The organism is Mucilaginibacter pedocola (assembly GCF_002013915.1).
GTDB classification, from domain to species: Bacteria; Bacteroidota; Bacteroidia; order Sphingobacteriales; family Sphingobacteriaceae; genus Mucilaginibacter; species Mucilaginibacter pedocola.
This window is the reverse complement of record NZ_MBTF01000014.1, coordinates 1-55,804: the sequence shown is the minus strand read 5'-3', so window position 1 is coordinate 55,804 and position 55,804 is coordinate 1. Positions and strand designations below refer to the sequence as shown.

At 45.6% G+C, this 55,804-nt stretch carries 63 protein-coding genes (1 of these 63 cut by a window edge); 29 read left to right on the top strand and 34 right to left on the bottom strand.

Annotation, left to right across the window (positions count from 1 at the left end; all coding sequences use genetic code 11):
• Both BC343_RS15820 and BC343_RS15815 read right to left on the bottom strand, forming a co-directional pair.
• Window positions 1-689, bottom strand: partial view of an adenylosuccinate synthase gene (locus BC343_RS15820; RefSeq protein ID WP_078348780.1) — the 5' portion only. Its footprint begins 589 nt before the window's first position; the window shows 689 of its 1,278 coding nt (coding positions 1-689); its start codon is at window positions 687-689; its stop codon lies beyond the left edge, outside the window.
• A 59-nt stretch (window positions 690-748) separates the two neighbouring features.
• On the bottom strand, window positions 749-1,219 hold the full coding sequence (locus BC343_RS15815; protein WP_078348779.1) for a Fur family transcriptional regulator: 471 nt from the start codon (window positions 1,217-1,219) through the stop codon (window positions 749-751).
• A gap of 119 nt (window positions 1,220-1,338) precedes the next feature.
• On the opposite strand from BC343_RS15815, the gene BC343_RS31040 reads away from it, so the two are divergent.
• A complete protein-coding gene (locus BC343_RS31040; protein WP_156088756.1) occupies window positions 1,339-1,491 on the top strand; it encodes a hypothetical protein in 153 nt (50 codons plus the stop codon).
• Window positions 1,492-1,538: 47 nt separating this feature from the next.
• On the opposite strand, the gene BC343_RS15810 is transcribed toward BC343_RS31040, so the two are convergent.
• The 3 genes from BC343_RS15810 to BC343_RS15800 all read right to left on the bottom strand — a co-directional run bounded on the left by BC343_RS15810 (window position 1,539) and on the right by BC343_RS15800 (window position 4,017).
• Complete coding sequence (locus BC343_RS15810) at window positions 1,539-2,375, bottom strand: aminotransferase class IV (protein WP_078348778.1); 837 nt, start codon at window positions 2,373-2,375, stop codon at window positions 1,539-1,541.
• Between the two features lie 179 nt (window positions 2,376-2,554).
• A complete protein-coding gene (locus BC343_RS15805) occupies window positions 2,555-3,598 on the bottom strand; it encodes an RluA family pseudouridine synthase (RefSeq protein WP_078348777.1) in 1,044 nt (347 codons plus the stop codon).
• A 104-nt stretch (window positions 3,599-3,702) separates the two neighbouring features.
• Window positions 3,703-4,017: a hypothetical protein gene (locus BC343_RS15800; RefSeq protein ID WP_078348776.1), complete on the bottom strand. Its 315-nt coding sequence runs from the start codon at window positions 4,015-4,017 to the stop codon at window positions 3,703-3,705.
• 80 nt (window positions 4,018-4,097) lie between these two features.
• Here BC343_RS15800 and BC343_RS15795 point away from each other — a divergent pair, with 80 nt between their 5' ends.
• The 3 genes from BC343_RS15795 (at window position 4,098) to BC343_RS15785 (ending at window position 7,315) form a co-directional block, all read left to right on the top strand.
• Window positions 4,098-4,985, top strand: coding sequence for a 1-aminocyclopropane-1-carboxylate deaminase/D-cysteine desulfhydrase (locus BC343_RS15795; protein ID WP_078348775.1), 888 nt, complete (start codon window positions 4,098-4,100; stop codon window positions 4,983-4,985).
• A gap of 348 nt (window positions 4,986-5,333) precedes the next feature.
• Window positions 5,334-6,665: an L-lysine 6-transaminase gene (gene lat / locus BC343_RS15790; RefSeq protein WP_078348818.1), complete on the top strand. Its 1,332-nt coding sequence runs from the start codon at window positions 5,334-5,336 to the stop codon at window positions 6,663-6,665.
• A 203-nt stretch (window positions 6,666-6,868) separates the two neighbouring features.
• Window positions 6,869-7,315, top strand: coding sequence for a hypothetical protein (locus BC343_RS15785; RefSeq protein WP_078348774.1), 447 nt, complete (start codon window positions 6,869-6,871; stop codon window positions 7,313-7,315).
• A gap of 140 nt (window positions 7,316-7,455) precedes the next feature.
• On the opposite strand, the gene bshB1 is transcribed toward BC343_RS15785, so the two are convergent.
• Genes bshB1 through BC343_RS15770 form a run of 3 tightly spaced genes read right to left on the bottom strand, consistent with a single transcriptional unit; the run spans window position 7,456 to window position 9,318 of the window.
• A complete protein-coding gene (gene bshB1, locus BC343_RS15780; RefSeq protein WP_078348817.1) occupies window positions 7,456-8,181 on the bottom strand; it encodes a bacillithiol biosynthesis deacetylase BshB1 in 726 nt (241 codons plus the stop codon).
• 7 nt (window positions 8,182-8,188) lie between these two features.
• On the bottom strand, window positions 8,189-8,701 hold the full coding sequence (locus BC343_RS15775) for a glutathione peroxidase (protein ID WP_078348773.1): 513 nt from the start codon (window positions 8,699-8,701) through the stop codon (window positions 8,189-8,191).
• On the bottom strand, window positions 8,701-9,318 hold the full coding sequence (locus tag BC343_RS15770; RefSeq protein WP_078348772.1) for a DUF4294 domain-containing protein: 618 nt from the start codon (window positions 9,316-9,318) through the stop codon (window positions 8,701-8,703). Before BC343_RS15770 ends, BC343_RS15775 begins: the two co-directional genes overlap by 1 nt.
• Before the next feature lie 109 nt (window positions 9,319-9,427).
• Between BC343_RS15770 and BC343_RS15765 the strand changes: the two genes are divergently transcribed.
• Entirely contained in the window at window positions 9,428-11,650 is a 2,223-nt protein-coding gene (locus tag BC343_RS15765; protein WP_078348816.1) for a RelA/SpoT family protein, read from the top strand.
• A gap of 6 nt (window positions 11,651-11,656) precedes the next feature.
• Entirely contained in the window at window positions 11,657-11,914 is a 258-nt protein-coding gene (locus BC343_RS15760; RefSeq protein WP_078348771.1) for a DUF7660 family protein, read from the top strand.
• A 441-nt stretch (window positions 11,915-12,355) separates the two neighbouring features.
• On the opposite strand, the gene tnpA is transcribed toward BC343_RS15760, so the two are convergent.
• The 5 genes from tnpA to BC343_RS15735 form a co-directional block, all read right to left on the bottom strand.
• Window positions 12,356-12,817: an IS200/IS605 family transposase gene (gene tnpA, locus BC343_RS15755; protein WP_078348770.1), complete on the bottom strand. Its 462-nt coding sequence runs from the start codon at window positions 12,815-12,817 to the stop codon at window positions 12,356-12,358.
• A 24-nt stretch (window positions 12,818-12,841) separates the two neighbouring features.
• Window positions 12,842-13,633, bottom strand: a complete 792-nt coding sequence (locus tag BC343_RS15750; protein ID WP_078348769.1) for a DUF3050 domain-containing protein — start codon at window positions 13,631-13,633, stop codon at window positions 12,842-12,844.
• A 202-nt stretch (window positions 13,634-13,835) separates the two neighbouring features.
• A complete protein-coding gene (locus tag BC343_RS15745; RefSeq protein WP_162276881.1) occupies window positions 13,836-14,390 on the bottom strand; it encodes a hypothetical protein in 555 nt (184 codons plus the stop codon).
• 122 nt (window positions 14,391-14,512) lie between these two features.
• Complete coding sequence (gene fmt, locus BC343_RS15740) at window positions 14,513-15,430, bottom strand: methionyl-tRNA formyltransferase (protein ID WP_202909805.1); 918 nt, start codon at window positions 15,428-15,430, stop codon at window positions 14,513-14,515.
• Window positions 15,431-15,481: 51 nt separating this feature from the next.
• The gene (locus BC343_RS15735) at window positions 15,482-16,708 is read right to left on the bottom strand and encodes an exo-beta-N-acetylmuramidase NamZ family protein (protein ID WP_078348766.1); all 1,227 of its coding nucleotides are present in this window, start codon (window positions 16,706-16,708) and stop codon (window positions 15,482-15,484) included.
• Between the two features lie 86 nt (window positions 16,709-16,794).
• On the opposite strand from BC343_RS15735, the gene BC343_RS15730 reads away from it, so the two are divergent.
• Window positions 16,795-18,015, top strand: coding sequence for an ABC transporter permease (locus BC343_RS15730; RefSeq protein WP_078348765.1), 1,221 nt, complete (start codon window positions 16,795-16,797; stop codon window positions 18,013-18,015).
• Window positions 18,016-18,101: 86 nt separating this feature from the next.
• Here the strand turns inward: BC343_RS15730 and BC343_RS15725 are convergent, their stop codons facing one another.
• The 8 genes from BC343_RS15725 to BC343_RS15690 form a co-directional block, all read right to left on the bottom strand.
• Window positions 18,102-18,824, bottom strand: coding sequence for an outer membrane beta-barrel protein (locus tag BC343_RS15725; RefSeq protein ID WP_078348764.1), 723 nt, complete (start codon window positions 18,822-18,824; stop codon window positions 18,102-18,104).
• Window positions 18,821-20,314: a hypothetical protein gene (locus BC343_RS15720; protein WP_078348763.1), complete on the bottom strand. Its 1,494-nt coding sequence runs from the start codon at window positions 20,312-20,314 to the stop codon at window positions 18,821-18,823. The genes BC343_RS15725 and BC343_RS15720 overlap by 4 nt, the downstream gene beginning before the upstream one ends.
• Entirely contained in the window at window positions 20,307-20,861 is a 555-nt protein-coding gene (locus tag BC343_RS15715; protein ID WP_078348762.1) for an RNA polymerase sigma factor, read from the bottom strand. The genes BC343_RS15720 and BC343_RS15715 overlap by 8 nt, the downstream gene beginning before the upstream one ends.
• Window positions 20,862-21,005: 144 nt before the next feature.
• On the bottom strand, window positions 21,006-21,437 hold the full coding sequence (locus tag BC343_RS15710; protein ID WP_078348761.1) for a hypothetical protein: 432 nt from the start codon (window positions 21,435-21,437) through the stop codon (window positions 21,006-21,008).
• Window positions 21,438-21,488: 51 nt separating this feature from the next.
• A complete protein-coding gene (gene mazG, locus BC343_RS15705) occupies window positions 21,489-22,292 on the bottom strand; it encodes a nucleoside triphosphate pyrophosphohydrolase (protein WP_078348760.1) in 804 nt (267 codons plus the stop codon).
• 135 nt (window positions 22,293-22,427) lie between these two features.
• Window positions 22,428-23,966 (bottom strand): alpha/beta hydrolase-fold protein, encoded by a 1,539-nt coding sequence (locus BC343_RS31870; protein WP_078348759.1) that lies wholly within the window; start codon window positions 23,964-23,966, stop codon window positions 22,428-22,430.
• 217 nt (window positions 23,967-24,183) lie between these two features.
• Window positions 24,184-24,882 carry a tRNA (5-methylaminomethyl-2-thiouridine)(34)-methyltransferase MnmD gene (mnmD, locus tag BC343_RS15695; RefSeq protein ID WP_078348758.1) on the bottom strand — a complete coding sequence of 233 codons (699 nt, stop codon included), beginning with the start codon at window positions 24,880-24,882 and terminating at the stop codon, window positions 24,184-24,186.
• A 127-nt stretch (window positions 24,883-25,009) separates the two neighbouring features.
• Window positions 25,010-25,336: a hypothetical protein gene (locus BC343_RS15690; RefSeq protein WP_078348757.1), complete on the bottom strand. Its 327-nt coding sequence runs from the start codon at window positions 25,334-25,336 to the stop codon at window positions 25,010-25,012.
• Window positions 25,337-25,685: 349 nt separating this feature from the next.
• Between BC343_RS15690 and BC343_RS15685 the strand changes: the two genes are divergently transcribed.
• The 6 genes from BC343_RS15685 (at window position 25,686) to BC343_RS15655 (ending at window position 32,229) form a co-directional block, all read left to right on the top strand.
• A complete protein-coding gene (locus tag BC343_RS15685) occupies window positions 25,686-26,726 on the top strand; it encodes a polysaccharide pyruvyl transferase family protein (RefSeq protein WP_078348756.1) in 1,041 nt (346 codons plus the stop codon).
• Between the two features lie 542 nt (window positions 26,727-27,268).
• The gene (locus tag BC343_RS15680) at window positions 27,269-28,090 is read left to right on the top strand and encodes an N-acetylmuramoyl-L-alanine amidase family protein (RefSeq protein ID WP_162276880.1); all 822 of its coding nucleotides are present in this window, start codon (window positions 27,269-27,271) and stop codon (window positions 28,088-28,090) included.
• Between the two features lie 214 nt (window positions 28,091-28,304).
• Window positions 28,305-29,399 carry a Gfo/Idh/MocA family oxidoreductase gene (locus BC343_RS15675; protein WP_078348754.1) on the top strand — a complete coding sequence of 365 codons (1,095 nt, stop codon included), beginning with the start codon at window positions 28,305-28,307 and terminating at the stop codon, window positions 29,397-29,399.
• Between the two features lie 500 nt (window positions 29,400-29,899).
• Window positions 29,900-30,592, top strand: a complete 693-nt coding sequence (locus BC343_RS15665; protein ID WP_143822218.1) for an ankyrin repeat domain-containing protein — start codon at window positions 29,900-29,902, stop codon at window positions 30,590-30,592.
• Between the two features lie 139 nt (window positions 30,593-30,731).
• On the top strand, window positions 30,732-31,538 hold the full coding sequence (locus tag BC343_RS15660; protein ID WP_202909804.1) for an alpha/beta fold hydrolase: 807 nt from the start codon (window positions 30,732-30,734) through the stop codon (window positions 31,536-31,538).
• Window positions 31,539-31,650: 112 nt separating this feature from the next.
• Entirely contained in the window at window positions 31,651-32,229 is a 579-nt protein-coding gene (locus BC343_RS15655) for a YceI family protein (RefSeq protein ID WP_078348814.1), read from the top strand.
• A gap of 140 nt (window positions 32,230-32,369) precedes the next feature.
• Here BC343_RS15655 and BC343_RS15650 read toward each other — a convergent pair whose 3' ends face one another.
• Window positions 32,370-32,837, bottom strand: coding sequence for a DUF2147 domain-containing protein (locus BC343_RS15650; protein WP_078348751.1), 468 nt, complete (start codon window positions 32,835-32,837; stop codon window positions 32,370-32,372).
• Window positions 32,838-33,869: 1,032 nt separating this feature from the next.
• Here BC343_RS15650 and BC343_RS15635 point away from each other — a divergent pair.
• The 6 genes from BC343_RS15635 to BC343_RS15610 all read left to right on the top strand — a co-directional run bounded on the left by BC343_RS15635 (window position 33,870) and on the right by BC343_RS15610 (window position 39,839).
• Window positions 33,870-36,266 (top strand): glycoside hydrolase family 3 C-terminal domain-containing protein, encoded by a 2,397-nt coding sequence (locus BC343_RS15635; protein ID WP_078348748.1) that lies wholly within the window; start codon window positions 33,870-33,872, stop codon window positions 36,264-36,266.
• A gap of 72 nt (window positions 36,267-36,338) precedes the next feature.
• Entirely contained in the window at window positions 36,339-36,866 is a 528-nt protein-coding gene (locus tag BC343_RS15630) for a hypothetical protein (RefSeq protein WP_143822216.1), read from the top strand.
• 105 nt (window positions 36,867-36,971) lie between these two features.
• Entirely contained in the window at window positions 36,972-37,421 is a 450-nt protein-coding gene (locus tag BC343_RS15625; RefSeq protein WP_078348746.1) for a DUF695 domain-containing protein, read from the top strand.
• A gap of 128 nt (window positions 37,422-37,549) precedes the next feature.
• Complete coding sequence (locus BC343_RS15620) at window positions 37,550-37,972, top strand: GNAT family N-acetyltransferase (RefSeq protein ID WP_078348745.1); 423 nt, start codon at window positions 37,550-37,552, stop codon at window positions 37,970-37,972.
• Window positions 37,973-38,166: 194 nt separating this feature from the next.
• Entirely contained in the window at window positions 38,167-39,366 is a 1,200-nt protein-coding gene (locus BC343_RS15615; RefSeq protein WP_078348744.1) for an ROK family protein, read from the top strand.
• An 11-nt stretch (window positions 39,367-39,377) separates the two neighbouring features.
• Complete coding sequence (locus tag BC343_RS15610; protein ID WP_078348743.1) at window positions 39,378-39,839, top strand: hypothetical protein; 462 nt, start codon at window positions 39,378-39,380, stop codon at window positions 39,837-39,839.
• A gap of 151 nt (window positions 39,840-39,990) precedes the next feature.
• Here BC343_RS15610 and BC343_RS15605 read toward each other — a convergent pair whose 3' ends face one another.
• From BC343_RS15605 to BC343_RS31035, 4 genes are all read right to left on the bottom strand, one after another.
• A complete protein-coding gene (locus tag BC343_RS15605; RefSeq protein WP_078348742.1) occupies window positions 39,991-40,785 on the bottom strand; it encodes an alpha/beta hydrolase in 795 nt (264 codons plus the stop codon).
• A gap of 352 nt (window positions 40,786-41,137) precedes the next feature.
• The gene (locus BC343_RS15600; RefSeq protein WP_078348741.1) at window positions 41,138-41,800 is read right to left on the bottom strand and encodes an MBL fold metallo-hydrolase; all 663 of its coding nucleotides are present in this window, start codon (window positions 41,798-41,800) and stop codon (window positions 41,138-41,140) included.
• Between the two features lie 53 nt (window positions 41,801-41,853).
• Window positions 41,854-42,501 carry an HAD family hydrolase gene (locus tag BC343_RS15595; protein WP_078348740.1) on the bottom strand — a complete coding sequence of 216 codons (648 nt, stop codon included), beginning with the start codon at window positions 42,499-42,501 and terminating at the stop codon, window positions 41,854-41,856.
• Between the two features lie 62 nt (window positions 42,502-42,563).
• Entirely contained in the window at window positions 42,564-42,713 is a 150-nt protein-coding gene (locus tag BC343_RS31035) for a hypothetical protein (RefSeq protein WP_156088755.1), read from the bottom strand.
• A gap of 237 nt (window positions 42,714-42,950) precedes the next feature.
• Here BC343_RS31035 and BC343_RS15590 point away from each other — a divergent pair, with 237 nt between their 5' ends.
• Window positions 42,951-43,961, top strand: coding sequence for an ABC transporter ATP-binding protein (locus tag BC343_RS15590; RefSeq protein WP_078348739.1), 1,011 nt, complete (start codon window positions 42,951-42,953; stop codon window positions 43,959-43,961).
• Between the two features lie 159 nt (window positions 43,962-44,120).
• Here BC343_RS15590 and BC343_RS15585 read toward each other — a convergent pair whose 3' ends face one another.
• Window positions 44,121-45,383, bottom strand: coding sequence for a metallophosphoesterase (locus BC343_RS15585; protein WP_238381788.1), 1,263 nt, complete (start codon window positions 45,381-45,383; stop codon window positions 44,121-44,123).
• Between the two features lie 113 nt (window positions 45,384-45,496).
• Here BC343_RS15585 and BC343_RS15580 point away from each other — a divergent pair, with 113 nt between their 5' ends.
• Window positions 45,497-46,345, top strand: coding sequence for a glycoside hydrolase family 16 protein (locus BC343_RS15580; RefSeq protein ID WP_078348738.1), 849 nt, complete (start codon window positions 45,497-45,499; stop codon window positions 46,343-46,345).
• A gap of 116 nt (window positions 46,346-46,461) precedes the next feature.
• Here the strand turns inward: BC343_RS15580 and BC343_RS15575 are convergent, their stop codons facing one another.
• The 3 genes from BC343_RS15575 to BC343_RS15565 all read right to left on the bottom strand — a co-directional run bounded on the left by BC343_RS15575 (window position 46,462) and on the right by BC343_RS15565 (window position 47,946).
• On the bottom strand, window positions 46,462-46,749 hold the full coding sequence (locus BC343_RS15575; protein ID WP_078348737.1) for a hypothetical protein: 288 nt from the start codon (window positions 46,747-46,749) through the stop codon (window positions 46,462-46,464).
• 44 nt (window positions 46,750-46,793) lie between these two features.
• Complete coding sequence (locus BC343_RS15570) at window positions 46,794-46,976, bottom strand: hypothetical protein (RefSeq protein WP_078348736.1); 183 nt, start codon at window positions 46,974-46,976, stop codon at window positions 46,794-46,796.
• 334 nt (window positions 46,977-47,310) lie between these two features.
• A complete protein-coding gene (locus BC343_RS15565; protein WP_078348735.1) occupies window positions 47,311-47,946 on the bottom strand; it encodes a Pr6Pr family membrane protein in 636 nt (211 codons plus the stop codon).
• Window positions 47,947-48,073: 127 nt separating this feature from the next.
• Between BC343_RS15565 and BC343_RS15560 the strand changes: the two genes are divergently transcribed.
• The 4 genes from BC343_RS15560 to BC343_RS15545 all read left to right on the top strand — a co-directional run bounded on the left by BC343_RS15560 (window position 48,074) and on the right by BC343_RS15545 (window position 49,945).
• Window positions 48,074-48,547 (top strand): VOC family protein, encoded by a 474-nt coding sequence (locus tag BC343_RS15560; RefSeq protein ID WP_078348734.1) that lies wholly within the window; start codon window positions 48,074-48,076, stop codon window positions 48,545-48,547.
• A 72-nt stretch (window positions 48,548-48,619) separates the two neighbouring features.
• Window positions 48,620-48,850 (top strand): hypothetical protein, encoded by a 231-nt coding sequence (locus tag BC343_RS15555; protein WP_078348733.1) that lies wholly within the window; start codon window positions 48,620-48,622, stop codon window positions 48,848-48,850.
• 302 nt (window positions 48,851-49,152) lie between these two features.
• Complete coding sequence (locus BC343_RS15550) at window positions 49,153-49,365, top strand: hypothetical protein (RefSeq protein ID WP_078348732.1); 213 nt, start codon at window positions 49,153-49,155, stop codon at window positions 49,363-49,365.
• A gap of 22 nt (window positions 49,366-49,387) precedes the next feature.
• Window positions 49,388-49,945, top strand: a complete 558-nt coding sequence (locus tag BC343_RS15545; protein ID WP_078348812.1) for a YdeI/OmpD-associated family protein — start codon at window positions 49,388-49,390, stop codon at window positions 49,943-49,945.
• Window positions 49,946-49,995: 50 nt separating this feature from the next.
• Here BC343_RS15545 and BC343_RS15540 read toward each other — a convergent pair whose 3' ends face one another.
• The 4 genes from BC343_RS15540 to BC343_RS15525 form a co-directional block, all read right to left on the bottom strand.
• The gene (locus BC343_RS15540; protein ID WP_078348731.1) at window positions 49,996-50,355 is read right to left on the bottom strand and encodes a DUF1493 family protein; all 360 of its coding nucleotides are present in this window, start codon (window positions 50,353-50,355) and stop codon (window positions 49,996-49,998) included.
• Between the two features lie 267 nt (window positions 50,356-50,622).
• On the bottom strand, window positions 50,623-51,135 hold the full coding sequence (locus BC343_RS15535) for a GNAT family N-acetyltransferase (RefSeq protein WP_078348730.1): 513 nt from the start codon (window positions 51,133-51,135) through the stop codon (window positions 50,623-50,625).
• 30 nt (window positions 51,136-51,165) lie between these two features.
• Window positions 51,166-51,501: a cupin domain-containing protein gene (locus BC343_RS15530; protein ID WP_078348729.1), complete on the bottom strand. Its 336-nt coding sequence runs from the start codon at window positions 51,499-51,501 to the stop codon at window positions 51,166-51,168.
• A 116-nt stretch (window positions 51,502-51,617) separates the two neighbouring features.
• Window positions 51,618-52,709, bottom strand: coding sequence for an acyltransferase (locus tag BC343_RS15525; protein ID WP_078348728.1), 1,092 nt, complete (start codon window positions 52,707-52,709; stop codon window positions 51,618-51,620).
• Window positions 52,710-52,814: 105 nt separating this feature from the next.
• Here BC343_RS15525 and BC343_RS15520 point away from each other — a divergent pair, with 105 nt between their 5' ends.
• The 4 genes from BC343_RS15520 to BC343_RS15505 all read left to right on the top strand — a co-directional run bounded on the left by BC343_RS15520 (window position 52,815) and on the right by BC343_RS15505 (window position 55,788).
• On the top strand, window positions 52,815-53,750 hold the full coding sequence (locus tag BC343_RS15520; protein ID WP_078348811.1) for a DnaJ C-terminal domain-containing protein: 936 nt from the start codon (window positions 52,815-52,817) through the stop codon (window positions 53,748-53,750).
• Between the two features lie 4 nt (window positions 53,751-53,754).
• The gene (locus BC343_RS15515) at window positions 53,755-54,051 is read left to right on the top strand and encodes a chaperone modulator CbpM (protein WP_078348727.1); all 297 of its coding nucleotides are present in this window, start codon (window positions 53,755-53,757) and stop codon (window positions 54,049-54,051) included.
• A 92-nt stretch (window positions 54,052-54,143) separates the two neighbouring features.
• On the top strand, window positions 54,144-54,467 hold the full coding sequence (locus BC343_RS15510; protein WP_078348726.1) for a hypothetical protein: 324 nt from the start codon (window positions 54,144-54,146) through the stop codon (window positions 54,465-54,467).
• A gap of 355 nt (window positions 54,468-54,822) precedes the next feature.
• Entirely contained in the window at window positions 54,823-55,788 is a 966-nt protein-coding gene (locus BC343_RS15505) for an IS110 family RNA-guided transposase (RefSeq protein ID WP_078347262.1), read from the top strand.
• Window positions 55,789-55,804 lie beyond the last annotated feature (16 nt).

Genomic DNA, 55,804 nt, shown 5'->3' with positions numbered 1-55,804 from the left:
TCCAGCATAGCGCCTTGTGCGCCTTCTGCTAATACTTTTTTACCATCTTTAATGTAGCCGTTAACCAAACGCTCGCTATCAACCAGAGGGAATTGTTTGATTAGTTCCAACGCTTCGAAGAATAAGGTTTCGCGCTCGCTGAAATCAGCCACTTCGCCATACATGGCCTGCAGCATTGATGTATGCTTGTCAACCAGTTTTTGGTAGCGCTCTTTAAAATCGGGCAGGGTAATATCGCCAATGCGTAAACCGTTGCGGCCGGTTTTATCCATATAAGTTGGGCCTATACCTTTAAGGGTAGAGCCAATTTTGCCGTCGCCCATCTTTTTTTCCGATGCAGCATCAAGCAACTGGTGGGTAGGCAATATCAGGTGGGCCTTTTTAGCTATCATCAGGTTGCCTTTTGCCAACAGGTCGTGCCCGGCATCCTTTAGTTTATCCAGCTCTTTTTTTAGGGTGATAGGGTCTATCACTACACCGTTACCAATAAGGTTCATGGTGTTATCGAAGAAAATGCCCGAAGGGATTGTGTTCAACACAAATTTTTTGCCTTCGAACTCCAAAGTATGCCCGGCGTTCGGCCCGCCCTGGAAACGGGCTATCAGGTCGTAACCTGCGCTCAGTACGTCAACAATTTTTCCTTTTCCTTCGTCGCCCCACTGGAGGCCCAATAATACGTCAACAGCCATTAAATGAATATCTTATATGGTAGTAATGTTAAAAAAATAAATTCGTTCAGATGTTTGGGTTACGATACCTTGCGGTCGCAATTTCCATCGCGCAGTTTGGTGCAGTTACCGTATAGGTTTAGCGAGTGGTGCTTGATATCAAATTTCAGGATATCGCCCATCATGCTTTGAATTTGCTGGATGCGCGGGTCGCAAAACTCCACCACTTTACCGCAATCGATGCAGATGATGTGGTCATGCTGTTTATAGCCATACGATTTCTCGAACTGGGCCATGTTTTTACCGAACTGGTGCTTGGTAACCAGGTCGCACGATACTAAAAGTTCAAGGGTGTTGTATACCGTAGCGCGGCTAACACGGTATTTTTTGTTTTTCATGTGGATATATAAACTCTCCACATCAAAATGGTCGGTACGAGAGTATATCTCTTCCAGTATGGCAAAGCGCTCGGGGGTTTTCCGGAGGCTTTTATTTTCGAGGTAAGCCTCGAAAATCTTCTTTACCAACGCAATGGTTTCCTGTACAGGCATAATGTTAAATTAACCCTCCAAAGGTATTAATTATTTTATAATATATTCCAATAGTGCGAAAGGGCAAAGGTATGAATAGCCAACGGTTTAATTGTATTAAAAACGTATTTTTATGCTATATGACTCAAACTCTGAAAAATGGTAACCCGCTGTGGGACTCGCTTACACCTGAGCAGCAATTGGGCGTTCTTGATGCATATGAAGAAAGCGAAGACGACAAAAACCTAATATCGCTTGATGAGATCAAGGAGAAGTACGCCAACTGGTTTTAAAGTAGCTTTCTCAAAAAAACTGGCGACGATTTTGACGACATTCCTGCCTACAACTTATTCAACTCATCCATCAACCCTTTACTAACCCGGTTGAAGTAGCGTTTTACGCCGTAGCCCATTACCCATTGTATGCCGCTGGTGGCATTGGTTAAAAACACCTCGTCGGCCTGGTTTAGTATCTCTGGGTTTATTTGTGCTTCGGTTACGGGGATGTTGTTATCCTGCGCAAGGTTTATTACCACCTGCCGCATTACGCCCTCTACACAACCCTCGCTAAGGGCGGGGGTGTATAAATGATTCTCGTACCAAACAAAAATATTCGCCGCGCCGGCCTCGCACAAAAAGCCATTGGCATTTAGCAGAAAAACTTCGTCGAGCTTATTTTGTTGCCTGTACAGTGCTGCCATTACATACTGCAGCGAATTACAGGTTTTTATAGAAGAAAGGTAGTTAAGCGGCTTGGGCAGTTCGCCAAAAATATCCATGATCAGCCCGCGCTCGTTCAGGAAATAACGTGGTTCTTCCAGCGGGCTTATCTCCATACAAAAGCCCATTTTGTTTTGGCTTGGTGTATAAAGCCCTTCAGCATCGCGGTATACGGTAAGGCGAATGCGCCCGTGGCGTATCTTGTTGCGCCGGGCCAACATCTCTGCCTGCTCGCGCAGAAACCAGGTATCGGTTTGCGAGTAGCCATCTATCTTCAGGGCTTTCATGCCGCGTTGCAGGCGGTCGGCATGCAATTCGGCAAATTGCAGTTTGCCCTTCATCAGGCGCATGCTCTCAAATAAGCCGTCGCCATATTTAAAACCACGGTTGCCAATGGTAAGCAATATGCTATCCTCAGGAAGTATTTCGCCGTTAAAATTGATGTACCTGGGAGACATGGGGCAGATATAATATTTGAGACGTTAGACTTGAGATAAGCTCCCTTTAATTTCTTTAGATATATGCTTTTCAACTGGAGAATGCTCCCCTTAATTAACATGTGCAAACTTAAAAAATTATCAACTCAATGATATAATTTCGTTTACAAACCCACAGAAATGTGTTTTGTTCTAAAGCATCAATTTTCGTCTTTCATATCCACAGCGCTGTAGCGACGCCACTTATCTAAAACGGCTTCAAAATCAGCAGGTAGCGGCGCTTCAAAGTAGATATCCTTCTTAAGCGAAGGATGCAAAAATCCCAGCGACTGTGCATGCAGAGCCTGGCGTGGCATCAGCTCGAAACAATTCTCTACAAACTGGCGGTATTTGCTGAACACGGTCCCCTTTAAAATTTTGTCGCCCCCATACGTGGCATCGCTGAATAAGGGGTGCCCTATATGCCTCATGTGGGCGCGTATTTGGTGGGTGCGGCCGGTTTCCAGTTTGCACTCTATCAGGGTTACATAGCCCATGCGTTCCAATACCTTATAATGCGTAACGGCCCATTTGCCTTTCTCGGGGTCGTCGTATATCGACATTACTCGGCGGTCGGCAACGCTGCGGCCAATGTAGCCGGTAACGGTGCCATCTTCGGTAATATCGCCCCAGGCAAGGGCAATGTAGCGACGGTTAATGGTATGGTCGTAAAACTGTTTGGCCAGGTAGTTCATGCTGCGCTCGTTCTTGCTGATGAGCAGCAGCCCAGAGGTGTCTTTGTCTATACGATGCACCAGTCCCGGGCGGCCATCGTTACCCGGCAGGGTAGGCAGTTGCTGAAAATGGTAAACCAATGCATTCACCAGCGTGCCGGTGTAATTGTTGTAGCCGGGATGTACCACCATGCCGGCGTCTTTATTCACGATGAGCACATCGTTGTCTTCGTATACGATATTGATGGGAATATTCTCGGGGTAAACCTCGGTATCGCGTGGAGGGTGTGGTAGTACTACGGATATAACATCAAAAGGCTTTACCTTGTAACTGGCTTTAACAGGCTTATCATTCAGCAGAACGTTACCCGCATCAATGGCATTTTGTATGCGGTTGCGCGATGCATTCTCGATGCGGTGCATCAAAAACTTATCTATCCGCAACAGCGATTGCCCTTTATCAACTACCACGCGCAAGTGTTCAAAAAGATCCTGCTCTTCGCTTTCAATTAATAGGGTATCCTCTGCCATGGCGCAAAAATAAGAAAAATTCGTGCTGCCCATAGCGATGGGTTTCAAACCCATCGCTATGGGCAGCACTGTGCAGTATATAACCTATTGAGGCGTTTTATCCATTAATGCACATTGTCGATAAGCCATTTGATAGCTTTTTCATCCATGATCAGCCGAACGGAAAGAGTGGCATTCTCCAAGGCTATAACCAATGCATTAATTTCGGTTACATTAGAACGTAATAGGATGCGCGTCCCTTTTGTCGGATCTTTTGTGACTTCCGCGATCTTGAAAGAATTAACAATTGTCTCAAATTGCAGAGCTTTAGGAGAATTATCAGGCCGGAATATGCCATCCCTATACCACATATCAATTGTGATTACTTCGAACGTGCCGATCGAAAGGCCTCGCCACCATATTTCGAATATGTCTCCCATACCGCAATATATAGAAATTACCCGGGCGTAAGCTATTTTCAATCTGAAGGATGGTGACGGATTTTCTCTAAATTCGCCTCATGCACATCGCCCTCGATATTTTCAGCCCTATCCATCAAATAACCGACCCGTTATTCGAGGCAAAGGGCATTGAGGTATACATCAAGCGCGATGATATGATACATCCTTTGATATCGGGCAACAAATGGCGCAAGCTGAAATATTTGTTGCAAAAGGCGCAGGATGAGGGCAAAACGCACCTGATAACTTTTGGCGGGGCGTACTCTAACCACTTACTGGCAACCGCTGCGGCCGCTGCAAAGTTTGGCTTTAGGTCGACAGGCATTGTGCGGGGCGAAGAAGTAGAAAACGATACCCTGTTTATGTGCCGCCTGCATGGCATGCAATTGCTATTTACCGATAGGGACAGCTACCGCGACAAGCCTGCATTATTTGAGAAGCACTTTGGCAATAATGCCGATGCCTTTTTTATTGACGAAGGTGGCGCATCTGCCGAAGGTGCGCAAGGCTGCAGCGAACTGGTTGATGAACTAACCGATACCTACACCCACATATTTTGTGCTTGTGGTACGGGCACTACTGCCGCAGGTATCATCAACGGGATAAGCAAGCATCAGCTAAGTACTCGTTTTAATGCTATCCCTGTTTTTAAGAATGGCGGTTTTATGAGGGATGAGATAGATAGCTACTTAAGCAAGCCCGTTGACTACGACCTGCACCTCGACTACCACTTCGGCGGTTACGCCAAAACCACGCCCGATCTTATCCAATTCATCAAAACCTTTGTTGCTAAAACGGGGGTATTGATTGAGCCTGTGTATACGGCGAAAATGCTCTATGCTTTGTATGACCTGGCGGCGAAAGATCACTTTAAAGCCGGGGATAAAATACTGGCTATCCATACCGGGGGAATATGGGGACTGATGGGGATGAAAGAAAAATTTTAAGCCCTTCTTCATGGCGATTAATAGCGTGGCGGCTCCGAGCCAAGCGTTACAGCTTTGCATGTTGGATCTGCATCTGAGATTGCCACGCCGCTCTTGCGCTCGCCCCTTCCCGCTGCGGCTCGCAATGACATGGTGGTAAGTTTTCTATTCAAAAAATGCCGTTTCCAAGCATTTGCACATCTGAAATTTGCACACCTGCACATCTTTTTCATCCATACTAAAAACGGCTTTGGTTCAAAAACTATGTTTAAATAATTTAAAGTTACTTTTTTGCCAATCGGTTCAAAAACCTTTAAATTATTGTTGTTTAGCCCTTTTTGTTAGATTTGGTAAAACTAAATTATGCTTATGAACCACTTACAGATCACTCCGCAGAACGTACAGGAAACCCTGAGCAAGCATATATTGGCCGATGGGTTCGACCTTACTTTTGATATGGAAAAAAGCCAGGGTGTACACATTTACGATTCTAAACACCGCCGCACCCTGCTCGATTTCTTCACCTGCTTTGCATCTGTACCCTTAGGCTACAACCACCCCAAAATGCTGGCCGACGAAACCTTTAAAAAGAACCTCATGCTGGCCGCCTTAACCAACCCCAGCAACTCGGATATTTATACCGAGCAATACGCTCAATTTACAGATACCTTTTCGCGTATGGGCATACCCGATTATTTGCCGCATGCTTTTTTTATAGCCGGCGGTACGCTTGCCATTGAGAATGCGCTAAAGGTTGCCATGGACTGGAAAGTTCAAAAGAACTTCGCCAAGGGCCACACGCAGGAAAAAGGCCACAAGGTGCTGCATTTTCAAAATGCTTTCCACGGGCGCTCGGGGTATACTTTAAGCCTTACCAATACCCAGCCCGTAAAAACTAAGTGGTTTGCCAAGTTCGATTGGCCACGCGTATCGCTACCCGAAATACAGCATCCGCTTAACGAGAATAATATTGTTGACCTTGCCCTGCGCGAAGCGAAAACCGTTGCCGAGATACGCACTGCCTTTGCCAATAACCCGGATGATATCTGCGCTATTATTATAGAACCCATCCTGTCGGAAGGGGGAGATAAGCACGTACGCCGCGAGTTTTTAGAGCAATTGCGCCAACTGGCCGATGAGTACGAGGCTATGCTGATATACGATGAAGTGCAAACCGGCGTGGGGCTAAGCGGTAAGTTTTGGCTGCACCAGCACTTTGGCGAAAAAGCCCGCCCGGATATTATTGCCTTCGGTAAAAAAATGCAGGTGTGCGGTATACTGGTTGGCAACCGGGTTGACGAGGTAGAAGGTAACGTTTTCAAAGTATCCTCGCGCATAAACTCCACCTGGGGCGGCAGCTTGGTTGATATGGTGCGCTCGGCAAAAATTATGGAAATTATTGAGGAAGATAAACTTTGCGATAAAGCAGCCGAAACAGGGGATTACTTGCAGAACGGCTTGCTGGATATTGCCGCCAAAACAGGCCTCATCAGCAACGTGCGTGGCAAAGGTTTGATAACCGCATTCGACTTGCCTGATGCCGAAACCCGCAATGAATTAATAGCTAAAGGATTGGAAGACAATATTATGTACCTGGGCTGCGGCGAACGCAGCATTCGTTTCCGCCCGGCGCTTATTATGGAGAAAGAGCACATTGACGAGGGCTTATTTAACATTCAAAAAATACTGCCCACGCTATAATATCAATGTAATAATATTGCTACAAGCGCCTGATTTCTCACCATCAGGCGCTTTTTTTATTTTGAATATACTATAATCGCGGTATAGCGTTATTATATATATTATTAATTATTATATAACGCTATGCTGTTACATAGTTGGAATAATTAACGTATTGTAAAACATCGACTTATAATTATATACAAACAGGGTTACATTTTAGGATGAACAGACACATTGAAAAATTAAAAAAACAACTTGTGGAGATAGCAGAAGTTGTTAATTCTTTCCAGTCTGAAGCAGTGCAAGTGAGAGTTGTAGACAGGCTTTTAGACGAGATAATGGAATCGGAGCGGGTGGAAGCGGAAGGATCAGAAGTTTTCAATAAGAGGGCGCGCAAAGCCACAGCAGAAAATGACGACCAACAGAGCCTTTCCCCCCAAAGGCGCAAAAAACCGGGTGCAACCAAAGTGCTGAACCAATTGCTTAGCAGCGATTTTTTCCGCACCCCGCACTCTATATCGGCCATTGCCGACTATTGCAAAGAAAAGTTCGATTCGGATTTCAAAACTTCAGAGTTATCGGGCATACTGCTAAAGCTTGCTAAAGAGAACAAACTGAAACGCGAAAGAAGCAACGAACATAACCGCTTTGAATACGTAGGCGTTTAAAAACAAGGATGCCGCTCCATAAGAGCGGCATCCTTGTTTTTAGTCCGAAAGTCGGGAAAGACCGAAAGTCCGGAAGTAGGATCCGTGTGTCGGCAAATCCGTCTTTCGGACTTTCCGACATACGGACTTTCGAACTCCTCCTACCGGAGTTCAAACAAATTATCCACTCCTAATATCTTCCTCGAAGTAAAGCCCTCCGCATATTTAGCATTGATGCTTTTGCCGTATTCGCGGCCGCGGCCGTTTATCTGTTCGATGAAATCGGGCGAGGAGATGTAGGTTTGCGGCTCGTCCTCTTTATACTCCGGATTGTGGAACTGCGAAGCGTATGCATATACGCTGGCTATTTTTGTATCCCAATACTCGGTAACGTCTACCAAAATATCGGGTTTAATGTAACGGTCCTGTATAAAATGCAACACCTGTGTTGGGCGCCATGGTTCCTGTGCGTTGCCATCGGCATCAAAGGTTTCTATACGGCGCAAGCCTGAAAGGAAGCTGGCAGCCTCAACCAACTCGTTCGCGCGCCCATGGTCGGGGTGGCGGTCATGATAGGCATTGGTGATTACTATCTCGGGCTGGTATTTGCGTATGGCGGCAATTACCTTTAGTTGATATTCCTTGGTGTTCTCAAAAAAGCCGTCGGGCAATTCCAAATTCTCGCGAACGGTTAAGCCAAGTATTTCGGCAGCTTTGGTGGCTTCCTGTAAGCGTATTTCGGCAGTGCCGCGGGTACCCAATTCGCCGCGGGTGAGGTCGGCAATACCCACTTTGTGGCCCATGGCCAAGTGTTTAAGTATTACACCGGCGCAGCCAAGTTCGGCGTCATCCGGGTGTACGGGCAAAACTAATATATCTAATTTCAACATAAATTTATTTTGAAGCAACATCAGCCGGCGCCAGCAAGCGCTGTATCTTTTTTCTTACTTTGGATGATGTTGGTTTGGTGAACGGAAAAAAGTAATCAACAACCCTGCCATCGCGGCCTATCAAATACTTGTGAAAGTTCCATCGCGGGGCAGAGCTTAGCACCCCATTCTCTTTTTTATCGCTCAGGAATTTATAAAGCGGGTCGGCATAGGGGCCACGCACACGTATTTTATCGAATACAGGATAATTGCTGCCCTGAATACTGCAAAAGGCTGCTATAGATTGGCCCTCGAGGGGTTCCTGCCCGCCAAAGTCATTAGACGGGAAAGCCAATATCTCAAAATCCTGCCCTTCAAATTCGGTTTTAAGGGCGGCCAAGTCTTTCAACTGCGGGGTAAAACCACATTCGGATGCGGTGTTTACGATGAGCAGTACTTTGTTTTTATAGTCGGACAGGGTAACGGAGTTGCCGTTCAACGTTTGCACGTTAAACTTGTAGATGTTCTGAGTATCCATTAATTATAGCTGGGGTTGTAGCCTGCGGATTGAAGTATCGCTTCGATATCCCGCTGCTCCTCCCGGTCGTAAGTCTCTTTCAGGTCGTGCCCGAATATTTTCGCTACCGACTGGATAACAAAGGCATTAAAGCCGCCTTTCAACTCCTTCACCATGGCAAAACTGGTGTTGCCGGTTTCGCGGTTAATGAGTTTGATGAGTACTTCGCCCTGTGTTATAGTGAGGTCTTTAATTTGTTTGTTAAAAATGCCTTTTACTTCTGCTTCGCAGGCTTTCATTAGTTCTTTTTGCTGCTTTTTGTCGGCTGTCATAGCCAGGTCGCGCTGTAGCTGGCGGTAGCGTTTGCCCGCAAATTGGGCGTAAGGCAGTACTTTAAGTACATTGTAGCGCAAACGGTAAAAGTTGGCCCTATCCTGCGCGCTGGCAAAAATGCGGGTATCAACAATGCGTACCTCGGGCGTAACTATCCAGGGCACTAATTCGCCATCAAGCTTTGTCATGAGCGTTTTGATGGTATCATTTTTGCCCAGTGTTACGGGTAGGGCAGTTTTTTCTACCTGCGCTTTTAAAGCGCCGCACAAGCAACAAAATACAAGCAGAAAAGCAATAAATTTCATATATTTACTTGAACACAAAATTAACGCATTTTATTTCATTTTTTATATCAACCTGCAATAATAAATATTGTTGCAAGTTGATGAATATATAGCACTTATTAGCCTATACATGAAAGATTTAGTGATTGACCTGGAAGCCGAGAAAACGGAGATACTAAAACGCTACCGGGCCTTGCTACGCGCCAGTAAATCAACCCTGCAAAAGGGCGACAAACGCATGATCCGCAAGGCCTTTGATATGGCCCTGGAGAGCCATAAAGATATGCGCCGTAAAAGCGGTGAGCCTTATATATACCACCCTATAGCGGTGGCGCAAATTGCTGCCGAAGAAATTGGGTTGGGTACAACATCTATCGTATGCGCCCTGCTGCACGATGTGGTAGAAGATACCAACGTAACGCTGGAAGATATTGAGATGGAGTTTGGCAAAAAAGTAGCCAAAATTATCGATGGCCTTACCAAAATATCGGGCGTGTTTGATACCAACAGCTCGTTGCAGGCCGAGAATTTCCGTAAGATGCTGCTTACCCTTGCCGATGACGTGAGGGTGATACTGATAAAACTGGCCGACCGCCTGCACAACATGCGCACCATGGAGTTTATGCCGCGCGATAAGCAGCTGAAGCTCTCTTCAGAAACCGTTTACCTATATGCCCCTTTGGCACACAGGCTGGGGTTGTATGCCATAAAGTCGGAATTGGAAGACCTCTCCATGAAATACATGGAGCGCGAAACTTACTCGTTTATTAAAGTTAAGCTGAACGAAAAGAAGGCGGAACGAGAAAAATTCATCCGCGATTTTATTGAGCCGGTAAAAAAGGTTGTTGCCGATCAGGAACTCCACGCCGATGTTTTCGGAAGGCCAAAATCTATCCATTCGATATGGAATAAGATGAAAAAGAAATCGATACCATTTGAAGAGGTGTACGATCTTTTTGCCATCCGTATTATTTTGGATAGCACGCCCGAGAGCGAGAAGGCCGACTGCTGGAAGGCTTATTCCATCATCACCGACCTGTACCGCCCTAACCCCGACAGGCTGCGCGACTGGATATCGTCGCCCAAAGCTAACGGTTACGAAAGTTTGCACACCACCGTAATGGGTCCGCGCGGGCAATGGGTTGAGGTACAAATACGCACCAAGCGCATGAACGAAATTGCCGAGAAGGGTTTCGCCGCGCACTGGAAGTACAAAGAATCGACCACCGATAGCGGGCTCGACCAATGGGTACAAAAGGTGCGCGATATGCTGAAGAACCCGGATTCGAACGCGTTGGATTTCCTGGATGATTTCAAGATGAACCTCTTCAGCGATGAGATATTCATTTTTACGCCGAAAGGTGCCCTGATACAATTGCCGCTGAATGCCACCGCGCTCGATTTTGCCTTTGAGATACATACCGATGTAGGCGCAAGCTGTATAGGTGCCAAGGTAAACCACAAACTGGTGCCCCTGAGCCACAAACTGCAAAACGGCGACCAGGTAGAGATCATCACCTCGGGCAAACAAACGCCAAAAGAGGATTGGCTGAGTTTTGTGGTTACGGCCAAGGCAAAAGCCAAAATTAAGTCGGCCTTAAAAGAGGAGAAACGCAAAATAGCCGAAGATGGTAAGGAGATACTGGAGCGTAAGCTGAAATCGCTGAAGATTACCTACAACTCCGAGAATATTCATAAGCTGAGCTACTTCTTTAAGCTTGCCTCTACACAGGACCTTTTCTACAATGTGGCCAAAGGCCTTATTGACATGAAGGACCTGAAAGAATACCAGGCATCCGAAAAAGTTATAGAGGCTAAGCCGCAGGATAAGATAGAGGCCGATCAGCTGCAGTCTATCGTACGCAGCATAAAAACCAAAGACAGCGACGTGCTGCTTTTTGGCGAGGATATGCAGAAGATAGATTACAAGCTGAGCAATTGTTGTAACCCCATACCGGGCGATGATGTATTTGGCTTTGTAACCGTAAGTGATGGTATCAAGATACACCGTACCAACTGCCCTAATGCTGCCAAACTAATGGCCAACTACGGCTACCGTATTGTAAAAGCCAAATGGACCAAACAATTAGAGTTGGCCTTCCTGACAGGCCTGCGCATCCGTGGCATAGATGAGGTGGGATTGATCAACAAGCTTACCACCGTAATATCTAACGATTTTAAGGTGAACATCCGCAGTATTACTGTGGATAGTGATAACGGGATATTTGAGGGCTCGATAATGGTTTATGTGAACGATACCGAGCACTTGAACAACCTTACCAAAAAGATAATGCTGATAAAAGGCATCACCTCGGTAGAAAGGTTCGATTCGCCGGTGGAGAAGGCATCGTAACGGGGTATGGACGAAGCAGCAGATAAACTGGAAACCATTAAAACCCGCGAAGATTTTGTTGAGTTTACCCAATTGCTATTAAAAAACCTGGGAGAGCATCCCGAGGATTGGGAGAACGTTACGCTTAAGGATTACCTTGGCGCCATTGCCGCCTGGACAGAAGATATGGATGGGTATTACCGGAATATGCAATTACCCATGCCTGCCAATGTTGATTGGAAAGTATTTGCTAATATTTTGATGGCAGCGAGTATTTACGAGTAAGATAAAATAGCACGACGTGTAAAAGAGCATTGCCGGTTACCCCATTAGGGGTATTAGCTTTGTAGAACATTGCTCGCCCCAGTTTCTTGCGCCGTAGGTGCAATGCTTTGTGTTGATGCTAGGCAGATACGCTAAAGTTTTGCACCTACGGCGCAATTATTTATGATCTTTTTTCTACAAAGCTTAGGCCCCTAAACGGGGTCGGGAATGAGTTGTATAAAATCATTGATTGTAATAGGTTACCCCTTTAGGGGTAAAAGCTTTGTAGCACCCTGAACCAAACATTCTTTGCGCCGTAGGTGCAATGCTTTTCGTCTATGCCCGCCATGCAGTTCAAGCTTTGCACCTACGGCGCAAGAAAACATAATGTTGGGTTTTCTACAAAGCTTTAACCCCTAACGGGGTAAGGACTTAGCAAGTTTTGATTTGAAAGTTCAAAACTCATTCAAGTTCTTTAAAAATATACCGCTCATCAAATTCAACTTCGAAATCAATGAGCATCTTTCGGTATTCATCCAAAAAGCGAACCTTTTGATGGTGTTGCTGCTGGTTATGGATATACTTAACCACATTATCAATCTGTGATTTACTATGGCTAAACGCGCCGTAGCCATCCTGCCATTGAAACTTATTCCGTGTTAGTTTTTCTTTGTTAAGCCACTCGGATGATTCACCTTTTACCAATCGCATCAGATCTGAGATCGATTGAGATGGATTTAAACCAACGAACATGTGCAAATGATCCGGCATGTTGTTAATGGCTAACATTTTATGCCTATGGTTTTGCGTTATAGCTACAATATACAGCCTTAATCGCTCGTCCCATTCAGAATCTAACTGGGCTGCACGATATTTAACGGCGAAAACAAAGTGAATATAAAGTTGGGTATAGGTGTTAGGCATAATTCAATTATACCAATTTGATACCTATTCCACAACCTCCGCTTTCATCTCTTGTAAAATACCATCCCAAAGCGCTAAACGTGCCTGCAATGCTGCCTTGACGGCGGTTGTGGCTTCCTGCCATTTGGTATCGTCGTTACCACAGAGTTCGGCGGTCATTTGGTAGGCGAGGTGCGAGTGGTGGTCGCCATCTACCTCTATATGGCGCTCAAGGTAATATAGCAGTATCTCTACTTTGCCGGGTAGCTGCCCGTTCAGTTTCTTCACCATTTCTATGAACATGCCGGGTATCAGGTCCTCGCGGCCAAAGGTGAATACGGCTGCGGTAACGTGATTTTTGTTGGCCGCTATTACATCGAATGTGTGCTTTACAAAGTTGCGTGCCGCAACGGGCATATCGGCTTTAGCCAAAGCATCGTTTACTGAAGCATGAACACTTAATTGTTTAAATAACGAAAGTATCGCCGAAGCATCGCAGCCTGCCTGGTCCATAGCGGCCAGGTAGAGTTCGAAGTGGCTGGTACGGTTGCCGGTATGGTCAACGTCGCTTTCTTCGCCGGTTACTATCTCGTTTATCAGGTAACGTGTATTGGCATTACCAACGGGCATCCACGGTAGAGTGGTACAGGTAAGGTTTTGTTGCAGGGCTTTTAGCAAACTCATAAAATCCCAAACCGCAAAAATGTGGTGCTGCATAAAGGCATGCAAATCGGGCAGGGTATTAATATTATGGTAAAGCGGGTGGGCTATCAATTGATCGCGCAGGGGCTGTATCTCGGTTTTCAGCTGCGTTATTCTCTGGTTCTCTTCGGTCATCACAAAACAATAAACGGCAAAGGTAAGGTTTTGGATGGTGGGGATAAAAGAGTATTCGTTTTAAGAGAGATTTGCAACTAATTTTCGACCATGGACATACGTGATGCTATGTCTGTTTTTTCATGCCAATTATATGCCTTTACATATAATCGGTGCAAAATCTACTAATTATATGTGTTTGCATATAAAAGCTTAGCTTAAACTAAACCACCCAGCAATTAAACTTATAAAGTTTCGCCCATGCGCCATCGGTATATCTAAAAATATAGAGGCAACCACTACCACTCCCGTTCAGGGAAATTAAGGCATATCTGCGGTTTTTAGAAAAAACGGGTTTCGAAAACCTGTATAGGTCTTTGTCTTCAACAGGCATCTCTTTTTCGTATCGCTCAAGCGCCTTGTTCATTTCTTTCTCATAACGTTTTTTGGACATATTGCCTTTGTACCTAAATGGAACGTATCCGTCTGCCCGTATTTGCTGTACCACAGAATCGGGAGCTTTGTAAGCCACAATTTTTGTTATTTTATAGCTATACGAATATTTAACTGGCTTTTGCAGCACGCATTTTGCGTTAGTGAGGTGGTAATTGCTCCAATCAATAGATGAGGTATCGTTTTCAATTGCTTCTATAAAATCATGTACAGGTACATCCTTTAAAAGTTCTTTTTCGTTTTGCAGGATATCAAAATCCCATTTATCAAATTCGATATTTACCCCTTTTTTGTACAAATAATAGAATTTCGCTTTTGGGTTCACACGTTCACGAGAGGCAGCATTTATAAGGCTGGCTATTAAGCTGTCAGGGGCGGATTGTGCAAAAACGCTGCAACCGATGGCTGACAGCAAAATGATTAAAACCAGCCTTTTCATCACACTCCTTAAAACTTATTCCCCCTCAAAAACTCCTCTATACCCATACGCTTTTTGCCTTCCAGTTGCACGTCGGTTACGCTTACGTAGCCATCAGTAGCGGCAAATTTTAGGTGGGTTTTGTTGTCGGTTACGAAAGCACCGGGATCCAGACCCGGGTCGGTTATTTCTGGGGTGGCGTAAAATACCTTTAACGTTTTGCCCTCTATGGTTGTGAATGCTGCAGGCGAGGGGCTAAGGCCGCGGATGAAGTTGCAAACCTGTTGCGCCGGTTTGTCAAAATCTATAATGCAATCCTCCTTGAATATTTTAGGGGCATGCTTTAATTCAATATTCTCTATAAGATGTTCTTGCGGGTGCTGGCTGTAGCGGCCGCTTTCGATGCCTTTTACGGTTTTTACCAATAGGCCCGCGCCCTTATTCATCAATTTATCGTGCAGGTCGCCGGCGGTTTCGGTACCATGCAGGGTTACTTTCTCGGTGAACAGGATGTGCCCGGTATCAATTTCATGCGTGAGCAAAAAGGTGGTTACGCCGCTTTCTTTTTCGCCATTGATGATGGCCCAGTTAATAGGGGCTGCGCCTCGGTATTGCGGCAGTAACGATGCATGCAGGTTGATGGTACCCTTTGGCGGCATATTCCAAACAACTTCGGGCAACATCCTGAAAGCTACTACAACTTGAAGGTCGGCTTTTAGGGCTTCCAGTTCTGCTAAAAATTCGGGGTTCTTCAGTTTTTCGGGCTGTAAAACTTTTAGTCCGTTGGCTACGGCATACTCTTTCACTGCCGACTGGCTTACTTTTTTGCCGCGGCCTGCCGGTTTATCGGGGGCCGTTATAACGGCAACAATATTGCAACCTGCGCTTATCAGCGCATCGAGCGAGGCAACGGCAAAATGGGGGGTGCCCATGAAAATGATTCTCATATATACGGTAGTGTAAAGATCTAAGTAAAAAGTAAAGTAAGGTTTCCGACCTTATTTGTAAAGCAGGTATTTGCTGCGCGTGGCCTTGAATTTTGATAAAGCAGGCTCCCAGCTTGCCCTTATTTCATCCTCGGTTTTGCCGGCAATTATTTGCTGCTGTAAAATGGGGCTGCCGGCCAGTCTGGTGAGGTAAGGGATAAAGAATTTTTCTTTATCCGGGTATGCTTTATAAAATTCTATCAGCCACGCTAAATTAAGCTTTTTCTGTTGGCGCAGCGTGTCGGTATTGTAATCTTTTAAGCTAATGCCGTAACAAAGCTGCCCTTTAAGCGGCGGGTTGTCGCTTACGCCGGGTATGCTTACCGGGGTGAACGTGTAAGGGTATTTACCCTTTAATAAGGGGCTGCCTAAAATCTGGAATGGATCTGGTGTGCCACGGCCCAGGCTGATGTTGGTGCCCTCGAAGAAGCAGATATGCGGATACAGCAATATCGACTGTGCCGAACTCAGGTTTGGCGAGGGATTAACGGGTAGCACATACGGTTTATCATGCGTGTAGTTAGCCACTTTAAATATCTTTAGCTTGCACTGTACTTTGTTTTTAAGCCAGCCCTCGCCGTTTATCATTTGGGCGTATTCGGCTATGGTCATGCCATGTACAACGGGGATGGGGTGCATACCTACGAACGAGCGGTACGCTGTATCAAGTGTTGGTCCATCCACGAAGTAACCGTTGGGGTTGGGGCGGTCCATTATTACCAACTCGATATTGTTTTCGGCGCAGGCCTCCATTACATAGTGCAGGGTTGATATATAGGTGTAAAAGCGTGTGCCTACATCCTGCACATCAAATATCATGAGGTTAATGCCTTTAAGGTCTTCTACAGTTGGTTTAAAGTGTTTGCCATAGAGCGATATAGCAGGCAGGCCTGTTACCGGGTCTTTACTATCGCCAACGGTTGCGCCATCACTGGCGTTGCCGCGTATGCCATGCTCGGGGCCAAATATCTTTTTAACGGTAACGCCCAGCTTCAGCAGGCTATCAACCAGCGGTACCTTTTTGGGGCCGATGATGGATGTTTGGTTTACAAGCATGCCTATGTTTTTGCCCTTCAGGTAATCGAGGTAAAGCGATACCTGGTCGGCAGCGGGCATAATGGTGGTTGTGAGTACTTTTATGGCGGTTTTGTGTTGGCGCGGGGTTTGGGCCAGGTTATCGCAAGTGAAAAACAGGCAGCAAATAAAGGCGGCGGGTATTAATAGCTTTATCTTCATCATAAATTTTATCAACTTAAAGCAAATTTAAAAGCGGCTTGTTTAACCTTAAAAACGCATATTTGCGAAGGTACAAAAATCATTCAGCATTGAGTTTCGCCCGTTTTATATCAAGCCGCATTATCCTCAAAAGCAAGCGCACGTTCTCGAAACTTATTGTGCGCATAGCCATCGTAGGTATTATGCTGGGGCTGGGCGTAATGATACTTTCGCTGGCCGTTATTAAAGGTTTTAAACAGGAGATACGCGAAAAGGTTCGCGGTTTTGCCGGCGATGTACAGATCGTAAAATCTGACCTGAATAATTCTTACGAAAATTCATCTTTTATCCCCGAAGCTGACCTGGTACCTAAGTTAATTGTCAATCCCAACGTTACTTCCGTAAACGCCTACGCTACCAAGCCGGGCATTATTAAGGCCAATAACGAGATAGAGGGCGTGGTGATGAAGGGAGTTGATAAACATTACAATTGGCGCTACCTGCAAAAATCATTAGTGGGCGGCAGTGTGCTTAATTTTGCAGACAGTGCCGAAGCCATGAAACAGGTATTGATATCGCAGGTGACAGCCAACCGCCTTAAACTACGCGTAGGCGACGACCTAATCATCTACTTTATACAAGAAACTCCGCGCAAGCGTAAACTTACCATAAAAGGCATTTTTAATGTAGGGGTTGATGAGGTAGATAAAACCTTCATCATAGGCGACCTAAACCTGATTAAACGCCTTAACGACTGGAATAAAGGCGAAATAGGCGGCTACGAAATACGCCTGAACGATTTTAACAAGATAAACTACACGGCAGATTGGATAGACAATAAGTTGCCTATCCTGCTAAAATCATACACCGTATTTGATAATTATCCTACTATATTCGAGTGGCTTGGCTTACTGGATGTGAACGCCGTGGTGCTATTGGTGCTGATGACGGCCGTAGCGGTAATAAACATGATATCGGCCCTGCTGATCATGATACTGGAGCGTACAGCCATGATAGGCATGTTCAAGGCCATGGGAGCGCGTAATTGGGTTATTCAAAAGATATTCCTTTATAATGCTGCTTATTTGATAGGTATTGGCTTACTATTGGGTAACCTGCTTGGACTTGGCTTAGGCTTTTTTCAGCAATACACACATTTCTTCAAACTCGACCCGGCGAGTTATTACATGACCTTTGTGCCCATTAAGTTTACGCTGAGCGATGTGGTGCTGCTTAACATTAGTACGCTATTAGTATGCTTATTGGTGTTGATTGTGCCGAGTATGCTGGTAAGCCGGATTTCGCCGGTGAGGGCTATAAGGTTTAAGTAGGAGAATATCGAACACCGAATATTGAAGTAAACCTACTTTGGAATTGGATATTCGAAGTTCACTATTCGAAATTCTTCTTTGAATTTCTAAAGCAACCTATACCCCAAACCAACCCTAACAACCCTGCTGTACGCTTCGTTGGTACCACCAACATAGCCTTCCATGTAATTGCGTAAGCCGTGGGCATAACTTGCGTTTAGGCTGAATTTGTTGAGGTGTGCAGCCAGTCCAAAACGCAGGCGGAAATCGGTGCTGATGGTTTTGCGGTCTACATTGGTTTTGTAGGTGGTGCCATCATCTGTTTTGGCGCTGCCTTTTTCGCGGGCATCGGTTATAAAACCAATATCGGTACCGGCTAATATATCAAGCTTAATTTTGCTGATGGGGATGCGATAACCAAGGTGTGGGTTTAAGTTGATGACGGTATTTTTAATGGCTGTGCTGCCATCTGCTGCCATAGGGTTACCCGGACCGCTTGAAATTGGATTGTATATAACTATTTCATTGATATCAACCTTACTTCTCAATTGCTCAAAAGCGGTTTGTACGCCAACTATAAAACCACCCTTACTCACTAATTGTGCTTGTGCGCTTAATCCATAGCCAACGCCAAATTTATTACCATAGGGGCTGTTGGTGTATTCGGAATTGAAATGCCCCCTGCTCACCAGCATCATTGCTGAAGATGCTGAAGATGCGCCGCTATACTTGAATAAACCAGAGTAAGCACCTGCGGTCAACTCCAATTTTTGCGCCGATGCAGCAACAGCAATTGCAAGGCAAACAACACTTAGTAGAAGTTTCTTCATTTTTTGGTGGATTTGAAGTTGAATTTCAGGTTGAGGCCACCGGCGCCAAATTGTATACTTTGGCTACCCATACCACCCAGCGGATATTTCAGGAAGGGCTCTACCACCAATCTGTTTTTACCGATAGGGAAGCCGGTACCAAAGCTAAGATTCAATGTTTTACCAAAATAAAAGCTGTTGAAACTTTGGGTGGTGGTTTGGTCTTGCTGGCTGGCTGTAGAGTTACCCAAGGCGTTGTAATTGTTGTATTGATAGTGGTAAGTATAACGCTCATCAATAAAAGTACCCGAGCTTAAACCCGCCGAAATGTAGGTGTCGCTTTTCTCGGGGTTAAACTCATATTTAATATTGATAGGTACATCAAGCCCCACCAAACGCGCACTCGATCCTTTTAGCTCGGCAACAGAGGCTGCGGGATTCACCAGCCCCTCTGCAGCAGATGGAAAACTGTAACTTGCCGACATGGCCTTACGGTCGTAACTGCTGTTGCTGTTAACCGGGGCACCATTAGCATAGCTCAACGAGTTTTGGGCCAGCGCCACACCGGTTGATAGTTTGAATTTTTTACCCAGGCGGATATCTGATGTAAAGCCCGCACCCGCATTAACCTGGTTAGCGCTGCCCTCGGCATAGTTTAAATAGGTGGCTGCGTATACGCTGAAGTTTACTTTCTTAGGCTCTTTCGTTTCCGGCTTCCTCTTAGCAACCTGTTGTTGGGCCTCCTGCTTAAACAAGTCCTCCATCGTTTTAGGCTGTTGTTTTATAACCGGGCTTACTGGTTTGTTATCGGCGTTATTTACGGTAGGCTGTGCGTTAGCAGCAATGGCTTGTTGGTTTGCGTTGTTAACCACAACAGTTTTATCCGTAGCGGGCGCATCCGTTTTAACAAGCGGAACAATTGGTTTTTGCTGCGCTACATTGTTTGCAGGTGCATCCGCAATTGTATTATCCGGCGTAATACGCTCATCTTTTTGCTTGGCCTGTTGCTTGTTTTGTGTTGCCACGTAAGCAGGTGCAGGGCTTACTAATCTGCCGTTTACCACAGCATTATTTGGCGCGGTGGATGTTGCATCGGGCGCGGGGCTTATGGCCTTATCAAATCCGTGTACGGTGATCTTGTTTTTACCCGCAGCAGGTTGCGTCGGCGAAGCAGAGGCAACATTGTTAGTGCTTATCGTATCAATAGGTTTTAAGCTATCGGCATTGTTGGTTTCAGCGTTAGTTTTATTAGGCTGTTGTATAGTCGTTTTATGGCTGTCGGCAATAGTGGTTTCTGCGTTTTGCTTATTGTTAAACCACAGGCCTACACCTAAAAACACCAGCAATACGGCTGCGGCGCTGCTCCACCATAGCCAGGCAATTTTGCGTTCCTCTTTCACCGGGAACTTCTTGCGGAGTTCGAGCCACGCCTCATCGGCCGGAGGGAATTCGTAATTATCAAACACCTCCGTGATGCGGTTCTTCAGCCTTTCGTCAAACTGCTCATCCATGGTTTTGTGTTTCTGTTGTTAATAACTGCCTTAATTTTTCTTTCGCCCGGCTCAAATAAACCCTTGATGAACTGGCCGGCAGGTTTAGTATGTTTCCAATTTCATCGTGATTGTAGCCATCAATTTCGTACATGTTAAAAATGGTAAGCTGTAGCTGCGGCAGCTTCTTCATCAGCTTTAAAATATCCTGTGCATTCAGCCTTTCAATAGCGCTTGCGTCGCTGCCTACGCCTACGGCATGGTCCAGATCCATATTGGCCTGGTGCTTTAGTTCCTTTCGGCGCCTGTCAATAGCGGTATTTACCACTATGGTGCGCAGCCAGGCCCTAAAGGGCTTATCGGTATTATATGTATTTATATAATTAAACACTTTTATAAAAGCATCATTTACAACTTCTAATGCATCATCCTGGTTAAGGCTGTAGCGCACGCTTATACCCATGGCGTAGCCATAAAACTGCTTATATAGCAATTCCTGGTATTTTAGGCTGCCTGTTTTGCATTTACTTACTATCTCGTCTTCAGTAATGCGGTGGGTTAGATGCATTAAGTGCTGTTAGTTCTGCTAAGTGTTAATGGTGTTACGGGCTGTAGTTGCAAAACGCTACAAGGCCCGTAAAATTTTTTACATGACGCTATTGCCGGCAGCAAAGTTACCGCCGGTAATTTAAAATAACATCAGGGGAGTGTATTAGTTTACCTTCTTAAGGTCGTACTGCAGGGTAAGGGTATCGGCACTGTTAAATACCATTTGCAGTGCGCCGCCACCATCGTAAAAGTAACTATATGTGCCGTTTAGCTGCGTTTTGGCACCGCCATGGGTATTGTCCTGAAAAGTGAGATTGCCGCCATTTAAGCTGTAATGCCCGGTGCTGCCTGCATGAAGGTTTGTGGTGTCGCCAAGTACTTTAAAGGTGGTGCCGTTTTGTAATACCAACTGAATGGCTGCTTTTATAGTATCTATATTAGTGAAGCCGGGAGTGCGGTGCAATAACCTAAATTCGCCGCTGAAGGTGCCGGATGGCAGGGGTGCGGGATTGGCCGATTTATTTTCGGCACAGCCACCTAACAATGCAATTGTTAAAACAAGCGCAGGCGTTAAATAGGTAAAGCTTATTTTCATTGTATAACAGGTTAACGGTTTTTGTACAAACGCTGTAACCTGTTATATATTTTAGGCCTTTTTAGCTTCGTTCCAAAAAACATCCATTTCGGCCAGGTTCATGTCCTGTAGTTGCTTACCGTGTTCTTTAGCTTTACCCTCCAGGTACTGGAAACGCTTAATGAATTTGCGGTTAGTTTTCTCCAGCGCATCCTCAGGGTTAATGTTGATAAAGCGGGCATAGTTAATGAGCGAGAACAGCAGGTCGCCAAATTCGGCTTCGGCTTTTTCATGGTCAATGGCCACATCGTCGTCTACATTAAATTCCTGCTTAAACTCTTGTAGTTCTTCTTCTACCTTGGCCCAAACCTGCCCCTTATTATCCCAATCGAAACCTACGCCACGTGCTTTCTCTTGTATGCGCGATGCTTTTACCAGCGCCGGAAGCGATGCCGGTACACCCGCCAAAACCGATTTATTACCTTCTTTTAATTTGATTTGTTCCCAATTGCGCTTTACATCTTCCTCATTGTTCACCTCGGTATCACTGTAGATATGCGGGTGACGGTTAATAAGTTTATCGCAAATACCGTTGAGCACGCCGGTGATGTTAAAATCATCCGTTTCTGATGCAATGCGGGCGTAAAACACCAGGTGCAGCATAATATCGCCCAGCTCTTTTTTTATCTCGGGCATATCACCACCAAGTATAGCGTCGGATAGTTCGTACGTTTCTTCGATGGTGAGATGGCGCAGGCTCTCCATGGTTTGCTTTTTATCCCAGGGGCAATTGGTGCGCAGATCGTTCATGATGGTAAGCAGGCGCTCAAACGCACCCGACGGCGTAGCCGAAGCAATAGGCGGAGTTATTGGCATAGGCTGCAAAGATAACAGTTTGCAGTTGGCAGTGTGCGGTTTGCAGTTGCTTTTTTAGTTTGCAGATTTTTTTCAGTTTGCAGTTGCCGGTTCGCAGTTTAATAATTGCGACGCCTACTGGAAACTGCAAACCGCTTACTGCAAACCGCCTACTGAATACAACACCCCAAACGGAACCGTCATCCCGTTTTTGGTTTTTAGGCCGGATGGGGTTATATAGCTCAGCTGCAGCTTAAAATCTTCTATCTGGTGAAAATACTCTATCCTGATGGGGTAGAAGCCCTTTTTGAGCGGTACTACGTATGATGAGCTGCTTTCGTTGTAGCTGCCCTGCCAATCTACCAGCATCCGGTTGTTGATGTAAAGCTTTGAGTTTTTGTCAGCTTCTAATCCCAAAATGTAATAGCCATCTTCTTTGGCTTCTATAAAACCATCCAACACCATGGCGTAATGGTTTTTGCGCGGGAGTTTATCGGCATCAAAGGTGGTGTCTGCCAAGCCTTGTTGTTGCGGTTTTAGGTTTTTTAGTTCGGTTGCGGTTTTGTAGTCGCCTTCGTAGTAGGCGTAATGCAAACCTCCGGCTCGGGCGTTTTTGGGTTTGGCCGCAGGTTTCCAGGTATCTTCTAAAGTGAAGGTGCCGGTTTTTGTTTTGTCGTACCGGCTGCGGTTGGTAAATTGCTTAAAGCTTAGTGTAGCGGCTTTATCCAGCACAATATCAGGCGTTGCTTTTAGCGAAGCAAGGGTAGGGATTTCGCCGTTAAGGGTATAGTGAGTGCTGGCGGTATCGCCCATGTACCATACCGTTAAGGGTTGCTTTTTATCTATCACGCCGGCCATCGGGTGAAACTCTATCTTACCCGTTTCCCACCCGTACGAAAATTTTAATCCATCGTAAGTGGTTTTAAACCGCACCGAGGCGTGGGTTTCGTTGGGGTATTTGATGCTTTTCCATTTCAGGTTGGCAGGCGCATATTGTTGCAGCACGGTATCTATGGGTGTTATTTTCATCCCGTCGCCTTCGGTGCCTTCGCGGCTGCTAATGAACAGGGTAATGCCGGTGGTTTGTATGGCCTTTAGTTTTTCGGGAGCGATCTTTTTAATGTATTGGTTTTCCCACCACAGGCTTGGGTCGGCAGCTATGTACGATTTGAAGGCCGATGGTTGCGTTAGCAAAGCATTTATAACAAACAAGCCACCAAACGAATGCCCCCACAAGGTATTATCGCCATTAGTCGGATATTTCTTATTGATGTAAGGGATTAGCTCGGTAGTGATAAAATTGAGGAAATTATCAGCGCCGCCCGATGTTTTAAATTCAGAGATGTGGGTAGGGGTAAGGTCGTGGTTACGGTCGATACCCAGTACGCTTACAATAATGGTTGGCGGCATATAACTTTCGCCCTCCACAAAACGCTGTATATTTTTAATAAGCCCTGTGTTCCAGTTCCCGCCATCGAGCACGTAAAGCACATCGTATTTATCGGTGCTGCCGGGTTTGTAACCTTCGGGAAGGAAAACCTGCAGCATACGTTTTTGCCCCAGTATGGGCGATTGCAGCGAGTCGAGATACTGTATATCTTGTTTAATAATAACGGTATCCTGTGCCTTGGCGGCAATGTTTGTACAAGCAATTAATGTTATCAGCAGAAATAAGCGCGTAAAGGGTCTTTTCATTTTTTTGCAAATAGGATTTTAGGAGCAGCAGTAATATACTAAGTATTTATAAGACTACGAGGTGGGAGTTTAGGTTGCAGTAAAAACTCTCTTCTGCACTCGAATTTTTAAAGAATTTATGGAATGGGCAGAATGAGCAAAGACTTTTATTTTGTTAGTGACTGAAATCGCCCAAACTCGATTTCATAAAATACTGCTAACTGCCCTCTGCCCACTGCTAACTGGCAATAGCCCTCAACATCTCCCTCTTCCCCGGTGCGCCGGGGGCTTTTTCCACTTTAAGCCCAAGGGATTTTATGCAACGTTTAAGGTTGCCGGTAATGGCGTAGGTTACAAATACGCCACCGGGTTTCAGGAAGCTGATGGTATGGGCAATGGCCTCATCTGTCCACATTTCGGGCTGATGGGCCGATGCAAAGGCGTCGAAATAAATTACGTTGAATTTCTTATCGGATGTAAAAGTTTGTAGTTGGCTGTGAACGGTTTGCAGGGTTACAAAGTCGTTAACGCCTGCCGGTGCCGACAACGAGGCGGGATAATGTTCTAAAAAGCTTTGCCAAAGCGGGGCGGAAGTATACTGATGGTACCCGGTTTGGCTCATCATTTCGGCACTAAGCGGGTAGGCTTCTATACCGCAATAATCAAGATGGATGTTTTGCGTGGTGCAGTAGTCGGCAGTTAACAAAAAGTTTAACCCGGTGCCCAAGCCAACCTCTAATACGCTTATTGATGTAGGCGGGGCTTGCTGCAGGCTGATGAAGTGCTGAAGCCCCTGTTGCAGAAAAACGTGCCGGCTTTCCTGATGGGCACCATTACGCGAGTGGTAATTTTCGCCAACCAGCGCGTTGTAGATGGTGTTAGAGCCATCGGCAGTGGCAACTATTTGCAGGTGGTTTTGTTCTTCGCTGGCGCTCATAAGCGCCAAACTTAGGAATAATTGGTTAGAGATGAGAGGTTGAAGGCCAGAGTTCAGTTAAATTGAAAATGGCCACTCCACCTTTTTTCCATGGAACTATCAACCATGAACCATCAACTATAACCAATTATGCTACCATCGCAAGCAGGTTGTTCAACCTGGTGCAGTATTCGGGTAACGATACTTGTCCGCGGTCGTAAGCAGCAACCAGGTCATCCAGTTGTTTGGCTATATCGCGGCGGTTCTCGTGGTTAAGCTGGGGTTTAATAGCTTTCAGTTTATGGTTTATGGCTTTTGCCATTAGCAATGGTTTTACATCCTGTGTTTGCGCCAGTATGCCATTCATTTTTGTGCGCTGCGTTTTATCGTACCTTAATATGAAGTAAACTATAGTGCTGCCCAAAAGCAGGAAGAAGAAGAAAATGCCGGTAGAGTTTGAGAATAATGCGTCCATAACCTGTACTTATAAATTATACCTGTAATACGCAGCACAATAACAATAGGTTGCAGATAAAATTAATTTTAGCGAAACCTATGGGTTGTGTATGTTTTTAAGTTCCTTATTTTCAAATAATTAAAATTGTAATTGTGGAAAACTTCCGGAAGGTGGATATTGCATACAAACCAAAAAGCAAAGTGTTTGTCTTAGGGCGTCATTTTGGGATATGGGAGATAAGGTTACACAGCAGCGGAATGCCTGCTGTAGTTTGATCTCTCAAACACTTATTCAAATGCCTTTTCGCCTTGCCCGTTCGGCATTTATCCTTATTTTAGCCCAATAAAAGGGCATCTATCACAAATTTATGGGTTTAAAAAAAGGCGTACTTATATACGAATCGGGTTACAGGAAAGACAACGTTGGCGATTATGTGCAAAGCCTGGCAGCATTGCAGTTTTTAGGCGGCAAAGCCGATGTTTATTTAAACCGCGAATTGTTGAACGAGTACACCGGCGAAGAAGTGGTCCTTATTATGAATGGCTGGTTTACCCACCACCCCAAAAACTGGCCGCCTGCAAAAAGTATCCTGCCGTATTTTATATCCTTCCACCTGAATGTACTGGCGCAGGAACACTTTTTAAACACCCCGCAAATTGTTGATTACCTTAAACAATATGCCCCTATTGGCTGCCGCGACCGCAAAACCGCAGAAGTACTAAACGCCAAAGGTATAGATGCTTACTTTTCGGGTTGTTTAACGCTAACCCTTGGCGAAACCTTTACCGACCCGGTGAAAGAGCGGAAAGCCTATTTTGTTGATACCAAATACGAACCCATTAAGCGCGATAGCTCGCTGATAGGTTTTACCTGGACATTGCTCACCAAATACAATACCATAAAAACCATATCACAGCGCCGCTCGGGCTTTACCAACCTGCGCTGGATGATACGCGCAGCCAGTTTTTATAAAAGTTACTCGCCTTATTTTACCGACGAGGTACTTACGCAAGCCGAGTACATCAAACATGCCGATCCGCTGAAGACCTACAAAGACGAGGACGAGAAATTTGAATACGCCCGCGAACTATTGCGTAAATATGCCAAAGCTGCATTCGTGGTAACCAGTCGCGTGCATTGCGCCCTACCATCGGTAGGCATGGGCACGCCTGCCATTTACGTGAACGACCTGAAACAGGACGAAGTAAGCTTTTGCCGTATGGATGGCCTGTTGGAACTCTTCAACCTGATTGATTTTGAAGACGGCAAACTCACCCCGCGCTTTAACTGGGGCGGCGGTAAAATCGGCTTCGACACGAAGTTGAGCAACAGCCCTGCATACCTCAAACTGAAACAGGGATTAATGGAGAAGGTAAAGAGTTTCGTTGCTAAACATAATATCGCTTAAAATACGAGTAGTGCAACCAGGCAATTCTTTTGACAGGATTAAGGGATTGCAAGATTAAAACAGGACTTTTTAACAGGATGACAGGATTTGTTGATTAAGCAGGATTAAAAATCGGTGGAATTTTTTTTTAATCTGTGTAATCCCAAAAAAAAATCCGGCCTATCCTATCTATCTCAAAATCTAATACGACTGAAGGATCTATCGATTTGCACGATTCTTTAACAGTATGACAGAATTTGTTGGTTAAGCAGGATTAAAAATCGGTGGAATCAATTTGAAATCTGTGAAATCAAAAAAATAAAAAATCCTGCCCATCCTATCCATCCTCAAAATCCTGTCCAAATTTAGTTTGCAAGAATAATCGTGTAAATCGCTCCATCCTTAAATCGTGTTAAACCATGGGCTCTTGTTTTAGTCTCTCATAAAACAATCTTGTCTGTTTAGCCTTTATAGGGACGAGAGCCATTTATAATCGTGTAATGCCGGCAAATAATTCAAAAACACGGGGTTTATACCTCGAAACTATCATATATCTTTGCGCCATGTTTTTTAAGCCCTTTAACGTAAGAGCTGTTTTGTTAGCTTGTTCTTTATTCTTGATCGCCGCCCATCGCCCGGCGCATGCGCAATCTGGCACTAAGCCCGAAGATTCTACCCGCTCGTTTCGTTTTAAAACCATCGTGATAGACCCCGGCCATGGCGGTAAAGACCCCGGCGCGCACGGCGCTTACAGTAACGAGAAAACCGTGGCCCTCAGCATTGGTAAAAAGCTGAAAGAAGCCCTTAACGACCAACTCCCCGGCATCAATGTGATCATGACCCGCAGTACTGATAAGTTTGTGGAACTGCATAACCGTGCCGATATTGCTAACGACAGTAAAGCCAACCTGTTCATCTCTATCCATTGCAACTCTACCCCGCAACGTGTGGGTACCCGCCGCGGTGCTATGCTGCTACTGTATGGTTTCCACCGCAAACAGGAACAATTGGAGGCTCTGCGCGAGAACGCCTCTATTTACCAGGAGAAAGATTATAAAGAAAAATATAACGGCTATGGCGAAGATGCCGCCATGAATGCCATTGTGCTGGCGGCCTTTCAGCAACGCTACCGCAAACAAAGCGTACAATTTGGCGAACTGCTTGATACCGAATTTACCGATACCGACGGCCGCCCAAGCGCCGGCGTAAAAGAGCAGGGCGTACTGGTGTTGCAACAAAGCGGCATGCCGGGCCTGCTGATAGAAACGGGTTTTATAAATAACCCCGACGACGAGCGCTACCTCAACTCGGCAGAAGGGCAGAACGAGATAGTGCAGTCTATTATTCGGGCGATAAAGAAGTATAAGGCGGGCTTCGGTAATTAAAACAGGATTAAGGGATTTAAGGATTAAGCAGGATTTTTGCTTATAAACTCCCTATCTTGGAAGGGGTGTGGCTGGTTGCGCGCAAAGGCAGGGAGGGGTTTAGCCACAATGCCTAACCACAATACAACCATTCACCACTCTCTTATTCAACCATTCACAAAATATTTTCCCTAACTTTAAATGCCCCTTGTAAACCATCAAGCCATTTATCGTTATGAAAACCAATTACCAAGTTTCTCGCAGAGGTTTTATTAAAACCGGTGCAGTTGCCGCTACGGCCTTAATGTTGGGCAATGCCATAAACGCCCTGGGTGCCCAAAAGAAAATGGGCGTTGCACTGGTGGGGCTGGGTTATTACAGCGGCGGGCAACTGGCCCCGGCCTTGTTGCAGACTAAAAACTGTTACCTGGCGGGGATTGTTACCGGCACGCCGCAAAAAGCTGCAGACTGGAGCAAAAAGTACAACATCCCGCAGAAGAATATTTACAACTACCAAAACTTCGGCGAGATAGCTAAAAACCCGGATATCGATATCGTATACATTGTTTTGCCGGTAAGCATGCACAAAGAGTTTACCATTCGCGCAGCGCAGGCCGGCAAGCACGTTATATGCGAGAAACCTATGGCACTAAATGCTGCCGAATGCCGCGAAATGATAGCCGCCTGTAAAAAGGCCAACAGGTTACTATCTATAGGCTACCGCCTGCATTTTGAACCGCATACCAAAGAAGTAATGCGCCTGGGCCAGAAAAAGGTGATGGGCAAAGTAACGCAAATAGATACCGGCAACGGCTTTACCTACGGCGGCGACCCCAATGCCTGGCGCTTAAAGAAAGCCCTGGCAGGTGGCGGCGGCCTGATGGATATGGGCATTTATTCTATCCAGGGTTCGCGCTATACGTTAGGCGAGGAGCCTATAGCTGTAAAAGCCACACAGGAAAAAACTAAACCCGAATTATTTAAGGAGGTGGACGAAACCGTGTTTTGGGAACTTAAATTTCCAAGCGGAGCCAAGGTAACAGGCAAAAGCAGCTACAATAACAATTGGGGCTACCTGCACGTAACCACCGAGAATGGCAACTTTGAACTGGAACCTGCATTTGGCTACGGCGGGCTGGATGGTAAAGTGAATGGCAAGCCCATGAATATCCCTAACATAAACCAGCAAGCCGCCCAAATGGACGATTTTGCCACCTGCGTTGCCCTCAACAAACCCAGCCGCGTACCCGGCGAAGAAGGCTTGAAAGATATGAAGGTAGTTGATGCCATTTACCGCAGTTTGGATAGCGGGAAATGGGAGAACATATAGTAGAATTACAGTAGGAGTGAGAAATTATATCCCACATATTGTTTTGCTTGTGTTGATATTGTCGATACTTTTTTTGACGCTATTAGTGTCGCCATACAGGTACGAATGGGAACCCGACTTGAAGCAAACAGATGAAGATGCTGTGTTAGTTTTGAGGATATTATTTCTATTGTTGTTCGCCTCCGCTGGTGTTGGGATTTTTCTTGCTTACAAGAAAAGGCAAAAGATCAAATACTTTTACGTTGTAGTTTTCGCTGTGGTTTGTATTCAGTTGGCAAGGACTTTCTTTTTATAAAACATTAGCGAACGTTATTAAACAAAAGCCTTAAATGCAAACCACCGATATCATTAATCCCATCTTTCTGCAGGCAGTTGAAGCTATTGACTGAGGTGATATCGATAAGCTACAGCAGCTCATAACCGAAAACCCCGACCTCATTACCAACCGACTGCAAACTACCGAAGAAGGCTACTTTAAAGACCCGTACCTGCTATGGTTTGTGGCGGATAACCCCATCAGGCACGAGAAATTAGCGGAGAACATTGTAGCTATAACCAAATTGCTGATAGGGGAGGTTAAAACCAAAGCACCCGAAACGGCACAACAGCAGTTGGACTATTGCCTTGGCCTGGTAGCCACGGGCCGCATACCACGCGACTGCGGCGTGCAAATAGCCATGATGAAGGCACTGATAGATGCCGGCGCACAACCCGGTGGCGGCATGGGGGCTTTGGCTCACGGCAACACCGAAGCGGCTAATTACTTAATTGAGCGCGGCGGAAAATTAACCTTAGGCGTGGCCATTGGCTTGCGGCGAATGGATGATATAGCTCGTCTGTTAACAACAGCATCGGATAACGAGAAACTGGCGGCGCTTACGGCAGCGGCATTTTATGGACAGGTGGATATGGTTAAGTATTTATTGGATGAAGGCATTAGTCCTAATGGCTATCCCGACGCAGGTAGTGGTTTTCATCATCATGCCACGCCACTGCATCAGGCGGTATGGTCGGGTTCGTTAGAAACGGTTAAGTTGCTGGTAGAGGCTGGTGCTGATATACACGCTACAGATAAAGTTTACGGTGGCACACCGCTTGGCTGGGCGGAGTATGCCCCCAACGAAGTGAGTGATGACGCAGAGTTGAAGAAGTATGCTGAAATAGCGGAGTATTTGAGAAATGCAGTAAAATAAATAACTATCTCTGATATGATATTCAAAAACGAATCCTGAATAATCCTGCCTATCTTTAAATCCTGTTAAAGATCGCGGGAATCATGTCCTATCGGTGGAATCAAAAAAATAATCGGTGAAATCCCTAACTAAATTATATATGCGCATTAAACGACTGATGTTATTTGTGGTGGTACCGCAACTGCTAACTTTACTGGGCTGTAAACCAAAAACTATGTATGGCAATAACCCCGAAGCCGGGCACTACTACAATGTGAACGGCATTAAAATGTATGTAGAAGAGTACGGCAGCGGCAAGCCCCTGCTAATGATACACGGCAACGGCGGGGACATGAGCTCGTTTACCGATAACGTGCCCTACTTCGCTAAAAAATACCGGGTTATATTGGTAGATGGCCGCGCACACGGCAAGACCATCGACCCGCGCGATTCACTTACCTTCGAGCAAATGGCCGACGATTTTGCTGCCCTTTTAGATACCATGCATGTGCCCAAAGCTTACGTGTTGGGCTGGAGCGATGGAGGCATCAACGCCCTGTTGATGGCCATGCGTCACCCTGATAAGGTAATCAAACTGGCATCTACGGGCGCCAACATCTGGCCAGGCACTACTGCTATTGATCCTAAGGGCTGGGAAGAAAGCGTGAAATATTATAACGCTAACAAAAACCGCGTTTGGCAAACGCCCGTCCTCAAAAATAAGTGGAAGGTATTTATGCTCGATCAGTTTCAGCCAAACATAAAACTAACCGAACTGCAACAAATAAAATGCCCTGCATTTATTATAGCCGGCGAGCACGATGTGATAGTAGATAGCCATACACGCCTCATTCAGAAGAATATACCCAATAGCGAATTATGGATAGTGAAGGGCAGCGGGCACGCCACGTTGATGGAAAAAGCCGACGAATTCAATAAAAGAGTAGATGAATTCTTTGAAAAATAGGGGCTTTGTCAGCGCTGTTTCACAAAATAAATGTTTAAACATTTATTTTGTTTGTTTGATAAGCGAATATATATCTTTGAGCCGTAAAAAATATTTAAATACAATTAACAACATGAAAAAGACCCTACTATTAGCCGCTGCTGCATTATTAATGCAAACGGCTTCTTTCGCACAAACCACCTGGAAAAACGACAAAGCACACTCGCACGTTACTTTTACCATCACCCACTTAGCAGTATCTGAAGTTGACGGTACTTTTAAAGATTTTGATGCAACTATCGTAGCTGCAAAACCTGATTTCAGCGATGCTAAAGTTACTTTCGTAGCACAAACTGCATCGGTAAACACCGAGAACGACCGTCGCGACGGCCACCTTAAAGGCGAAGAATTTTTCGATGTAGCAAAATTCCCAACTCTTGCTTTCACCAGCACCAGCATTAAAGCTGCAGGCGCAGGCAAATACAAACTGGCAGGTAACTTAACTTTGCACGGTGTTACTAAACCGGTTGTTTTCGATCTGGTACACAAAGGCACCATCATCAACCCAATGAGCAAAGAGCCTGCTGCAGGTTTCAAAGTAACCGGTACTATCAAACGTTCTGATTTCGGTTTCGGTAGCAAATACGGCGCACCAATGCTGAGCGACGAAGTTGAGCTAAGCGCAAGCGGCGAATTTGGCCAGGCTAAATAATAAGTTTTTAGATCAATAATAAAGCACAAAGCGCCCCGCGGATAACCCGGGGGCGCTTTTGTGTTTTATACGTATACGGTATTCGTGTCGCGGTCAATAAGAAATATTCTTTTTCATCTGCATATTGGAAATTTGCAGATTTATAATCTGTTAAACGTCATGGTTTTGCCAATGAGCTTAATATGCCAATAGCCCTTCACTTTTAGCTCTCCGTGTTTATCTATACGGGCAGAGGAATTCCAGTGGCGGCCGTTTTGTGCGTCGTAAATAATGCCGTCTTCCCATGATTTAGTCTCGGGGTCGTACACCAGTTTTTCCAGTATGTTCATGCCCAATAGCTTTCGGCTTCGCAGGGCAGGGTCGGGGTTGTGTTTGTCGGTCCAGCTTTCCATGGCGCGTTCGCCTTCTCCGTTGTTAAACCAAACCAGTTTGGCCTTAAATTCCGCGCCCTCTTTATAAACGTCAACTATTATGTTTTTATCGGTGTTTTGCCATTTGCCGCATATCATTTCGTCGGCAGCAAGTGTATTGGTTTTGGTGGGAGTGTGGCCATTATTGCCTACAAAAAGCAGGAAGCTCACAAAGCTGAGTAAAAATGCATTGCTCATAAAACAGGAAGGTTAGATGTACAGCTTAATTTGTACAATAGTAATGCCAATGTGCGGCATTGCAATTACATACCACAGTTAAGATTCTTGGCATAATTTAATGTGTATTTTTCCAGTCAGATGTATCGGCAACAATAGAAATGCAATTTCGAAATATAGCTTTAGATGCTTATCTTGGCAGGTAACTAAACCAGGTCATGAAAAGGTATCTTATCCTAACATTTCTAATTTTTGTGATGATTATTCAGTCCTGCAAAAAGGACGGGTCGACAAATAATGATACAAAGCCGGTTTATTTAGTAAGCACTATAACTACCCATTATGAAGGCTATCCGGATGATGTCAAAACGTTTACTTACGACAATAACAATCGCGTTAAAGGTTTGACCGTTGCCAACAGTTATTAGTATAATTATAGTTACAGTGCTGATGGAAGGTTAAGTAGTTACCAGGCAACCGCACTTAATGCGATATATGATAATTATATTGCCACATACATGTATAGCGGAAATAGAGTAGAAATTGTAAGGAAATTTGATAAGGGTGAACAAAAGATTGTGATGCAACTGAACAATGGAAGAGTAACTCAAAATACTTTAATGGGAAGCACTGATATTACAGCAAATTAAACTTATGACAGTAATGGAAATATGGTAGGGTACGAAGTTTACGATAGTTTGCTTGGCCTTTTCGAGGCTGGTTCAATAAAATACGACTCTCATAAAACACCTTTTTCTATGGTGAGTGGATACAATCCTTTGTTATTCGGCATCTCGTTTCTCGGAGGGTGGGGAGTAAACAATGTGGTTGATTTCAATGGCATGATAACGTCTTATGTTTACAATGAAGAGGGATTTCCTACATCTGCCTCGGTTATCAACGTACGAGTAGAAAAAGCAACGATAACTTACACATATATCACCAGGTAATCCGTTCGCAAACGTTATCGTACAAAAAGCCCTTTAAATCGGCATTGCCGTTTCTGCTTTCGGCTATATTTGAGGTGTAAACTCATTACATCTCTCTCATTTCATGAAAAAACCACTACTGCTGCTACCCGCGCTGCTGCTTACTCTCTCGGCATCGGCACAACAAAAAAACATATACCACAAGGGCTGGGTAGATTTTAACAAGAACGGCAAAATGGACGTTTTTGAGGATCCCTCGCAAACCATCGACAAGCGCGTTGCCGACCTGCTAAGCCAAATGACCGTGGAAGAAAAAACCTGCCAAATGGCTACGCTTTACGGCTACAAACGCGTACTGAAAGATGAGATGCCCGTTGAGCGCTGGAAAACCGAGATATGGAAGGATGGCATTGCCAATATTGACGAGGAGCTAAACAACCTTACCTCGCATACTGATGATGCGCCTACGCAGTACTCGTACCCTTTTAGCAAGCATGCATCGGCCATTAATACGGTTCAAAAATGGTTTGTAGAAGAAACCCGTATGGGTATCCCGGTAGATTTTACTAACGAGGGCATCCACGGGCTTAACCACGACCGTGCCACGCCGCTGCCGGCACCTATCTCGATAGGCAGTACATGGGATAAGCAGCTTGTACGCCAGGCCGGTGCCACCGTGGGCCGCGAGGCAAGAGCATTAGGCTATACCAACGTGTACGCGCCAATATTGGATCCCGCGCGCGACCAGCGTTGGGGCCGTGTAGTAGAATGCTATGGCGAAAGCCCCTTTTTAATTGCCGAACTGGGCAAGCAAATGGTGCTGGGTATTCAGGAGAATGGTGCGGCATCAACCTTAAAACATTATGCTGTATACAGCGTGCCCAAGGGCGGCCGCGATGGCAGTGCCCGTACCGACCCGCACGTGGCCCCGCGCGAAATGCATCAGTTATACCTGTACCCCTTCCGCCGGGTGATACAGGAGGCGCACCCCATGGGCGTGATGAGCAGCTATAACGATTGGGATGGCGTACCCATAACCGGTAGCTATTATTTCCTGACGGAGTTGCTGCGCCAGAAATTTGGTTTCCAGGGGTATGTGGTGAGCGATAGCGAGGCTGTGGAGTTCCTATACTCTAAACACAAGGTGGCCGGCGATTATAAAGAGGCCGTGCGCCAGGTGGTAGAAGCCGGTTTGAACGTGCGCACCAACTTTACCATGCCGCAAACCTTTATACTGCCCTTGCGCGAGTTGATCAAAGAGAATAAAATATCTATGAAGGTGATTGATAGCCGCGTGGGCGATGTATTGCGCGTGAAATTCCGCCTTGGCTTATTCGATAACCCTTACGTAAAAGACCCTAAGGCTGCAGATAAATTGGTGCATACCCCAGCCGATGCGGCCATGAGCCTGCAAATGAACCGCGAGAGCATGGTGCTGCTGAAAAATGCAGGTAACCTGTTGCCGCTGGATAAAAGCAAGCTGAAAAATATACTGGTGACCGGCCCACTGGCTGCCGAAACCAACTATGCCATTAGCCGCTACGGCCCATCGCACAACCCTATCACTACAGTGCTTGATGGCATTAAAAACTATGTAGGTAATGGCACCGAAGTAACCTATGCTAAAGGCTGCGATATGGTAGATGCTACCTGGCCCGAAAGTGAAATTATTGAAACGCCGTTAACCGCTGGCGAACAAGCCAGCATCGATTCGGCAGTGGCCAAAGCAAAAAACGCCGATGTAGTAATTGCCGTAGTGGGCGAGGATGTGGATAGGGTGGGCGAGAGCCTCTCGCGCACGGGGCTGAATCTGCCCGGCCGCCAACTGAAGCTGATACAGGCATTGCAGGCAACGGGAAAACCCGTGGTAATGGTAATGATAAACGGCCAGCCGCTCACCATCAACTGGGAAAACAAATACGTGCCTGCTATTTTGGAGACCTGGTTCCCGAGTGTGCAAAGCGGGCAGGTAATTGCCGAAACACTATTTGGCGATAATAACCCCGGCGGTAAACTGAGCATTACCTTCCCGAAATCTACCGGCCAGTTGGAGTTTAATTTTCCTTTTAAACCCAATGCACAGGCCGGTCAGGGCGGTCAAAACAGTTGGGGCCATACCAGCGTTAATGGTGCGCTTTATCCGTTCGGCTACGGGCTTAGCTATACCAAATTCGAATACAGTAATTTGGTGGTATCGCCCGAAAAGGAGAATAGCCAGGGAGATATTTCTGTATCAGTGGATATTACCAACACCGGTGCCCGCAAAGGCGACGAGGTGGTGCAGCTATACCTGAAAGATAACATCAGCAGTGTAACCACCTACGAGTTCGACCTTCGGGGTTTCGAGCGCATTACCCTCAACCCCGGCGAAAAGAAGACCGTACAATTCACCCTCCACCCGGACGATCTTGCGCTATTGGACAAGAACATGAACTGGACGGTAGAACCCGGCAAGTTTACCGTAATGATAGGCGCATCATCAGAAGATATTAAGTTGAAGAAGGAATTTTTGGTGGAGTAGAGAGCGAAACTAAGATAGCAGCCCGACGGGTTTAGGTTGCTATCTTAGCTATACCTTATTGCAATTCAACACATGGCATCATCGTCTCATTTTTTGTTCGAGATAGTTAAAATGGCCTTGCTGGCGGCGATATACGCCGGTGTGTTATTTTTATTTCTACACGTTATTTTCCGCACAGCAAAACTCGATTTGAAGAAATTGAAATTTAGTTCACTCTTTCGCGCTGTAGCTGTGCTGTTATTTGTATTTATGTTCACCTATTATGGCGACCATGGTTTGGGCGATGATTCGCGGATACCTTTGGGACACGGTAAAGCCATAGAGGCTTCTGATGGGTATCCTTATTTTAAACCTGATAAGCAACAAGGAGAGCTGCACATAGGGAACTTTTCAGTAGCCGGTGATAATTTCTGCGCCGAAGCCGATTCGGGCTTTATATTCTACAATTTAAAAAGTAACCAAATGATCAACTTCAAAGGGGAATCGGGATATAGTTCTTTTGCCCAAAAGCATAAACTGCCTTTGCCTACCGAGTTTGAAGATTTCTATACTCATTATAACAGGTATTGGGGCGGGTGGCGCTTTTGGCTTTTGCCATAGAATGTGGTAAAAACATAAATGATATATTTTTGCTTACAACACATAGTTGTTTGAAAGCTAATTAGGTATTCAAACATTTCCCCGCGTAATTGCCTTATTACAAGCATGAACGACGACTTGATACTGGAAGACAACTGGACAGGCGCCGAGGGCGCTAACGCCAATGGCATACCCGTTATGGTGCGCTACCGCCAAAATATCCGCGAATTTATTGATACGGGTAGTTACCCCACCAAAATAGAAATAAGCTGGCTTTACGATACCGACGAAGCCGCCGAAATGCCAACACCCGGCGAAGCAACCGTAATGGAAAACTTCGAAGCTGCATTGATCGCTGCACTGGAGGGCGATAAGCAAAGCATACTGGTAGCGGTAATGACCGGCCAGGGCGAAAAACACTGGCAATGGTACACCGCCAATGCCCGCATGGCGCAGGAACGTATAGATATGGCGCTGCTCGATTTCGAGACCCTGCCCATCAATATCAACACCAAAGAAGACCCCAACTGGAACGACTACTTTGATTTTATTGCCGATTTTGGGGGAGCGGCTTAGTTTTAAGCGGAAAGCCTGAAGCGGAAGGCGCAAAGCACGAAGTCGGAAAGCAAATAAGTTTTTCCATTTCATGTAAATCGCTTTATCTTTAAATCGTGTTCTCTGTTCGCCCCGCTACCTTCGCAGATATGGATACCTTGCTTCAGTTTGAGCAGGGTGTTATTGAGGCGGAACGCGCTTTCGACCCAACTATAAAACCGCACCCTGCCAAATATTACGATCTGGAGCTGATGATAACGGTCCCGCATATTCACCTGGTAGTGGCGGAGTTTGACGGAGCGCCCATTGGCTGCGGATATGCGCGCATACAAGATTCTAAACTCTTCTTAACCCCTCCACAGCATAGCTACCTCGGCTTTATGTATGTGCTGCCCGAGTATCGCGGCAATGGTGTAAACAACATAATAATACAGGCGCTGAAAGATTGGTCGGCACAGAAAGGTATTACCGAGCTGCAACTGGAAGTTTATTACCACAATGATGCCGCTATAAAAGCTTACGAAAAAGCAGGTTTTAGCCGAAGCCTCATCCAAATGCGGATGGAACTGTAAAATAGACATTTTATTTTTGGCTGACGTAAGCATAAGTGGTATTTAAATTGTCATGATTTAATTACAATCAAAACTTATTAAAATCGGGAGGCATATTTGGGTATCTTATTTAAGTTATGTTGTTGTACATTGCAGCAATATTTCTAATTTTATCCAATTATAAACCCCGATAAACATCCGATTATATACGCTGAATGGAAATTAAAAGTAGTGGTGTTAAAGGCGGCTGGTTGAAGAACATGATCATAAAGCGTTTGTATTTCGATAACGCAATGTCGTGTGCCGGATTGAGCCAGCTTTTTGATAAAAGCATTCCCTCTATCACCAAAGCCGTTAACGAACTGATAAAAGAAGGCTTTGTGGTAGAAGAAGGTTACGCGCCCTCGAGCGGTGGTCGCCGCCCGCTTATGTACAACATAAACGCCAAGGCCATGTACATTTTGGCTGTGGCCATGGATCAGCTTTCGGCACGTTTGCAACTCATCGACCTGCAAAACAACCCCGTTGCCGATATGGCAACTGTTGATATAAAGCTCCAAAATAATGAGCAGGCATTGGCCATGCTTATTAACAGCCTGAACAATTATGTTGCCCAAAGCGGCATACCAAAAAATAAGATTGCGGGGATAGGCATTGGTATGCCCGGTTTTATTAATGCCATTGAAGGCATTAACTATACTTACCTGGATGCAGGCGGGCGGTCGCTTAGCGATTATATTTCGGAGAAAACAGGCATTACCACTTATATTGATAACGACAGTAGTTTGATAGCCCTTGCCGAGCAGAAGTTTGGCATAGCCAAGTTTCAGCAGGAAGTTATGGTGATAAACCTGGGCTGGGGTATAGGTTTAGGGATGATCATAGATGGTAAGATCTTCCGCGGGTCTAACGGTTTTGCGGGTGAGTTGAGCCATATACCTATATCAGATGACAGCGCATTGTGTGCCTGCGGAAAGCGCGGGTGTTTAGAGGCCGAGGCCAGTATGCTTGTGGTGGCCGAAAAGGCCGAAGAAGGTATTAAAGAAGGGCGCATAACCAGCCTGAAAACAATGCACGGCAATTTTAAAATGATGGGCGATGCTCTGATGGAAGCCGCCAACCAGGGCGATCAATTTGCGTTGGAACTGCTATCAGATGCGGGTTACAAAATAGGAAAGGCACTTGCCATCCTCATCCACATCATGAACCCCGCTAACATTGTATTAAGCGGCCGTGGTGCCAAAGTGGGCAAAATACTATTAGCGCCTATACAGCAGGCATTACTAAAATACTGTATTCCTCGTCTTGCATCGGGCACCGAATTACTGATATCATCTTTAGGTTTCGATGCGGAGCTGATAGGTGCAGCGGTATTGGTGATGGAAAACTTTGATAAAGAGGAGAAAGGAAGGTAAACCGTAAAGCGATGACAGCTAAGATTAAGAGATGGTTATATATCATCATCGGTATTGTAGCTGCTCCGATTTTGATATTGGCGATATTCGTATTATGGGATTATCCGTTTCTATTGGTCCTATTAGCGGTGTTTCTATTCTGGTTGGTTACTACGGCTTTCGATATTTATCATCGGTTAAAACCTACAGTTTGGTTCCGAGAGCATCTGGCATTCGAGTTTAAAAAAACATTACAGTATACTATTTTAGAGGAGCGCCTTCTAACAGCCAAAGAGGCATGGGATGCATTTGAACCTCTTGATATTCCTTTCGATTCATCATTCCCCGCTTTGGCCCACAAAAATTTTGGCCACCGTTATTTCAGAGTGGAAGATCCGAATGGTTACCAGTTCGAGTTGGTAGTTACGGTTATTCAAACATGGCACAATAAATTCAGATATAGGATAGAAAGCACTTCGAGGATAAGAGACTGATTGGGTTTACAGCGGTCAACCTGCAAAATCGATAGGGGCTTAAATATTCGGCGTATTCCGTTCAATCTGTGAAATCAGCGTAATGGTAATACCCCCACACTCTGTATAAACTCAGCGCATAGGGGCACATCATCCTGCTTCATTAATATTTTTAATGCATTTCAACTGCATGATACTGTATGTGTTCATGCTTTTGCAGCCAACCTTCAATATAAATGGCCACTTCTTCCCATCCCTGCTGGCCGCATATCCAATGGCCGCGATTTGAAAATTCTATAAATTCGCTGATACTGGCTTCGTCGGTATAAGCCTCGGCATTACGCTTATTCAAGGCCGCAGGGATGATCTCGTCTTTTTCGCCGCCGATGAACAGCATAGGTGCATGGGGCATATCCATATCTATCTGGCCCGCTTCGCCCATACAATCGCGCAGTACATTGCGGCTATCGTGCAAGGCGGTTTGTTCATAAGCTGCCTTGGTTTCCTCCTCAGTCATGGTGTTGCAAAACGATGCCCGGAAGCTTTCCAGATCCATATAAAATGGTTCGTTGCCTTTCAGCGGGTTGGCTATCAGGGCGCTGTTTTTCATAAAGCCCCAGTCGAAGGCCAGCATAGCATTTGGTGCAACCGAATCAATAGGTACACCCAAATCAACCAACCCTTCGGCAACCAATAATTGCGCAATTAAGCCACCAACCGAGTGGCCTATCACTATAGGTGGTTCGGGCAGGGCGCGCACAACGGCCTTCATTTCGTTAACAATGGTTTGCAAGTGCAGGTCGCCAAGCCCTGCAGGTGGGTTTTGCCTTAATGCATTGGGTTCGCCACGGTGTAGTGGCCAGGCGGGGACTATACATTTATAGCCGCGTTGGGTAAAAAAGGCTACCCATTTGTGCCAGCTTTTGGGATTTTGGAACATCCCGTGTATAAATACGATGGTTTTCATAAGTTTGATGCTTTACATCATAACTACATAAAAAGCATACCAAAGGTTTATTAAATTAAACTAATAAGAGATTAAAGTATTCGATTTGGGGGTTAGGTGTATGATAATTTCAGATATTGAGTGAACACGAATTTTACTAATTGAGGCTAATTTCACGAATTGAATGAACACGAATTTCGCTAATTGATACTAATTTCACGAATTTTAGCTTCGTCCTGATCGTGGATTTTTAGCACGCAAAGGCGCAAAGAAGAAGTAAAATATTTGATACTTCTAACCACAATATAGGCTTTGTGCCTCTTTGTGTTTTTCTCTCCGTGAACTTTGTGGTAAAATTCGACGCCAAGTTATTTTACACCGTCACACTATCCCCTGGTTCATAAACCTCTATAAACTCTATCCCCGATTGTGCAAAGTACTTAGCATAATTCTGAAATCGCGACTTCACGAAGAATGGCTTAGCAAAGCCATCGTGTACGGGTAGTATACGTTTGGGTTTTATTTTGTCGGCAAAGGAGGCTACGCGCAGTTCGTTGGTGAAGGGTGCCATGGTCACCAGCAGCAAAAGCTCTACACCGGCGTAATTAGTGGCCAGTTTGTCCTCCATCGAATCTACCGGGTGCAACACTTTATCATTTATCAGGAAGCCCGTCATTTGCGGGATAGGCGCGTTCAATAGCGGTTCGTGAACTACAGGTATGGCTTCCAGTTTAAAGGGGCCAACGGTATATACACCTTCTTCTATCAGGTTATAATTCAAGCCCGATTTTTGAATGGTAGTGCCTACCTCCATATTGGTGTAAATGTTGGCACCACTCAGGGCAACTATTTTTTTTAGGTTATCTACATCCAGGTGGTCCGCATGGATGTGGGTTATTACGATGCTATCAACATCGGCAAAAACCTCAGGTTTAAGCGTACCATCGGCAAAGGTAAAACTCCCCGGGTCGAACAAGAGTTTGTGCCCATCCTGCTCAAATAATAAACACGAGTGTATATACTTGGATATCTTCATAGCTAACCAATAGTTTTACCAATAAACCTACCCACCCAAAAAAGGTTTGGGTTTTACAGTATTTGTTGTAACTCCTCGAAGTTGTTTATGGTGGCAACCTGTCCGTTCTCTACAACGCCGAAACCATACGATGCAAAGATGAAAGGCACCCCTGCTTTGGTGGTCGAGGTATAGTCGCCCATGGTATCGCCAACGTAAACAGGGGCTTTAAGCTGGTGGTCGTTCACAATATCGCGTATGTTATCGGCCTTGGGGTTACCCTTGGTACCGTAGCATTGGTGCGCCAAAAAGTGGGGGTGCATATTGTTAAGATCGAGGAATAGCTCGATGTAGCCGCTTTGGCAATTGCTTACAATGTACAGTTTGTACTTTTTGCCCAGGTAGGTAAGCGTTTCTTCCAACTTGGGGTACAGCGTGCCGCCTTGTTTATGCAGAATATCCAACTCGCTTATCGAGCATAGTTTCTGCACTTCGGCACGCTGTTCGGTTGATAAAAATGGGAACAGCTTTTCGAAGATGGCGTCGTAGGTCATGCCGGTTATCGAGCGTACACGGTCGCGGGTCATTACCTCGTGACTCATGTAGGGTGCCTGATCCAGAGCGGCCTGCCATGCGGCGGTTATAGTGTCGGTACTGTCCCAAAGGGTACCATCAAGGTCGAAAATAATGCTGTCGTATTTATCTTTTAGTGTATTATCCATTTTTGAGCGTTGTGGCGCAAAAATAGAAGTTTATTTTAAGGGGCTGCCCTGTATGGCAATTATTAAACAGGGAATTTACCGAAAGTAAACAAAAGCGCTAAGGCGGGGACAGCCAAAACAAAGTAAGCATGGGCCATTTGCACGGTATCGGCATCGCCTTTAACAAATACACGGTAAAGGTCGTTTTTTATGGTGTTGATGAGGGTTTTCATGGTAGTAGCAATTAAATATTATTGTTGTGTTTCTGCTATGTTCGACGGGAGGGGAGGCGGAAGGTTTAACTATGGTTAGCAGTTTGCGGTGGGCAGAGGGCAGTTTAACAGAGTTGTTACAATTACCAGCACGCGAGTAATGACAAAGGGGCATTATTACTCCCTTTTCAACTTTTTTTTGGCTTATCAATTTTTATAGGTTAGGTTTGAGAGAAGTTAAAAATCCCGGCGAAAACTATGAGTGCAGAACTGATACTGGAGACCATCTCGATAACCAAAAACTACTTTGGCGATAAATCTACAGGGGTTAACAATATCACGGTTTTTATACCCAAAGGCAAAATTACCGCCATAGTGGGCGAAAGCGGCAGCGGCAAAACCACCCTGCTGAAATTGCTCAGCGGCGACCTGCAGGGCGATTCGGGCGATGTGTTCTTCCACTCGCAGCCAATACCCTTACGCAGCGAAGGCTACAAACCCGAGCATGCGGCCATTACCATGGTAAGCCAGGACGGGCGCGATATGGATTACAGCGAATCGGTTTGGTATAACGTAAGTGCCGGCTTACCTACCGAAGATATTAACTACCAGGTGCAGAAAACCACGCAGGCGCTAAACCTGCTGGGTATCTACGGCTTAAAGGAACAACCTTTTGGTAAGCTTAGCGGTGGCGAAAAACAGCGCGTAACCATTGCCAAAGCCCTGATAAACCGCCCGGAAGTTTTGATGCTGGATGAGCCTTTTAACCAGGTTGATGCCAACTACCGCGAAAACCTGCAGCACGATATCCGCCAGATCGTAAAAGAATCGGGCGTAACGGTTATCCTCGTATCGCACGACCCTACGGAGCTGCTCTCCATGGCCGACGAACTCATCGTACTAAAAGAGGGAGAAATAGTAGAGAACGGCGCCCCCGAAAAATTATATCATTCGCCCAAACTTTTATACACTGCAAAAGTACTGGCTGCCTGCAGCGAATTGAGTACCGAAGACGCTGCCGTTTGCGGCATCAAATCAAAACGCAGCACGGTAGTTGTTTATGCCGAGCACATCAGCATCGGTGGTATGGGGTCCAAAAAATGGACGGTGAAGCAAATACTCTTTAAAGGCTTCTACGAAGAGCTGGTTATAGAGCGCGATGAAGTGCCATTACGTGTACTTAATTACGAACGCGGTAAATACAAAGTAGGCAGCAAGCTTGCCATTAAAATAGAGAAGTACTACGAGTTTGGGAAGTACCTTTCTTAGTAGTTCATAGATGATGGTTGATGGTTGGCGATACTTCACGTCATGCTGGAACTTGTTTCAGCACCCCATCATACAAGCCACACACTAAGCCACAAAGCACGGTCGCTAACCTGCCGAGTGGGTTGCCGAAATAAACTCGGCATGACGTTTTAGAGTGTTTTACGCCACCTTCTTCTTCAAGGTTATTACCGTAACCTCAGGCCAAATACCCAACCTGCCCGAGAAAGCTAGGAAACCAAAGCCACGGTTTACATACAGGTACCGGTTGCCTTTATTGATCAATCCTGCCCAATCTAAATACCGGTTCTTTACCGGGCTCCATTTAAAATTCTCAGTTTCTATACCAAATTGCGCGCCGTGCGTATGGCCCGATAAGGTTAAATGGATATCTGTTTTATGGTAGCGCACTTTTTCTTCCCAATGCGTAGGGTCGTGCGAGAGGAGCACTTTAAACGCATTTTCGTCAACACCTTGTAGTGCCTTGTCCAGGTCGCCTATTTGAATGAAGCCTCGGCCCCAGTTCTCCACACCAATTAAAGCTATTTTTTGCCCGCCTTTTTCTATCACGGTATTTTCGTTCAGTAACAGGCGGTAACCCAGTTCGGTGTGGTGGCGTTTTAGTTTTTGCAGGTTTTCGGCTTTATGCTCGGGGCTTTCCCAAGGGATGTAGTCGCCATAATCGTGGTTGCCTAATATCGAGAACTGCCCGTAAGGTGCTTTCAGTTGCCCGAATCTGTCGATGTATTGCTCAATTTCCCATGCGGCGTTGTTTACAATATCGCCGGTAAAAACAAACAGGTCGCTCTTTTGCTCCTTGGCCAGGTCGATGCCGCGTTGCATGGCGGCTACATTATCAAAACTACCCGAGTGGATATCTGATAGTTGGGTGATGGTAAACCCATCAAATGCTTCAGGTAGCTCGTCGTAATAAATGGTGGTGCGGTGTACTTTGTAATCGTACTTGCCGCGTATCATGGCATAAATAAAACCGCTGAAGGGGATGGCAGCCAATATCAGCCCAATTTGCACAATAAACTTGCGGCGGGCGGGGAAGAAGGGGGCCCCTTCCGGTTTATCGTTTATCACATTGTCGCCAATACCATACAAGAACCGCCCAAGGTCGCCCAGGGAGATCACGATGATGAATACCAGTTTGGTAACGAACAAGGTGAGCAGCAGGCTTAGCGGCCACTCGTGCGCTGGTGTCATACCTTTTGAGGTACTATAGCTACTCAGCCCTGCCAAAAAATAGGCGGTTACGCCGATGGAAATAACGGCATAGCCCCAAAGTACGGCCAAACGCCACTGGCGCGAAGCCCAGCCTGCGGTGAGTGTGCGTAAACCGAAGATAACATACAGGTCCATTAGCAGCGTTATAGCCGCCATGTATACAAATACCATTAAAAAGCCGCCTCTGTGCATATAATTGATGGGTAAAGCTGCAATATAAACAAGCTTAGTTAATTAGGGCGTAAAAATTGAAGCGCTATTTGGTGTAAATAACTATTTTTAAAGCATCAACTCTCAAATATCTCATGATCTCACGTTCACTCACGCTCTCTATTTTGTTACTTGCTTCTACAGTGGCTTTAGCCCAAAAAGCAAAGAAAGACACCCTCTTTTTTGAGGACTTTAACGCCAAAACCCTTAACCGAAACGCTTGGAATGTAGAAGTTACCGGCCATACGGTTAACGACGAGCAGCAGGCTTACATCGATTCCGCCGCTACTATTTATACGGTTGACGGTAAAGCCATTGGTGCTAAAAAAGGTGCATTGGTTTTGCAGCCTTTGTATAAACCCGGGCATACCAGCAAAGAAGGCAATAAGTACGATTTTGTATCGGGCAGAATAAATACCCGTAATAAAAAGATGTTTACTTACGGCTCATTTTCGGCACGGATGAAAATACCGGGCGGCGCGGGTTTGTGGCCGGCTTTTTGGCTGCTGGGCATAGGCAACTGGCCCGAGTGCGGCGAAATAGACATAATGGAAACCGTAGGCGATAGCAGCTGGACAAGCAACGCCGTGCATGGGCCGGGTTACTTCGGCAATACGCCGCTGGTGCACCGCAACCCTTTCGCTAAAGGCATTGATGTAAGCCAATGGCATGTGTATACGGTAGATTGGACGGCAAACAGCCTTACCTTTAAGGTAGATGGCAAAGTAACTTACACCGTAACCAAAGCCATGGCCGAAAAATATGGCCGTTGGGTTTTTGATACGCCCAAATTCGTTATCCTCAACTTTGCGCTTGGCGGGGGCTTCCCGCATTCGGTAAATAAAACCGAAAAACCTTATTACGGGCTATCGCAAGCTACTGTAGATATGATAAAAGCAGGGCAAGCAAAAACTTATGTAGACTGGGTGCTGGTAACCAAATAATGCAAAAGGGGCTTCCGAATATCCGGAAGCCCATTTTATGTAGAGACGCGATACTTCGCGTCTTTTTTTATTTTATGTAGAGACGCGAGGTGTCGTGTCTCTACAGTGTTTGTTTATTAGTAACGCCTTACCACAACGGTACGTTTGTATGGGCGGTGGTAAACCACGGTACGGCGAGGCGCAGGGCGGCTAACTACTACAGTACGGCGGTACGGGCGGTGATAAACTACCGGGCGGGCAACGGTACGGCGATAATAGGTGCGGTGGTAAACCGGCCCGTTTACTACTACGGTACGGCGTGGTGCAGGGGCACCAATACGTGCTTTTACTACTACTTGTGCGTGTGCGCCTTCGAAGGCGAATATAGCGATGATGGTTACTACAAATATTTTAAGGTATTTCATGGTGTGTTTATTTTAAAGGTTAATTATTTAAGGTTGCTTGTTTATTAGTTATGGTAATAGCCGCCGTGATTATCGTAGTGGCCATCGTGGTGGTCGCGGTCGTGCCCACGGTCGTGGTACCTGTCGTTCCTGTACCTGCCGTGGCGGGTATTGTCAATAGCACAACTTGATATTGCTGCTGCTCCGAATAAGAGCAAGGCGAGCATTTTTACTATTTCCTTTTTCATGGTGTTTGTTATTTAGTGTTATAATTTCTGTTTCTTTTATAAGTTAAACTATGCCCGTAATGCAAAGTTTAGTCCACAAAAGTTATATCACATAAACGTTACAATTGTTGGGGATTCCACCGATGAGAAGAGATTTCACCGATAATAGGCAGAGGCTGCGGATGGGAAAAAGATAGAAAGGCACAAATCTGAGAATCCTCGAATCAAGCGCATCATGGTTCAGGAAAATGCGATAGGGATGGGAGTGGATACCGGCCTGCGGATAAGGCCTGCAGGCGTATGAACGCACAGCCTGGCCCGCTTCTATCAGCGGGAACGCCCAAAGAAATTAGAATTACTTACTCAACCCCTTAGCTATCCAAATAAACAACATATCCATTATCAAAAACACCAGTACCAACGCACCAATGTTGATGAGCACCTGCGGGTAGCCGAATTTTGGTACATCTAAAAAGAAGTAGGGGTAAAGACCGGTGAAATGGCCGCGGAGTAATATATAACCTAAATAAAACAGCGGGTACCAAAGCCATGCAAGGCCGTCCTGAAATTTGAATTTAAATTTCGCTTTGATGATAATGAGCACCCAAAAGATAAGGAAAAGGGCAGGGGTGGCTACGTGCAAAATTTCGTCGCTTACGCGGGCTAAACCCACCGGGTGGAAGGTTTTACGAAGCACTAAATTGTATACCAGTGCCACTATGCTAATGTAAACTGCTACGGCGGTAAGCACACGCGGGCGTTTAAAAAAGCCAATATCCGACGTGCTGCCGGCAATAATGCTAAGGCAAACAGCAACCAGTATATTGCTTTGGATGGTAAAAAAGCTGAGCAACTCTATTATTGCGCCCTCAATAGTACGGCCTTTTGCCAGGTAAGCAGGCATCGATACGTAAAATTGCGTAATAAGGCCAAGCCAGGCCACTACAGCAAAAAATGCTGCTAATGTTTTTTGTGTTTTTGATAGTGCCATGGGGGTAGCATGTAGTGTAGAATGATAGCCCTAATATAAATAAATGCACGCGCATTTGTTACAAATAAAATTAGGATAAAGCGATGGTGCGCGTGTATATTTATCGGCATAAACCACCTTTGTTGCCATGTATAATACTGCCCCCGTGCGCGTTGTAAAAGCCAACGCTTTTAAGTTTGTAATTGTTGCTTTAATATTTTGCCTGCCAATGGTAAGCAAGGCCCAGGCTACGTTTCAGCATGCGGCGCTTTGCAGTGCCAACCTTAAGGTGAGCAATAAGTTTTATACCGAGGTATTGCAGCTGAAAATAATCCCCAACCCGTTTAAAGATACAGTACATACGTGGTACAGCATTGGCCCCAAGCTGCAAATGCACGTCATTCAGGGCAATTGCCCCAAAGCAGATTACCCGCGCGGTGTGCACTTGTGTTTTAGTGTACCGTCGATACCTGCGTTTATTGATAGGTTGAAAACAATGAACATACCTTACAGCAACTGGAAAGGCGAGGATGGTAAAATTGAGCGCCGCGTTGATGGCGTGAACCAGATCTACATTAACGACCCCGACGGCTATCTGATAGAAATAAACGACGTGAAGTAAAACAACTGTTGTGGCAACAATTATTTTTAGTTGCGCACAACCACATGGAATAGTTTTTGCGTATATTAGGGTATGAATAGCTACGTGCAGATACCTAAGTCGGTTTATTGCAAGCGCTGCCGCGAATGTGGTGCCCGGCCCGTTATTGCCTATGTGGGCATTGAGGGCTACGTAGTGAAGTGCCCTAACGACAATGCGCACTACCAAACCGCATCGGGCATTATCGATATCGAGGACTGGAACATCCACAACACCGTACTTTACGAGAACGACTACGACCTGAAAGCGATGGGCGGGAGATAGTTCCCTTGTTTACCCCTCCCCCCTCCGATGTCATTTCGATGAGCAGTGGGAGGGAAAAGAGCAAGGAGCGAAGAGAAAACTTGTTCATTATGCAAATCGGTTATGCAATAGTTTTTGCATATCCACCATACAAATCCAACAAGATTTCTCGTCGCTTCGCTTCCCTCGAAATGACATGGTCTTTATTTTTTCATTGTTAATCAAACAAATAACCCTTCTACAATATTATCTATTCAACCAATTAACGCAAACCAATTCTATCGGTGAAATCAAAATAAATCGGTGGAATCGGTGAAAATAATATGAATAAAGGAGTTGCATTAATACTGATCGTTGTAGGAGCCGCCATGTTGATATGGACAGGCTTCACCTACACCAAAAAAGAAAAAATTATTGATGCCGGTCCGGTGCAGGTATCGGCCGACAAACAAAAGACCGTTAACTGGCCGCCATACCTGGGTGGTATTTTGCTGGTTGGCGGCATTGTAATTTTTGCCACGTCAAAAAAATCGTGAAAGCTGCCGTATATTGGCAGATATGGAACCAACCTTTTTTGAAACGCCTGCTCAATTCCGCGAGTGGCTGCAGCATAACCATGCCGATAAAACCGAACTGCTGGTAGGCTTCTACAAAACTAACAGCGGCAAACCCAGCATCACCTGGCCACAATCAGTAGACCAGGCGCTTTGTTTTGGCTGGATAGATGGCGTGCGCAAAAACATCAACGAGGATAGTTACAGCATCCGTTTCACTCCGCGCAAACCCAAAAGCATTTGGAGCGCAGTAAACATCAAAAAGGTAGCCGAACTTACCGAACAGGGGCTGATGCAACCCGCCGGTCATGCCGCCTATGCGAAACGCGAAGAAAAACGCAGCGCCATCTATAGCTTCGAGAACGAGGAGATGCAGTTCTCGCCTGCTTATCAAAAGCAATTTAAAGCCAACAAAGCCGCATGGGATTTTTTTGAAGCACAAGCCCCTTGGTATAAAAAACTATGGCGCCATAGGGTTATGAGTGCAAAGCAAGAGAAAACGCAAATAAGCCGTTTGGAGAAGCTGATAGGTTTATGTGCTGAGGGGAAAAAGGAGAATTAGGGCTGGTTCATGGGGGATGGTTCATAGATCATAGCAGAAATATGTTCCTGCTACAACAACTTTCCCGTTTGTATAGCCGATTGCAAAGTATGGACCCTGAGTTTTGGCGTATACCATCGTTCGGCGAGTTGCTTCACCCAACGGCGTTTATAGCCGAAAAGCATTTTAAGCACATTCACCTTTGCCGAGCCGGTGGGGTAGCCGTATTTATACCAGGTAAAGCGGGTAGCATCCACCTTAAAATGTTCGGCAAATTCGTCTATAAACAAGTCAATTTCTATATCGAAGATATCCAGATCGAGGTCGATACTGGTGTTAGGCGATAGGTCGTCAAGGTCCACCCGCTGCACTTTGTATTTGCGGCAATACTCAATAATAAAGTGTTTTAATTGTGGGTGTAGTTGCTCCATGCTTGCGCCTTGTATTATATAAGATGCATTTTTGGGCAGGAGGTTGCATGGGAAAGGGTAATTTGTTCAAAAAAATTAAGCAACAACCGGTTTTGTCATTGCGAGCCGCAGCGGGAAGGGCACTGAGCGGAAGGGCGGCGCGGCAATCTCGTCGTTAACCAAAACGGGTATGCGTAGCTAAGAGGTTGCCACGTCGCTTCTGCCCGCAACCCCGCGCCGCTCCTCGCAATGAAATGGTGGCTATGCGGCGGCGTAAAACGCTTGCTTCTACACCTCTTTTTCCAACTTATACATATCCAACGGTTGCTTCAATATGCCAAAGTTCTCGGGAATATCCAGCGGTACTATCTCGCCGGTTTTGCGGTAGCCGCGGCGTTCGTACCAGGCTATAAGTTCGGTACGGAGGGTAATTACCGTCATTACAATAGTGTGTATGCCGGCATCGCGCACAAACTCTTCTGCGGCTTCTAACAGCTTGCGCCCTATACCGCCTGCTTGCAGTAAAGGCGATACGGATAGTGTACCCAAATACATTTTCTCGCCTTGTGTTTTAAGGTAAACACAGCCGGTTATGGCGCCGTTATCCTCGGTATGTTTTAGTATGGTTGCATCCGGGGCGGCCATTTGTTCTTCAAGGTCGGTTAGGCCAATGCGCTGCCCGTCTATCATGTGGGCTTCGGTGGTCCAACCTTTCAGGGAGGTTTCGCCGCGATAGGCGAGGTTTATTAGGGAGGCTAATTCGGGTATATCGGCTTCGGTGGCTTTTGTAATTTGGGACATAAGGCTGCAAATGTAGTAATTGGAAATATTTTAAAGCAGTTTAAAATCCTCCCTCGCAGGTGCAAAAAGGTCTATCAGTTTACAATCGGTAATAGCAAGCCCTGTATGCGGCACATTCGGCGGAATAATGGCGAACATACCTTTCTCCATAATCTGCGGTATACCGTTAACCGTGAGTTGAAAGGTTCCTTCCAGCACAAAGGCGCATTGTTCATGTATATGCTGATGCGGTGGCACCTCGCTGCCGGCATCAACCTCAATAAAATTAACAGTATTTGTGGCAGTGTGTATAATTTTAGAATGATAGCCCGGCGCTATCTCCTTGGTTTGAATATCAGCGAAGTATTTAAAGATGGATGTATCCATGATGTCTGAACTCGAATTTGCCGAATTTATGGAATTTAATAGAAGCTTTACCCTCGACCTATGCTATTTTCTTATTCTGCCAATTCTAAAAATTCGTTAAATTCGAGTTCAGAAAATTATCCCACTATATACTTACTCCCCGGCAAATACGACAGTATCTTTATAAGCAAATAAGTAACTATAAAACAGGAAACTGCCAGTATCGGTATCACCAGTTTGCTATCATTATGCAGCCAATTGTTTATGGGCCCGAATAATACCACGAGTATTAAAATATGAGCCAGGTACATACCATAGGTAAGCCCCGATACACCTGCCAGGAATTTCTCCAGCCCCGGGCTTTTAATTTTAATAAGGCTGAACAGCAGGAAAAAGCCCGTTGCCACAAAAGCCACGTTGATAGTAGGGAAGGCCCAGCTCAATTCCAGTTCGGGGATGGTTTTGGCGATGGGCATTTGGTGCGCAAACACCTGCCGGGTTATAAAATAGCCTGTAATAATTAAAAGCAGCCCGATGGTTGCCGTGGCTCCTTTTGATAATTTTACGTAGCCTCTGATGTAGTGCCCTAATATAAGGTAGCCAATATAGCCCGAAAAGTAATGCAGCCCCGAGAAACGGTTCCAAAACGCCTCGCCCCAAACTTCGGGAAATACGGTGCGAATGTAGGGTACGAACAGCGTTACCATCCATATCCCCAAAAAGAACAGCTTGAAGTTTTGTGATGCCGTTTGCACCCAGGGCGATATAATGGGGATGAACAAATAAATACCAATAAACATATATACGAACCAAAGGTGCCCCGCCGGCCCGTTAAAGTTTATAGGGATAATGTACAGCCCCTGCCACATTTGCGCCGAAGTAAACTCGCCTTTAAAATAAGGCACAATAGCATACATGGCCGACCAAAACAGAAACGGCACCAGCAAGCGTGTGAAACGTTTTTTGTAAAATACTTCGGGTGCTTCTTTAATGGGTAGCAGCAGGTAGCCCGATATCATCACAAACAAAGGCACACAAGCGCGCATCAGGCTGCCGTAGTTGTTCACCCAAACATGGTGCGTGCGGATGATATCGCCTACGGGGCCTATGTAAAAAAACTCGCCGCTGTGTACGGTGAGCACCATAAGGCAGGCAAATATGCGCAGTACGTTCAGGAAGGCCGTAGGGCTGCTTTTAAACTCGGTGGCAGGATTAGTGATAGTTGTCATTAAAGGGTAATTGGTGCTGTAAGTTATATAATCTTACCGTAAATTCATGCTACTGTTAAAACTTAGCAACCTTTTGCAGGTTTAATGCTTACAACCTTTATTGCCATGGCTTTTATAGATTATTACAAAGTTTTAGGTGTAGATAAAAACGCTTCGGAAAAGGATATCAAGAGCGCCTACCGCAAGCTTGCCCGCAAACACCACCCCGATTTAAACCCCAACGATGCCGAAAGCAACAAGATATTCCAGCAACTGAACGAGGCTAACGAAGTACTGAGCGACCCCGAGAAACGCAAGAAATACGATAAGTACGGCGAGAATTGGCAGCACGGCGAAGCTTACGAACAAGCGCAGCAACAACAACGCAGGCAAAGCAGCTACAGCGGCGGCTTTGGCGGCGGCGGCGCGCAGGATTTTGGCGGGTACGATTTTGGCGGCGGCGATTTTTCGGAGTTCTTTAACTCCATGTTCGGCGGCGGGCCGCCGGGGAGCGGCTCGGGAGGCAGCAGGCAGCAGCAACGCTATCGCGGGCAGGATCTGAATGCTACCTACCAGGTAAGCCTGCGCGATGTAATGGAAAGCAAAAAACAAACCCTTACAGTGAATGGCAAAAACATCAGGCTAACTATACCTGCCGGTGTAGAGAACGGGCAAACCATCAAAATAGCAGGGCATGGCGCCGCGGGTAGCAATGGCGCACCCGCGGGCGACCTGTACATCCAGTTCACTATACCCGACGATGCCGAGTTTAAACGCGCGGGTGCCGACCTGTATAAAACCTTCGACTTAGACCTGTATACAGCTGTGTTGGGCGGCGATATTACTGCCGATACCCTAACTGGTAAAGTAAAACTGAAAGTGGCAGGGGGTACCCAAAACGGCACCAAGGTAAAACTGAAGGGTAAGGGCGTGCCTGTTTATAAAAAAGAAGGGCAGTTTGGCGACCTGTACATCACCTATAATGTACAATTACCCACTCACCTGACCGAAAAACAGCGCGAATTATTTGAAGAATTGGCCAAAACATCATCAAAAAATTAAGCCCATGAAAACCGAGCATGTAATAACCGTACACGACTTTTGCATTTACAACGATGTGGAGTACGCATTTATTGATCACCTGCAGGAGGCGGGGATAATAGAAGTAACGATAATAAATGAAACTACCTGTATACCAGTGCCGGAGATACAGAAAATAGAGCGCCTTGCCCGCCTGCATACGCAACTGGAGGTGAACACACCCGGTATTTTGGTGATAGACGGATTGCTGGATAAAGTGGATAATATGCGGCAGGAAATTGCTGAATTACGCACCCGTTTAAGGCTGTACGAAGACAGGTAATAAAAAAAGTGGCATAATTTTTTTAAACCCTCGTACGTTCGATAAGTCATACAAGCAGAACGAACAATAATTGGTAACTAAAAATTACAGTCATGAAACTAATTAAATTTTCGATAGTAGCCCTTGTCCTTACCATTTCAGCACAGTTTGCGAAGGCCCAGGTTAGGGTAGGCGCCAGTATCCATATTGGCTACAATCAGCCCCGCAGGGTAGTTTATCCTGCCTATTATGAAGCCCCCGCACCGGTTTATTACGAGCGCCCGGTTTACGTTGCCCGCCCCGTTTATTACCGTGGTTATCGCAGGGCTTACTACAGGCCACAATACACCAGGGTGGTTTACCGCGAACACTTTAGAGGCCGTGGCCCGGGTCGCGGTCACGGTTGGGGCCATGGTCACGGTCGTGGTAGGTGGTAATTATCGCCCAATAAAATATAAAGAAAGCTCCTCGGTTGAGGGGCTTTTTTTGTGGCTATATCCGGTGTTAGATTTGACAACTTTTTAAAAGTTGTCAAATCTGTTATCGCCCCGATGTCATCCTATGTTTGCTTATAGGAAAAAGTTAAGTGTTTAGAGTAAATTTAAAGTAGAAGAAAAAGGGTAAAGAGAAAGATCACGAGTTGTCATTGGCTGTAGGAAGCCGTTCGAAATGCAGATCACTTTACCCCTTTGCTTACAAGCTTGAACAGTTCATTAGGCCACAAGAGCCTGTATGTAGGATTGATAAGCAGTAAAGCAGGTTCTTCTACAGTATTTATCTCAAAACAAAGTTATGGAAACTCATGCAAATTACATTGGTGTAGACATTTCAAAAGCGTCCTTTGACGTATCAGCCGGCCGACGCCATTATCAGTTCAGCAACGAAACTACAGGCTTCGACGGCTTCTTAAAGCTATTGGATACAGATAGCCATATCGTGATGGAAGCATCCGGCCCATATTATTTAAGGCTTGCTTGCTTCCTGCATACGAAGGGCATTAAGGTAAGTGTGGTAAATCCTTTGGTGATTCGCCGCTACAGCCAAATGCGTATGTCCCGGGCTAAAACAGATAAGAAAGACGCACTCCTGATCGCAGAGTATGGTGCCATGGCTAAGCCGGAGCAATGGGCCCCACCACAGCAGCATGTGGTAGAATTACAGCAAACAGAAGCCATTTTATCAGGATTGAGCAAGCAGCATACTGTGTTAAGCAACCAGCTTGAAAGCTTTACAGCTACAGGAATGATGCAAAAAGCACTGAGGCAGACGATACAAAAAGAGCTATGCCACCTTAAACAACTTATATCACGGCTTTCAGCTAACATGGAAAAGATCGTTCTTGAACATTATGGGCAAATGCTATCAGGACTGAAAAGCATACCTGGCATTGGCAAAAAAACAGCGATAATGCTCATCCTGGTAAGCGGTGGTTTCGAGCGTTTCGGCGATTGCAGTAAATTAAGCTCTTACATTGGGACATGCCCGCGCCTGTTCGAATCGGGCAGCAGTGTAAAAGGCAGGCCAAGAATATGTAAAATGGGCATGTCTGCGATCAGGGCCTCATTGTATGTATGCTCATGGAGCGCAAAACGCTGCAATAAAGCCTGCCGGGAGCTTTATGAACGCTTGCTGGCAAAAGGAAAAGCCAAAAAAGTTGCTTTGATCGCAGTCGTAAATAAGTTGCTAAAGCAAGCTTTTGCAATAGCTAAAACTAACTCAACATATCAGGAAAATTATTCAAATATTATTTGCTTTTAAACACAGTTCATTTCGA

Excerpts from the sequence above, each read along its gene's own strand:
- BC343_RS15750 (WP_078348769.1), bottom strand. The coding sequence starts at position 13,633 with ATGACCGAAGAGAACCAGAGAATAACGCAGCTGAAAACCGAGATACAG.
- BC343_RS15680 (WP_162276880.1), top strand. The coding sequence starts at position 27,269 with ATGTTTTTTAAGCCCTTTAACGTAAGAGCTGTTTTGTTAGCTTGTTCT.
- BC343_RS15635 (WP_078348748.1), top strand. The coding sequence starts at position 33,870 with ATGAAAAAACCACTACTGCTGCTACCCGCGCTGCTGCTTACTCTCTCG.
- BC343_RS15600 (WP_078348741.1), bottom strand. The coding sequence starts at position 41,800 with ATGAAGATATCCAAGTATATACACTCGTGTTTATTATTTGAGCAGGAT.
- BC343_RS15550 (WP_078348732.1), top strand. The coding sequence starts at position 49,153 with ATGAATAAAGGAGTTGCATTAATACTGATCGTTGTAGGAGCCGCCATG.
- BC343_RS15715 (WP_078348762.1), bottom strand. The coding sequence starts at position 20,861 with ATGCATCTAACCCACCGCATTACTGAAGACGAGATAGTAAGTAAATGC.
- BC343_RS15520 (WP_078348811.1), top strand. The coding sequence starts at position 52,815 with ATGGCTTTTATAGATTATTACAAAGTTTTAGGTGTAGATAAAAACGCT.
- BC343_RS15595 (WP_078348740.1), bottom strand. The coding sequence starts at position 42,501 with ATGGATAATACACTAAAAGATAAATACGACAGCATTATTTTCGACCTT.
- BC343_RS15555 (WP_078348733.1), top strand. The coding sequence starts at position 48,620 with ATGAATAGCTACGTGCAGATACCTAAGTCGGTTTATTGCAAGCGCTGC.
- BC343_RS15515 (WP_078348727.1), top strand. The coding sequence starts at position 53,755 with ATGAAAACCGAGCATGTAATAACCGTACACGACTTTTGCATTTACAAC.
- BC343_RS15530 (WP_078348729.1), bottom strand. The coding sequence starts at position 51,501 with ATGGATACATCCATCTTTAAATACTTCGCTGATATTCAAACCAAGGAG.
- lat (WP_078348818.1), top strand. The coding sequence starts at position 5,334 with ATGAACCACTTACAGATCACTCCGCAGAACGTACAGGAAACCCTGAGC.
- BC343_RS15675 (WP_078348754.1), top strand. The coding sequence starts at position 28,305 with ATGAAAACCAATTACCAAGTTTCTCGCAGAGGTTTTATTAAAACCGGT.
- BC343_RS15795 (WP_078348775.1), top strand. The coding sequence starts at position 4,098 with ATGCACATCGCCCTCGATATTTTCAGCCCTATCCATCAAATAACCGAC.
- BC343_RS15630 (WP_143822216.1), top strand. The coding sequence starts at position 36,339 with ATGGCATCATCGTCTCATTTTTTGTTCGAGATAGTTAAAATGGCCTTG.
- BC343_RS15805 (WP_078348777.1), bottom strand. The coding sequence starts at position 3,598 with ATGGCAGAGGATACCCTATTAATTGAAAGCGAAGAGCAGGATCTTTTT.
- BC343_RS31040 (WP_156088756.1), top strand. The coding sequence starts at position 1,339 with ATGACTCAAACTCTGAAAAATGGTAACCCGCTGTGGGACTCGCTTACA.
- BC343_RS15725 (WP_078348764.1), bottom strand. The coding sequence starts at position 18,824 with ATGAAGAAACTTCTACTAAGTGTTGTTTGCCTTGCAATTGCTGTTGCT.
- fmt (WP_202909805.1), bottom strand. The coding sequence starts at position 15,430 with ATGAGAATCATTTTCATGGGCACCCCCCATTTTGCCGTTGCCTCGCTC.
- BC343_RS15605 (WP_078348742.1), bottom strand. The coding sequence starts at position 40,785 with ATGAAAACCATCGTATTTATACACGGGATGTTCCAAAATCCCAAAAGC.
- BC343_RS15510 (WP_078348726.1), top strand. The coding sequence starts at position 54,144 with ATGAAACTAATTAAATTTTCGATAGTAGCCCTTGTCCTTACCATTTCA.
- BC343_RS15625 (WP_078348746.1), top strand. The coding sequence starts at position 36,972 with ATGAACGACGACTTGATACTGGAAGACAACTGGACAGGCGCCGAGGGC.
- mnmD (WP_078348758.1), bottom strand. The coding sequence starts at position 24,882 with ATGAGCGCCAGCGAAGAACAAAACCACCTGCAAATAGTTGCCACTGCC.
- tnpA (WP_078348770.1), bottom strand. The coding sequence starts at position 12,817 with ATGCCTAACACCTATACCCAACTTTATATTCACTTTGTTTTCGCCGTT.
- BC343_RS15655 (WP_078348814.1), top strand. The coding sequence starts at position 31,651 with ATGAAAAAGACCCTACTATTAGCCGCTGCTGCATTATTAATGCAAACG.
- BC343_RS15565 (WP_078348735.1), bottom strand. The coding sequence starts at position 47,946 with ATGGCACTATCAAAAACACAAAAAACATTAGCAGCATTTTTTGCTGTA.
- BC343_RS15720 (WP_078348763.1), bottom strand. The coding sequence starts at position 20,314 with ATGGATGAGCAGTTTGACGAAAGGCTGAAGAACCGCATCACGGAGGTG.
- BC343_RS15525 (WP_078348728.1), bottom strand. The coding sequence starts at position 52,709 with ATGACAACTATCACTAATCCTGCCACCGAGTTTAAAAGCAGCCCTACG.
- BC343_RS15735 (WP_078348766.1), bottom strand. The coding sequence starts at position 16,708 with ATGATGAAGATAAAGCTATTAATACCCGCCGCCTTTATTTGCTGCCTG.
- BC343_RS15615 (WP_078348744.1), top strand. The coding sequence starts at position 38,167 with ATGGAAATTAAAAGTAGTGGTGTTAAAGGCGGCTGGTTGAAGAACATG.
- BC343_RS15775 (WP_078348773.1), bottom strand. The coding sequence starts at position 8,701 with ATGGATACTCAGAACATCTACAAGTTTAACGTGCAAACGTTGAACGGC.
- BC343_RS15590 (WP_078348739.1), top strand. The coding sequence starts at position 42,951 with ATGAGTGCAGAACTGATACTGGAGACCATCTCGATAACCAAAAACTAC.
- BC343_RS15770 (WP_078348772.1), bottom strand. The coding sequence starts at position 9,318 with ATGAAATTTATTGCTTTTCTGCTTGTATTTTGTTGCTTGTGCGGCGCT.
- BC343_RS15760 (WP_078348771.1), top strand. The coding sequence starts at position 11,657 with ATGGACGAAGCAGCAGATAAACTGGAAACCATTAAAACCCGCGAAGAT.
- BC343_RS15690 (WP_078348757.1), bottom strand. The coding sequence starts at position 25,336 with ATGGACGCATTATTCTCAAACTCTACCGGCATTTTCTTCTTCTTCCTG.
- BC343_RS15800 (WP_078348776.1), bottom strand. The coding sequence starts at position 4,017 with ATGGGAGACATATTCGAAATATGGTGGCGAGGCCTTTCGATCGGCACG.
- BC343_RS15620 (WP_078348745.1), top strand. The coding sequence starts at position 37,550 with ATGGATACCTTGCTTCAGTTTGAGCAGGGTGTTATTGAGGCGGAACGC.
- BC343_RS15810 (WP_078348778.1), bottom strand. The coding sequence starts at position 2,375 with ATGTCTCCCAGGTACATCAATTTTAACGGCGAAATACTTCCTGAGGAT.
- BC343_RS15580 (WP_078348738.1), top strand. The coding sequence starts at position 45,497 with ATGATCTCACGTTCACTCACGCTCTCTATTTTGTTACTTGCTTCTACA.
- BC343_RS15610 (WP_078348743.1), top strand. The coding sequence starts at position 39,378 with ATGACAGCTAAGATTAAGAGATGGTTATATATCATCATCGGTATTGTA.
- mazG (WP_078348760.1), bottom strand. The coding sequence starts at position 22,292 with ATGCCAATAACTCCGCCTATTGCTTCGGCTACGCCGTCGGGTGCGTTT.
- BC343_RS15560 (WP_078348734.1), top strand. The coding sequence starts at position 48,074 with ATGTATAATACTGCCCCCGTGCGCGTTGTAAAAGCCAACGCTTTTAAG.
- BC343_RS31035 (WP_156088755.1), bottom strand. The coding sequence starts at position 42,713 with ATGAAAACCCTCATCAACACCATAAAAAACGACCTTTACCGTGTATTT.
- BC343_RS15535 (WP_078348730.1), bottom strand. The coding sequence starts at position 51,135 with ATGTCCCAAATTACAAAAGCCACCGAAGCCGATATACCCGAATTAGCC.
- BC343_RS15585 (WP_238381788.1), bottom strand. The coding sequence starts at position 45,383 with ATGCACAGAGGCGGCTTTTTAATGGTATTTGTATACATGGCGGCTATA.
- BC343_RS15815 (WP_078348779.1), bottom strand. The coding sequence starts at position 1,219 with ATGCCTGTACAGGAAACCATTGCGTTGGTAAAGAAGATTTTCGAGGCT.
- BC343_RS15765 (WP_078348816.1), top strand. The coding sequence starts at position 9,428 with ATGAAAGATTTAGTGATTGACCTGGAAGCCGAGAAAACGGAGATACTA.
- BC343_RS15710 (WP_078348761.1), bottom strand. The coding sequence starts at position 21,437 with ATGAAAATAAGCTTTACCTATTTAACGCCTGCGCTTGTTTTAACAATT.
- BC343_RS15505 (WP_078347262.1), top strand. The coding sequence starts at position 54,823 with ATGGAAACTCATGCAAATTACATTGGTGTAGACATTTCAAAAGCGTCC.
- BC343_RS15785 (WP_078348774.1), top strand. The coding sequence starts at position 6,869 with ATGAACAGACACATTGAAAAATTAAAAAAACAACTTGTGGAGATAGCA.
- BC343_RS15685 (WP_078348756.1), top strand. The coding sequence starts at position 25,686 with ATGGGTTTAAAAAAAGGCGTACTTATATACGAATCGGGTTACAGGAAA.
- BC343_RS15575 (WP_078348737.1), bottom strand. The coding sequence starts at position 46,749 with ATGAAATACCTTAAAATATTTGTAGTAACCATCATCGCTATATTCGCC.
- BC343_RS31870 (WP_078348759.1), bottom strand. The coding sequence starts at position 23,966 with ATGAAAAGACCCTTTACGCGCTTATTTCTGCTGATAACATTAATTGCT.
- BC343_RS15570 (WP_078348736.1), bottom strand. The coding sequence starts at position 46,976 with ATGAAAAAGGAAATAGTAAAAATGCTCGCCTTGCTCTTATTCGGAGCA.
- BC343_RS15540 (WP_078348731.1), bottom strand. The coding sequence starts at position 50,355 with ATGGAGCAACTACACCCACAATTAAAACACTTTATTATTGAGTATTGC.
- BC343_RS15660 (WP_202909804.1), top strand. The coding sequence starts at position 30,732 with ATGCGCATTAAACGACTGATGTTATTTGTGGTGGTACCGCAACTGCTA.
- BC343_RS15545 (WP_078348812.1), top strand. The coding sequence starts at position 49,388 with ATGGAACCAACCTTTTTTGAAACGCCTGCTCAATTCCGCGAGTGGCTG.
- BC343_RS15650 (WP_078348751.1), bottom strand. The coding sequence starts at position 32,837 with ATGAGCAATGCATTTTTACTCAGCTTTGTGAGCTTCCTGCTTTTTGTA.